The organism is Delftia acidovorans NBRC 14950 (assembly GCF_001598795.1).
Lineage (GTDB): Bacteria > Pseudomonadota > Gammaproteobacteria > Burkholderiales > Burkholderiaceae_C > Comamonas > Comamonas acidovorans.
Genome location: NZ_BCZP01000004.1, coordinates 282,760 through 339,126, shown reverse-complemented (window position 1 = coordinate 339,126; position 56,367 = coordinate 282,760). Strand labels below are relative to the sequence as shown.

General features: G+C 68.0%; 49 protein-coding genes (2 of these 49 cut by a window edge). 21 read left to right on the top strand and 28 right to left on the bottom strand.

Annotation, left to right across the window (positions count from 1 at the left end; translation table 11 throughout):
- From gshA to DA1_RS07595, 4 genes are all read right to left on the bottom strand, one after another.
- On the bottom strand, window positions 1-996 hold the 5' portion of the coding sequence (gshA, locus tag DA1_RS07610; protein WP_012207794.1) for a glutamate--cysteine ligase. 300 nt of this gene lie to the left of the window's left edge; 996 of the gene's 1,296 nt are visible here — the first part of the coding sequence; it begins with the start codon at window positions 994-996; the stop codon falls past the left edge of the window.
- 81 nt (window positions 997-1,077) lie between these two features.
- On the bottom strand, window positions 1,078-2,544 hold the full coding sequence (locus DA1_RS07605) for a TrkH family potassium uptake protein (protein WP_013804766.1): 1,467 nt from the start codon (window positions 2,542-2,544) through the stop codon (window positions 1,078-1,080).
- Between the two features lie 10 nt (window positions 2,545-2,554).
- Window positions 2,555-4,012, bottom strand: a complete 1,458-nt coding sequence (gene trkA, locus DA1_RS07600; protein ID WP_012207796.1) for a Trk system potassium transporter TrkA — start codon at window positions 4,010-4,012, stop codon at window positions 2,555-2,557.
- 89 nt (window positions 4,013-4,101) lie between these two features.
- The gene (locus DA1_RS07595) at window positions 4,102-5,382 is read right to left on the bottom strand and encodes a glutamate-5-semialdehyde dehydrogenase (protein WP_012207797.1); all 1,281 of its coding nucleotides are present in this window, start codon (window positions 5,380-5,382) and stop codon (window positions 4,102-4,104) included.
- Window positions 5,383-5,571: 189 nt separating this feature from the next.
- Here DA1_RS07595 and DA1_RS07590 point away from each other — a divergent pair, with 189 nt between their 5' ends.
- Window positions 5,572-5,874, top strand: a complete 303-nt coding sequence (locus tag DA1_RS07590) for a hypothetical protein (RefSeq protein WP_013804767.1) — start codon at window positions 5,572-5,574, stop codon at window positions 5,872-5,874.
- A 10-nt stretch (window positions 5,875-5,884) separates the two neighbouring features.
- Here the strand turns inward: DA1_RS07590 and holA are convergent, their stop codons facing one another.
- From holA to leuS, 3 genes are all read right to left on the bottom strand, one after another.
- The gene (holA, locus tag DA1_RS07585) at window positions 5,885-6,937 is read right to left on the bottom strand and encodes a DNA polymerase III subunit delta (protein WP_012207798.1); all 1,053 of its coding nucleotides are present in this window, start codon (window positions 6,935-6,937) and stop codon (window positions 5,885-5,887) included.
- Between the two features lie 5 nt (window positions 6,938-6,942).
- A complete protein-coding gene (locus DA1_RS07580; RefSeq protein ID WP_012207799.1) occupies window positions 6,943-7,449 on the bottom strand; it encodes an LPS-assembly lipoprotein LptE in 507 nt (168 codons plus the stop codon).
- Between the two features lie 157 nt (window positions 7,450-7,606).
- On the bottom strand, window positions 7,607-10,342 hold the full coding sequence (gene leuS / locus DA1_RS07575) for a leucine--tRNA ligase (RefSeq protein ID WP_034397431.1): 2,736 nt from the start codon (window positions 10,340-10,342) through the stop codon (window positions 7,607-7,609).
- A 362-nt stretch (window positions 10,343-10,704) separates the two neighbouring features.
- Here leuS and DA1_RS07570 point away from each other — a divergent pair, with 362 nt between their 5' ends.
- Window positions 10,705-11,919 (top strand): mechanosensitive ion channel family protein, encoded by a 1,215-nt coding sequence (locus DA1_RS07570; protein ID WP_034397433.1) that lies wholly within the window; start codon window positions 10,705-10,707, stop codon window positions 11,917-11,919.
- A 27-nt stretch (window positions 11,920-11,946) separates the two neighbouring features.
- On the opposite strand, the gene DA1_RS07565 is transcribed toward DA1_RS07570, so the two are convergent.
- The 4 genes from DA1_RS07565 to DA1_RS07550 form a co-directional block, all read right to left on the bottom strand.
- Complete coding sequence (locus DA1_RS07565; RefSeq protein WP_012207802.1) at window positions 11,947-12,426, bottom strand: ExbD/TolR family protein; 480 nt, start codon at window positions 12,424-12,426, stop codon at window positions 11,947-11,949.
- Between the two features lie 24 nt (window positions 12,427-12,450).
- Window positions 12,451-13,185 (bottom strand): MotA/TolQ/ExbB proton channel family protein, encoded by a 735-nt coding sequence (locus DA1_RS07560; RefSeq protein WP_034397435.1) that lies wholly within the window; start codon window positions 13,183-13,185, stop codon window positions 12,451-12,453.
- A 30-nt stretch (window positions 13,186-13,215) separates the two neighbouring features.
- Window positions 13,216-14,052: a 4-hydroxy-tetrahydrodipicolinate reductase gene (gene dapB / locus DA1_RS07555; RefSeq protein ID WP_034399021.1), complete on the bottom strand. Its 837-nt coding sequence runs from the start codon at window positions 14,050-14,052 to the stop codon at window positions 13,216-13,218.
- A 124-nt stretch (window positions 14,053-14,176) separates the two neighbouring features.
- Window positions 14,177-14,725: an outer membrane protein assembly factor BamE gene (locus DA1_RS07550; protein WP_034397436.1), complete on the bottom strand. Its 549-nt coding sequence runs from the start codon at window positions 14,723-14,725 to the stop codon at window positions 14,177-14,179.
- Window positions 14,726-14,881: 156 nt separating this feature from the next.
- Between DA1_RS07550 and fur the strand changes: the two genes are divergently transcribed.
- The 3 genes from fur to DA1_RS07535 all read left to right on the top strand — a co-directional run bounded on the left by fur (window position 14,882) and on the right by DA1_RS07535 (window position 18,260).
- Window positions 14,882-15,307 carry a ferric iron uptake transcriptional regulator gene (gene fur / locus DA1_RS07545; protein ID WP_034397437.1) on the top strand — a complete coding sequence of 142 codons (426 nt, stop codon included), beginning with the start codon at window positions 14,882-14,884 and terminating at the stop codon, window positions 15,305-15,307.
- Window positions 15,308-15,450: 143 nt separating this feature from the next.
- Window positions 15,451-17,028, top strand: a complete 1,578-nt coding sequence (locus DA1_RS07540; protein WP_034397438.1) for a DUF1800 domain-containing protein — start codon at window positions 15,451-15,453, stop codon at window positions 17,026-17,028.
- 17 nt (window positions 17,029-17,045) lie between these two features.
- Window positions 17,046-18,260: a DUF1501 domain-containing protein gene (locus DA1_RS07535; RefSeq protein WP_034397439.1), complete on the top strand. Its 1,215-nt coding sequence runs from the start codon at window positions 17,046-17,048 to the stop codon at window positions 18,258-18,260.
- Between the two features lie 8 nt (window positions 18,261-18,268).
- On the opposite strand, the gene sigJ is transcribed toward DA1_RS07535, so the two are convergent.
- From sigJ to DA1_RS07510, 5 genes are all read right to left on the bottom strand, one after another.
- Window positions 18,269-19,210, bottom strand: a complete 942-nt coding sequence (sigJ, locus tag DA1_RS07530; protein ID WP_034397441.1) for an RNA polymerase sigma factor SigJ — start codon at window positions 19,208-19,210, stop codon at window positions 18,269-18,271.
- Between the two features lie 70 nt (window positions 19,211-19,280).
- Entirely contained in the window at window positions 19,281-19,781 is a 501-nt protein-coding gene (locus tag DA1_RS07525; protein ID WP_034397443.1) for an NUDIX hydrolase, read from the bottom strand.
- Between the two features lie 89 nt (window positions 19,782-19,870).
- Window positions 19,871-20,395 carry a GNAT family N-acetyltransferase gene (locus DA1_RS07520; RefSeq protein ID WP_034397445.1) on the bottom strand — a complete coding sequence of 175 codons (525 nt, stop codon included), beginning with the start codon at window positions 20,393-20,395 and terminating at the stop codon, window positions 19,871-19,873.
- Between the two features lie 94 nt (window positions 20,396-20,489).
- The gene (locus tag DA1_RS07515) at window positions 20,490-21,491 is read right to left on the bottom strand and encodes an HD-GYP domain-containing protein (protein ID WP_034397447.1); all 1,002 of its coding nucleotides are present in this window, start codon (window positions 21,489-21,491) and stop codon (window positions 20,490-20,492) included.
- Window positions 21,488-25,258: a PAS domain S-box protein gene (locus DA1_RS07510; protein WP_034397448.1), complete on the bottom strand. Its 3,771-nt coding sequence runs from the start codon at window positions 25,256-25,258 to the stop codon at window positions 21,488-21,490. The genes DA1_RS07515 and DA1_RS07510 overlap by 4 nt, the downstream gene beginning before the upstream one ends.
- Window positions 25,259-25,408: 150 nt before the next feature.
- Between DA1_RS07510 and DA1_RS07505 the strand changes: the two genes are divergently transcribed.
- Window positions 25,409-25,669 (top strand): DUF2061 domain-containing protein, encoded by a 261-nt coding sequence (locus tag DA1_RS07505; RefSeq protein WP_013804781.1) that lies wholly within the window; start codon window positions 25,409-25,411, stop codon window positions 25,667-25,669.
- A gap of 439 nt (window positions 25,670-26,108) precedes the next feature.
- Here DA1_RS07505 and DA1_RS07500 read toward each other — a convergent pair whose 3' ends face one another.
- Window positions 26,109-27,077, bottom strand: coding sequence for a LysR family transcriptional regulator (locus tag DA1_RS07500; RefSeq protein WP_034397450.1), 969 nt, complete (start codon window positions 27,075-27,077; stop codon window positions 26,109-26,111).
- Between the two features lie 245 nt (window positions 27,078-27,322).
- Between DA1_RS07500 and aptA the strand changes: the two genes are divergently transcribed.
- A complete protein-coding gene (gene aptA, locus DA1_RS07495; RefSeq protein WP_034397452.1) occupies window positions 27,323-28,681 on the top strand; it encodes an omega-aminotransferase AptA in 1,359 nt (452 codons plus the stop codon).
- 79 nt (window positions 28,682-28,760) lie between these two features.
- Here the strand turns inward: aptA and DA1_RS07490 are convergent, their stop codons facing one another.
- Together DA1_RS07490 and DA1_RS07485 are read right to left on the bottom strand one after the other, a co-directional pair.
- Window positions 28,761-29,777, bottom strand: a complete 1,017-nt coding sequence (locus DA1_RS07490; RefSeq protein WP_013804784.1) for a Bug family tripartite tricarboxylate transporter substrate binding protein — start codon at window positions 29,775-29,777, stop codon at window positions 28,761-28,763.
- A 113-nt stretch (window positions 29,778-29,890) separates the two neighbouring features.
- Window positions 29,891-30,943: a FadR/GntR family transcriptional regulator gene (locus tag DA1_RS07485; RefSeq protein ID WP_034397454.1), complete on the bottom strand. Its 1,053-nt coding sequence runs from the start codon at window positions 30,941-30,943 to the stop codon at window positions 29,891-29,893.
- Window positions 30,944-31,187: 244 nt separating this feature from the next.
- Between DA1_RS07485 and DA1_RS07480 the strand changes: the two genes are divergently transcribed.
- The 10 genes from DA1_RS07480 (at window position 31,188) to DA1_RS07435 (ending at window position 42,553) form a co-directional block, all read left to right on the top strand.
- A complete protein-coding gene (locus DA1_RS07480; RefSeq protein ID WP_034397457.1) occupies window positions 31,188-32,393 on the top strand; it encodes an ABC transporter substrate-binding protein in 1,206 nt (401 codons plus the stop codon).
- A gap of 205 nt (window positions 32,394-32,598) precedes the next feature.
- Window positions 32,599-33,459 (top strand): branched-chain amino acid ABC transporter permease, encoded by an 861-nt coding sequence (locus DA1_RS07475; protein WP_012207821.1) that lies wholly within the window; start codon window positions 32,599-32,601, stop codon window positions 33,457-33,459.
- A 5-nt stretch (window positions 33,460-33,464) separates the two neighbouring features.
- Window positions 33,465-34,457, top strand: a complete 993-nt coding sequence (locus DA1_RS07470) for a branched-chain amino acid ABC transporter permease (RefSeq protein ID WP_174549372.1) — start codon at window positions 33,465-33,467, stop codon at window positions 34,455-34,457.
- Entirely contained in the window at window positions 34,454-35,233 is a 780-nt protein-coding gene (locus tag DA1_RS07465) for an ABC transporter ATP-binding protein (RefSeq protein WP_012207823.1), read from the top strand. The genes DA1_RS07470 and DA1_RS07465 overlap by 4 nt, the downstream gene beginning before the upstream one ends.
- Window positions 35,230-35,940, top strand: a complete 711-nt coding sequence (locus DA1_RS07460; protein ID WP_013804788.1) for an ABC transporter ATP-binding protein — start codon at window positions 35,230-35,232, stop codon at window positions 35,938-35,940. The genes DA1_RS07465 and DA1_RS07460 overlap by 4 nt, the downstream gene beginning before the upstream one ends.
- A 32-nt stretch (window positions 35,941-35,972) precedes the next feature.
- The gene (locus DA1_RS07455) at window positions 35,973-37,268 is read left to right on the top strand and encodes a Zn-dependent hydrolase (RefSeq protein ID WP_034397461.1); all 1,296 of its coding nucleotides are present in this window, start codon (window positions 35,973-35,975) and stop codon (window positions 37,266-37,268) included.
- A complete protein-coding gene (locus DA1_RS07450; RefSeq protein WP_034397463.1) occupies window positions 37,265-38,731 on the top strand; it encodes a M81 family metallopeptidase in 1,467 nt (488 codons plus the stop codon). Before DA1_RS07455 ends, DA1_RS07450 begins: the two co-directional genes overlap by 4 nt.
- Window positions 38,732-38,939: 208 nt before the next feature.
- A complete protein-coding gene (locus DA1_RS07445; protein ID WP_012207827.1) occupies window positions 38,940-41,249 on the top strand; it encodes an NADP-dependent malic enzyme in 2,310 nt (769 codons plus the stop codon).
- A 309-nt stretch (window positions 41,250-41,558) separates the two neighbouring features.
- Window positions 41,559-41,978, top strand: coding sequence for a guanyl-specific ribonuclease (locus tag DA1_RS07440; protein ID WP_034397466.1), 420 nt, complete (start codon window positions 41,559-41,561; stop codon window positions 41,976-41,978).
- Window positions 41,979-42,127: 149 nt separating this feature from the next.
- Window positions 42,128-42,553, top strand: coding sequence for a barstar family protein (locus DA1_RS07435; protein WP_013804792.1), 426 nt, complete (start codon window positions 42,128-42,130; stop codon window positions 42,551-42,553).
- 85 nt (window positions 42,554-42,638) lie between these two features.
- Here DA1_RS07435 and rsmA read toward each other — a convergent pair whose 3' ends face one another.
- From rsmA to DA1_RS07420, 3 genes are all read right to left on the bottom strand, one after another.
- The gene (gene rsmA / locus DA1_RS07430) at window positions 42,639-43,406 is read right to left on the bottom strand and encodes a 16S rRNA (adenine(1518)-N(6)/adenine(1519)-N(6))-dimethyltransferase RsmA (RefSeq protein WP_034397468.1); all 768 of its coding nucleotides are present in this window, start codon (window positions 43,404-43,406) and stop codon (window positions 42,639-42,641) included.
- Between the two features lie 76 nt (window positions 43,407-43,482).
- The gene (locus DA1_RS07425) at window positions 43,483-44,910 is read right to left on the bottom strand and encodes a peptidylprolyl isomerase (protein WP_013804794.1); all 1,428 of its coding nucleotides are present in this window, start codon (window positions 44,908-44,910) and stop codon (window positions 43,483-43,485) included.
- Between the two features lie 41 nt (window positions 44,911-44,951).
- On the bottom strand, window positions 44,952-47,387 hold the full coding sequence (locus DA1_RS07420) for an LPS-assembly protein LptD (RefSeq protein WP_155294332.1): 2,436 nt from the start codon (window positions 47,385-47,387) through the stop codon (window positions 44,952-44,954).
- 92 nt (window positions 47,388-47,479) lie between these two features.
- Here DA1_RS07420 and DA1_RS07415 point away from each other — a divergent pair, with 92 nt between their 5' ends.
- Complete coding sequence (locus tag DA1_RS07415) at window positions 47,480-48,577, top strand: aminoglycoside phosphotransferase family protein (protein WP_034397472.1); 1,098 nt, start codon at window positions 47,480-47,482, stop codon at window positions 48,575-48,577.
- 13 nt (window positions 48,578-48,590) lie between these two features.
- Window positions 48,591-49,343, top strand: a complete 753-nt coding sequence (locus DA1_RS07410; RefSeq protein ID WP_013804797.1) for a 16S rRNA (uracil(1498)-N(3))-methyltransferase — start codon at window positions 48,591-48,593, stop codon at window positions 49,341-49,343.
- Here the strand turns inward: DA1_RS07410 and DA1_RS07405 are convergent.
- Complete coding sequence (locus DA1_RS07405) at window positions 49,330-50,220, bottom strand: alpha/beta hydrolase (protein WP_034397474.1); 891 nt, start codon at window positions 50,218-50,220, stop codon at window positions 49,330-49,332. The genes DA1_RS07410 and DA1_RS07405 overlap by 14 nt on opposite strands.
- The gene (locus DA1_RS07400; protein WP_013804799.1) at window positions 50,220-51,728 is read right to left on the bottom strand and encodes a M20 family metallopeptidase; all 1,509 of its coding nucleotides are present in this window, start codon (window positions 51,726-51,728) and stop codon (window positions 50,220-50,222) included. The genes DA1_RS07405 and DA1_RS07400 overlap by 1 nt, the downstream gene beginning before the upstream one ends.
- A gap of 122 nt (window positions 51,729-51,850) precedes the next feature.
- On the opposite strand from DA1_RS07400, the gene DA1_RS07395 reads away from it, so the two are divergent.
- Entirely contained in the window at window positions 51,851-52,237 is a 387-nt protein-coding gene (locus tag DA1_RS07395) for a MerR family transcriptional regulator (protein WP_034399022.1), read from the top strand.
- A 51-nt stretch (window positions 52,238-52,288) separates the two neighbouring features.
- Window positions 52,289-52,939 (top strand): NAD(P)H-dependent oxidoreductase, encoded by a 651-nt coding sequence (locus tag DA1_RS07390; RefSeq protein ID WP_034397476.1) that lies wholly within the window; start codon window positions 52,289-52,291, stop codon window positions 52,937-52,939.
- On the opposite strand, the gene DA1_RS07385 is transcribed toward DA1_RS07390, so the two are convergent.
- The 4 genes from DA1_RS07385 to DA1_RS07370 all read right to left on the bottom strand — a co-directional run.
- Window positions 52,923-54,086 carry a glycerophosphodiester phosphodiesterase gene (locus tag DA1_RS07385; RefSeq protein WP_034397478.1) on the bottom strand — a complete coding sequence of 388 codons (1,164 nt, stop codon included), beginning with the start codon at window positions 54,084-54,086 and terminating at the stop codon, window positions 52,923-52,925. The genes DA1_RS07390 and DA1_RS07385 overlap by 17 nt on opposite strands.
- A 72-nt stretch (window positions 54,087-54,158) precedes the next feature.
- A complete protein-coding gene (metW, locus tag DA1_RS07380) occupies window positions 54,159-54,743 on the bottom strand; it encodes a methionine biosynthesis protein MetW (RefSeq protein ID WP_012207840.1) in 585 nt (194 codons plus the stop codon).
- The gene (gene metX / locus DA1_RS07375) at window positions 54,740-55,888 is read right to left on the bottom strand and encodes a homoserine O-succinyltransferase MetX (protein WP_034399023.1); all 1,149 of its coding nucleotides are present in this window, start codon (window positions 55,886-55,888) and stop codon (window positions 54,740-54,742) included. The genes metW and metX overlap by 4 nt, the downstream gene beginning before the upstream one ends.
- Before the next feature lie 106 nt (window positions 55,889-55,994).
- A protein-coding gene (locus tag DA1_RS07370) for a TMEM165/GDT1 family protein (RefSeq protein WP_034397481.1) crosses the window boundary here: on the bottom strand, window positions 55,995-56,367 show its 3' portion. The gene runs 206 nt beyond the window's last position; only the last 373 of its 579 coding nucleotides appear in the window; the start codon falls outside the window, past its right edge; its stop codon occupies window positions 55,995-55,997.

The window sequence follows — 56,367 nt, the reverse complement described above, 5'->3', positions numbered from 1 at the left end:
GGTGAGCACGCCCTCCTGGATGATCACGTCGTGCACGGTCTGGCCGTCCTTGATCATGCCCATCTTGTTGCGGCTCTTGCGCGGCAGCTCGGCCAGTTCCTTGGCGTCGCGCACGGTCATCACGCCCATGCCATAGGTGCCGTTGTCGGCCTTGACGATGGCAAACGGCTTTTCCTTGATGCCGTATTCCTTGTACTTGCGGCGCACCTTGGCCAGCAGCACATCGACCTGCTCGGCCAGGCCTTCCATGCCCACTCCATTGGCGAAGTCGATGCCTTCGCTGCGCCCGAACAGCGGGTTGATCAGCCAGGGATCAATGCCCAGCAGCTTGCCGAAGCGCTTGGCCACTTCCTCGTAGCTCTGGAAATGGCGGCTCTTGCGGCGCACGCTCCAGCCTGCATGCAGGGGCGGCAGCAGGTATTGCTCGTACAGCTCCTCGACGATGCCCGGCACGCCGGAGGACAGGTCGTTGTTGAGCAAGATGGTGCAGGGATCGAAATCCTTGAGGCCGATGCGGCGCTTGCTGCGGATCACCGGCTCCAGCGTCACCGTGTCGCCATGCGGCAGGGTGACGGTGGTGGTCTTCTTCACATCGGGGCTGATGGAGCCGATGCGCACGTTCAGACCGGCCATGTTGAAGATGCGCTTGAGCTGCACCACGTTGGCCAGGTAATGGGTGTTGCGCGTGTGGTTCTCGGGAATGATGAGCAGGTTGCGCGCTTCGGGGCAGATCTTCTCGATCGCCGCCATGGCCGCCTGCACGGCCAGTGGCAGCATTTCGTCGGTCAGGTTGTTCCAGCCGCCAGGAAACAGGTTGGTATCCACGGGCGCGAGCTTGAAGCCGGCGTTGCGGATGTCCACCGAGCAATAGAAAGGCGGCGTGTGTTCCATCCATTCGAGCCGGAACCAGCGCTCGATCGCCGGCATGGAGTCGAGGATGCGCTGCTCAAGCTCGTTGATCGGGCCTGTCAGGGCCGTGATGAGATGTGGAACCATAAAGACCCTCTGGGTACGGCGGTGGGGGGCAATTGTAGAGATTGGACCATGGTCTAAGTGTTTTCCCTAGTCTCTTCGGCATCATCGGCGCCAGAAAGCCGGGGAAAGCAGCGCCATGAAACTGAGGATTTCCAGGCGCCCCAGCAGCATGGCCAGGGTGCAGATCCAGGTCTGGAAGTCGGTGAGCACAGCATAGTTGGAGCTCGGCCCCAGCGCGCCCAGGCCCGGCCCCATGCAGTGCACGCTGGCCAGCACGGCGGAAAAGGCGGTCACCGGGTCCAGGTCGGTGAGCAGCAGCACCATGCTGAGCGTGATCACGGTGGCGCCATAGACCAGCATGAAGGCCAGCACCGAGAAGATCATGCGGTCGTCCACCACGCCGTTGCCCAGCCGCACGGGCTGCATGGCGCGCGGGTGCACGAGCCGCGTGAGCTCGCGCCGCGCCTGCTTGAGCAGGATGAGCATGCGCACCATCTTGATGCCGCCACCCGTGGAGCCCGCGCTGGTGGCCACGCCCGACAGCAGCAGCATGAGCACGGGCGCGAAGACGGGCCAGCTCAGGTAGTCGACGGTGGTGAAGCCCGTGGTCGTGGCCACCGAGACCACGTGGAAGATGCCATAGCGCAGCGCCTCGACAGGCCCGTACACGCCCTTGGCCCACAGCAGCAGCGCGACGATGAGCCCGCCGCCCAGCAGCACGGCCAGCGTGGCGCGCATTTCGGGGTCGCGCCAGAAGCCGTCCCAGCGGCCCTTGCGCATGGCCACGAAGTACAGCGCGAAGTTGCAACTGGCCAGCAGCATGAAGACCAGGGCGATCAGCTCGATCAGCGGCGAGTCGAAGTAGGCGAAGCTGGCGTCATGCGAGGACAGGCCGCCCAGGCTCACCGTGGCGAACATGTGCATCAGCGCATCCAGCGGCTCCATGCCCGCGGCCCAGAAGGCCAGTGCACAGGCCAGCGAGAACACGCCGTAGACGCCCCACAGGCCCTTGGCGGTCTCGGTCATGCGCGGCGTCAGCTTGGTGTCCTTGATGGGGCCGGCGGCCTCGGCGCGGAACAGCTGGGCACCACCCACGCCCAGCAGCGGCAGGATGGCCACGGCCAGGATCAGGATGCCCATGCCGCCCAGCCATTGCAGGAAGGTGCGCCAGACATTGATGGACACGGGCAATGCGTCCAGCCCCGTGAGCACGGTGGCGCCCGTCGTCGTCAGGCCCGAGACGGCCTCGAAATAGGCGTGGGTGAAGCTGATGCTCAGGCCCACATGGCCCAGGCCCAGCACCAGGGGCAGCATGGCGCACAGCGGCAGCACCACCCAGACCAGGGTGACGAGGATGACGCCGTGGCGCGGCTGCAGCTCGCGCCGGAAATGGTCCAGGCCTACCCACAGCGACAGCCCCGCCGCCGCCGTGATGCCGATGGCCCAGGGGTAGATGCGCCAGATGCCGTCGTCGGCAAACCAGGACACGGCAAAGGGCAGCAGCATGGACAGCGCGAACATGACCATGAGCATGCCAAGCACGCGCAGGACGGGGAACAGGTCGCGCATGGGTATGGGCTCAGAAGAAGGTGGCGCTGACGCGGAACAGGTTTTCCACGTCCCGCACCAGCCGCTTGTGGGGCAGGAAGAAGACCACGTGGTCGCCGCTCTCGATCACGGTGTTGCCGCGCGGGATGATGACCTCGGGCTCGGCACCGGCCGCGATCTCGTCGGCCGGCACGCCTTCGGGAATGCCGCGCACGATGAGGCCGATGTGCGCATCCTCGGGCACGCGCAGGTCCTCGACCTTGCGGCCGACCACGCGCGAGCTCTTGCGGTCGCCCCGCGCCACGATCTCCAGCGCCTCGGCCACGCCCCGGCGCAGGCTGTGCACGGCCTGCACGTCGCCGCGGCGCACATAGGCCAGCAGCTCGCCGAGCATGGCCTGGGCCGGCGACAGCGCAATGTCGATCTGCGTGCCGTGCATCAGGTCGGCATAGGCGCGCCGCGTGATCAGCGAGAGCACGCGGCGCGCGCCCATGCGCTTGCCCAGCAGGCTGGCCATGATGTTGTTCTCGTCGTCGTCGGTGAGGGCCAGGAACAGGTCCACGTCCTCCACGCTTTCATCGGCCAGCAGGTCCTCGTCGGTGGCATCGCCGTGCAGCACCAGCACCTCGGCCGGCAGCAGCGAGGCCAGGTCCTGGCAGCGCTGCTCGTCGGGCTCGATGATCTTGATGTGAAAGCGGCCCGGCACGCGCGACAGCTGCAGCGCCAGGCGCAGGCTGACCTGGTCGCCACCGGCGATCATGATGCGGTAGACAGGGCGCGAAGGCCGGCCCGCGGGCTGGTGGATGGCGCGCAGCACCTCGGCCACATGCTCGCGCGCGGCCAGGATGAAGACCTCGTCGCCGGGCTCGATGCGGGTGTTGCCGTCGCAGCGCACGAAGCGGTCGGGCTCCTCCAGGAAACGCCGGTAGATGGCCACGATGCGCATGGCCAACTCGGGCATGCAGTCGCGCAGCTCGCCGATGTGCTTGCCGACGGCGGGGGCGCCGTCGCGCGCACGCACCGAGGCCAGCGCGGCGCGTCCGCCCGCGAAGGCACGCACCTGCATGGCCTCGGGGAACTCGATGAGCTTGCTGATGTAGTTGGTCAGCGACTCCTCGGGGCAGATGATGCGGTCCACGCCGAAGCCTTCCTTGCCCAGCAGCGTCTCGTCATCGCCAAAGCCCGAGGAGCGCACGCGCGCGATGCGGGTGGGAATCTCGAACAGCACCTGGGCCAGCTTGCAGCACACCAGGTTGGTTTCGTCGAGCGCGGCGCAGGCGATCAGCAGGTCCGTATCCTTGGCTCCGGCCTCGGCCAGCACCTGGGGATCGATACCGTTGCCCACGACGCCGCGCAGGTCGAACCGCGACTCCAGCTCGCGCAGGCGACGCGCATCGGTGTCGATCACCGTGATGTCGTTGCGTTCGGACACCAGGCTTTCGGCCACGCTGTAGCCCACACGGCCGGCGCCAAGAATGATGATTTTCATGGGTTCATTGCGGTGCTGCGGTGCCGGCGCGGGGCATCCCGGCGCGGGGCGTCCCGGCCGGGTGCCTGCCGGCGCGCAGCACGGTCCGGTCAGGTGCGGACTTCGCCTTCACCCAGCACCACGTATTTGAGCGAGGTGAGACCTTCGATGCCCACAGGACCGCGCGCATGGAACTTGTCGGTGCTGATGCCGATTTCCGCGCCCAGGCCGTACTCGAAGCCATCGGCAAAGCGCGTGCTGGCATTGACCATGACGCTGGCCGAGTCCACCTCGCGCAGAAAGCGCTGGGCATGCATGTGGTCGCGCGTGAGGATGGCATCCGTGTGGTGGCTGGAGTAGCGGTTGATGTGGGCGATGGCTTCGTCCACCCCCGCGACGATCTTGACGCTGATGATGGGCGCCAGGTATTCCTCGCTCCAGTCCTGCTCGGTGGCCTCGGCCAGCTGGGCACCGGCCACGGACTTCAGGATGGCCAGCGATTCGGGGCAGCCGCGCATCTCGACCCCCTTGGCGGCGTAGATGGCGCCGATCTGCGGCAGGAACTCGGCGGCCACGCCGCGCGCCACCAGCAGGCTCTCGCTGGCGTTGCAGGGGCTGTACTTGTTGGTCTTGGCGTTGTCGGCCACCTTGACGGCCATGGCGATGTCGCAGGGATCATCGACATAGGTGTGGCAATTGCCGTCCAGGTGCTTGATGACGGGCACCTTGGCCTCGCGGCTGATGCGCTCGATCAGGCCCTTGCCGCCGCGCGGGATGATGACGTCCACGTAGTCGGGCATGGCGATGAGCTGGCCCACGGCCTCGCGGTCCGTGGTCTGCACCAGCTGCACGCCGTGCTCGGGCAGGCCGGCCTCGGCCAGCGCCCTGGCCACGAGGGCGGCCAGTGCCTTGTTGGAGTCGATGGCTTCCGAGCCGCCACGCAGGATGCAGGCGTTGCCGCTCTTGATGCTGAGGCTGGCCGCCTCGATGGTCACGTTGGGGCGGCTTTCGTAGATCATGCCGAACACGCCGATCGGCACACGCATCTGGCCCACCCGGATACCGCTGGGCATTTGCTTCATGCCGATGATCTCGCCGATCACGTCGGCCATGGATGCCAGCTGTTCGCAGCCCTGGGCACAGGTTTCAAGCACCTTGGGCGTCAGGCGCAGGCGGTCCACCATGGGAGCGGACAGGCCGTTGGCCACGGCGCGGTCGAGGTCACGGGCGTTGTCGGTCTGCAACGGCTCCACGTTCTCCCGCAGCAGGCGCGCCAGCGCCAGCAGGGCGCGGCTTTTGACGGCAGCCGAGGCTCGGGCCATCTGGGCGGAGGCCACTTTGGCCTGAACGCCCAGGTTGTGGGTGTATTCGACGATATTGAGCGCGTTCATTCCGAGATTCTCGCCGAGTTGCGCCCATTTGCGCACCGGGACCGGGCATGCCCCGCGCCGACATGCGGCTGCGATGCGGCCGGGATGCGTCTGCGCACGGCCGCCAGAGGGCAAACCCCGCGTTGCGGCGGCCGGCAGGATGTCGCGGCCACCCTACACTGCTGCCCAGTACGCAGAGGTTTTCCCGCCATGTCCACCAGCCACGACACTCTTCTCGCCGCCCAGCAGCTCGCCCAGCTGCACGCCGGCTTCGCCCAACTGGCACAGCAGCAGCTGTCGGCCGCCGTGCTCGGACAGCAGGCCAGGGCCTCGTCGGAGTTGCTGCAGGCCCTGCCGCCGCGCTACGGCGAAGTGCTGCTCAATCTGTTGGACCGATTGGAGTCCAGCGCGCTGTTCAGCGAGGAAAGCTGCTCCTTCAGCCAGAAGGACCTGCTGGACAACCTTGAGACCTGGGCCACCAAGGCCCAGGCACAGCTGGAAAAGACGCGCTAGGAACGGTACGTCAGCCCTTGGCGCCGGCCTGGGCCAGGTCCACGGCCAGGCGGCGCAGGGCCTGCCAGCCGTCGCGCGGCCAGCCTTCGAAGGCCAGGCCCTTGACGATGCCGTCCACCGCGTGGGCCGATTGCAGCAGGCGCGCGGCCTGGGCGTCGGTGATGCGCGGCAGCAGGCGCTCGAACAAGCGTTCCTTGACGCCCCAGATGCGCTGGGCGCGCAGCGCCATCGGCAGGGGCTGGCCTGCGGCCATGGCGTCCCTCACGCGGCAGATGGCGCGGATGTCCTCGGCCAGGGTCCAGTGCACCAGCACCTCGGCCGTGCCTTCGGCCTGCAGGCCATCGAGCATGCGCGAGACGCGCGCCAGCTGCCCGCCCAGCACGGCCTCCGACAGCTTGAACACGTCGTAGCGCGCCACATTGAGCACGGCCTGCTCGACCTGGGCCTGGCTCAGTTCACCCTCGGGATGCAACAGCGCCAGCTTCTGGATTTCCTGGTGCGCGGCCAGCAGGTTGCCTTCGACGCGGTCGGCAAAGAACTGCAGCGTGCGCTGCCCTTCCTCGCCGGGTGCGACTCGCTGGCCCTGGGCCGCCAGCCGCTGGGCAATCCAGGCCGGCAACTGGGCGCGCTCAATGGGATCGATCTGCAGCGTCATGCCCTGGGCCTCCAGCGCGCTGAACCAGGCCCCCGTCTTGGTGGCCTTGTCCAGGCGCGGCAGCAGGACCAGGGTGAGCGTGCTGTCATTGCCCCGCGCGGACTCGGCGATCTGCTGCAGCGCGGCGCCGCCGTCCTTGCCGGGCTTGCCCGAGGGAATGCGGATCTCGACGATCTGCCGGTCGGCGAACAGCGACAGCGAGCCACCGGCCGCCAGCACGGCGCTCCAGTCGAAATGCGCGCCGGCCACGGTATAGCTGCTGCGCTCGGTGTAGCCCGCGGCGCGCGCGGCGGCACGGATGGCATCGGCCGCCTCCTGCTGCTGCAGCGGCTCGTCGCCGTGCAGCACATAGAGCGGGCGCAGGCCCTTGGCCAGATGGCCGCCAAGCTGGTTCAGGGCAAGCTGCATGGGGCTCAGGTCAGGCTCTTGACGGCGGCCAGACGGCGCAGCAACTGCTGCACGATGTCGGTGCGCATGTCCTTGTAGAGCATGGCCTCCTCGGCTTCCTTGGACAGCGCGTTGGTTTCGTTGTACGTCACATCGCGCTGCTGCAGGATTTCGGTCTCGGGAATCGGCTCGTCGCCATTGGGCGTGCGCAGCTTGAAGCGCACGCGCAGGCGCAGCTGCAACTCGCGCACCTGGCCCAGCGCGTTCATGCCGACGATGACCCGCTCCTGCCGCTCGCTGACGATCTGGAAGATCGCTTCGGCATCGTCGGGCGATGCCGGATCGCGCAGCACGGTCAGCTTGTCGCTGGCACTGGCCAGATTGCGCGACAGCTCCCGCGCTACCGGAGAGCCCCGGCCCGCCTGGATGTAGAGCGAGCGGAACACGAAGGTCGGCACCCCCCGCAGGCGAAAGCCGCAGGCCCCCAGCAGCGGAGCCAGGGCCAGGGCGGTGAGCAGGGTACGTTTTTGCATATCAGTTCTCCAAGGCGCTTGCGCCACTCACAGCCCTTGCAACGGTCGCGCCCAAAGCGAGGGACACCGAGCAAGGGCCGCCCCGCAGCGAGGGTGTCGTCCCCCCCGCGAAGCGAGAGGGGGAAGGCGCGCAGCGCCTCAGGGGGCATGCCATGGCCTAGACCACGACGTTGACCAGGCGGCCAGGCACCACGATCACCTTCTTGGGCACGGCACCGTTGGTGAACTTCTGGCATTCCTCGTTGGCCAGGGCAATGCGCTCGATCTCGGCCTTGTCGGCCGTCGAGGACACCAGGATGGCCCCGCGCAGCTTGCCGTTGACCTGCAGCACCAGAGAGATCTCGTCCTGCACCAGTGCCTGCGGATCGACCTGGGGCCAGGGCGCATCCAGCACGTCGCCCAGGTGGGCGGCGTAGCCCAGCTCGCTCCACAGCGCATGGGCCAGGTGGGGCGTGGCCGGGTAGAGCACGCGCAGCAGGATGCCGAAGCCTTCGATCAGCGCCACCTGGGCGCCCGCGTCGTCGAAGGACTTGAAGTCCTCCAGCGCGTTGATCATCTTCATGGCGCCCGAGACCACGGTGTTGTACTGCATGCGCTGGTAGTCGTATTCCACCTGCTTGAGCACGGTATGGATCTCCAGGCGCAGGGACTTGGCGGCCTTGCCGAACTCCACGTCGTCCAGCGACTTGGCGCCGGCCACGCTTTGCACGGCACCGGCCATGTCCATCTGCGACAGCTTGGCGCCGAAGTTGTAGACGCGGCGCAGGAAGCGGTAGCTGCCTTCGACGGCGGCATCGTTCCACTCCAGCGTCAGCTCGGGCGGCGCGGTGAACATGGTGTACAGGCGCGCGGTGTCGGCGCCGTACTTCTCGATCAGCTCCTGCGGATCGATGCCGTTGTTCTTGGACTTGGACATGGTGCCCACGCCCTCGTAGTCGATGTCCGTGCCCACGGGCAGCAGGCCATCGGCGCTGTCCACCTCGGCCTTGAGCTTGGCGCCCACGATCTTGCCGGTCTCGTCGAACACATGCTCGACATCCTTGGGCCAGAAGTACTCCTTGGCACCCTTGGCCGTGCGGCGGCTGTAGATGTGGTTGAGCACCATGCCCTGGGTCAGCAGCTTGGTGAAGGGCTCATCGACCTTGACCAGGCCCAGGTCACGCATGACCTTGGTCCAGAAGCGCGCGTACAGCAGGTGCAGGATGGCGTGCTCGATGCCGCCGATGTACTGGTCCATGCCGCTGCCGCCGGTGGCGGCATTCTGGTCCCGCATCCAGTACTCGGCACCTTCCGCCACCATCTGCTCGCTGTTCCTGGCGTCGCAATAGCGCATGAAGTACCAGGACGAGTCCACGAAGGTGTCCATGGTGTCGGTCTCGCGGCGCGCGCTCTTGCCGCAGCAGGGGCAGACCACGCCGGCGTGGAAGGCTTCGCTCTTGATCAGGGGGTTGCCCGAGCCATCGGGAACCAGGTCCTGGGGCAGGACCACGGGCAGGTCCTTGGCGGGCACGGGCTGGGCGCCGCAGTCCTCGCAGTGAATGATGGGAATCGGCGTGCCCCAGTAGCGCTGGCGGCTCACGCCCCAGTCGCGCAGGCGCCAGGTGGTTTTCTTCTCGCCAAGGCCCTTGGCGGCCAGCAGTTCGGCCACCTTGTCCACGGCCGCCACATGGGGCAGGCCGTCGAGTTCGCCGGATTCGATGCAGACAGCGCGCTGCTTGTCGCCGTACCAGTCGGCCCATGCCTCGGTGCTGAAGGCCTCGCCTTCGACCGCGATGACCTGGCGGATGGCGATGCCGTACTTCTTCGCAAAGGCGAAGTCGCGCTCGTCATGTGCGGGCACGCCCATGACGGCGCCGTCGCCGTAGCTCATGAGCACGTAGTTGCCGACCCAGACCTCGACCTGGGCGCCCGTCAGCGGATGCGTGACGAACAGGCCCGTGGGCAGGCCTTCCTTTTCCTTGACCGCGAGTTCGGCCTCGGTGGTGCCGCCCTTCTTGCACTCTTCGATGAAGGCGGCCAGCTTGGGGCTCGTGGCGGCGGCGTGCAGGGCCAGCGGATGCTCGGGCGCCACGGCGCAGAACGTCACGCCCATGATGGTGTCGGCACGCGTGGTGAACACGTACAGGCGGCCGTCCTGGATGGGCTGGCCGTCGGCGCCACGGATGTCGTGGGTGAACGCAAAGCGCACGCCGGAGCTCTTGCCGATCCAGTTTTCCTGCATCAGGCGGACTTTTTCAGGCCAGCCGGTCAGCGTGGCCTTGTCGCCGCCCACCTGGACATGGTCCAGCAGCTCCTGGGCGTAGTCGGTGATCTTCAGGTAGTAGCCGGGGATTTCGCGCTTTTCGACCGGCGCGCCCGTGCGCCAGCCGCGGCCGTCGATGACCTGCTCGTTGGCCAGCACGGTCTGGTCCACCGGGTCCCAGTTCACGACCTGGGTCTTGCGGTAGGCAATGCCCTTTTCCAGCATCTTCAGGAACAGCCACTGGTTCCACTTGTAGTAGTCGGGGTCGCAGGTGGCGATCTCGCGGCTCCAGTCGATGGCCAGCCCCATCGCCTGCATCTGCTTTTTCATGTAGGCGATGTTGTCGTAGGTCCACTGCGCGGGCGGCACCTTGTTCTTGAGCGCAGCGTTCTCGGCCGGCAGGCCGAAGGCGTCCCAGCCCATGGGCATGAGGACGTTGTAGCCCTTCATGCGCAGCTGGCGCGTCAGCATGTCGTTGATGGTGTAGTTGCGCACATGGCCCATGTGCAGCTTGCCGCTGGGGTAGGGCAGCATGGAGCAGGCGTAGAACTTGGGCTTGGCCTGGTCTTCGGTCACGCGGTAAGCGTCGCGGGCGGACCAGTGGTCTTGCGCTGCGCGCTCAACGTCGATGTGGTTGTATTTCTCTTGCATGGTGCTGCGGCCCAGGGGCCTGACAAGGTGGATTGCCGGAATCAACCGGCGATTTTAGGCCCCCGGCCCGGCCGTGCCCGAAGCCGCCCACAAGCCCGCAGGCGGTACTGCGTCATCGGCGGCCGCTTGCCCGCCTGTGGCACGGGGAAAAGCCGCACTGCGTATGCTTGCCAACTCTGCGGCGCCATGCCGCAGGCGTTCCTCCATCGCCAGCCCGGGCTTGCGCAGGAAACGATGCGCATCTCCCGGGCATGCCGCCACCGCGCGCGGCCTCATGGTGCCGGCCGCAGGCAGGCCGGCACTGCAATGCCCTGGAGTTTCTCTTGCTGAACTGGTCTTTGATTTCCGGCTGGGATCCCGTCATGCAGGCCCTGGCCGCGCTGTGCGCGCTGGTGCTGCTGGCCCGCTCGGCGGGGTTTGTCGTGCAATGGCTGCTGCTGCGCGTGCTTCCGCGCATGCGCAGCACGCTGGTGGAGATGGAATGGGCACAGGTGCTGCTGCACGACAGCGTGCTGCAGCGGCTGGCCAAGGCCGTGCCTTCGCTGGTCATGCAGTCCGGCGTGCAGGCCATCCCGCAGCTGCAGCCGCAGTGGGCCACGCTGATCCTGAACCTGGCCATCGCCTGCACCATCTACCACGTGGCCCGCGTGATCAGCGCCCTGCTCAACGCCATGAACGAGGCGCACGAGCTCAAGGAAGAGCGCAAGGCCACGCAGGCCCATTCGATCAAGAGCTATGTGCAGCTGGGCAAGCTGCTGGTGTTCCTGATCGCCATCGTGCTCATCGTCGCGACCCTGGTGGACCGCTCTCCGTTGCTGCTGCTGTCGGGCCTGGGCGCAGCCTCGGCCGTGCTGATGCTGATCTTCAAGGACACCATCATGTCCTTCGTGGCCGGCGTGCAGCTGGGCTCCAACGACATGCTGCGCGTGGGCGACTGGATAGAGATGCCCCAGGTCGGCGCCGATGGCTTCGTGATCGACATCGCGCTGCACACGGTGAAGGTGCAGAACTGGGACAAGACCATCACCACCATTCCCACCTGGCGGCTGATGAGCGACAGTTACAAGAACTGGCGCGGCATGTTCGAGTCAGGCGGGCGCCGCATCCGCCGGTCGCTGCACATAGACGCCCACACCATCCGCCTGCTGACGCCCGAGCAGCGGCAGAAACTGGCGCTGCTGGAGCCCCTGAAGGACCATTGGACCCGCAGCGGCGACCTGCGCATGGCCGACGCGCCTGCAGGCAGCGAGATGGCCGCGCAGCAACTCAGCAATCTGGCCGTTTTCAAGGCCTATGCATACGCCTACCTGCTGCGCCATCCGCACATCCACAAGACGCCGAACATGTTTTTGCTGGTGCGCACCATGGAGCCTTCGCCCATGGGCGTGCCGCTGGAGCTGTTTTGCTACACCAGCACCACGGTCTGGGTGGAGTACGAGGCCATACAGGGCGCGATCTTCGATCACCTGATCGGCATGCTGCCGCTGTTCGGGCTCAGTCTGTACCAGCGCTCCTCGGACCATGGCCAGCATCTGCGGCTGGCGGGCAACGAGCGCTGGCCCGAAGGACAGGATTAGGTTCGCGGGCGCAGGCCCGGAGGCGTTTCAGCGCCCGGCGCCGGAGGGGCCCAGGACGGCGGCGGACCGGCCCTCCTGGCTTCGCGCAGGCTCCGCCACGAAGCCCATGCGCGTCAGGCCCGCCGCGTGGGCCCAGCCCATGAGCTCGGCCACGCGGCCATAGGGCACGGCCTGGTCGGCACGCAATTGCAACTCGGCCTGGGGATTGCGGGCGCCAAGCCGGGCCAGGCGCTCGCGCAGTGCCTCGGGCGTGGTGGGCTGGCCCTGCACCCAGAGCGCGCCCTGCGCATCGACCTCCAGCAGCAGCGCATCGTCCTCGCCCGCTGCCGCCATGGGCTGGGTGCCCTGGGCCTGGGGCAATTGCACGCGCAGGGAGGCGGCCAGCATGGGTGCCGCAAGAATGAAGATGACCACCAGCACCAGCATCACATCCACCAGCGGGGTGACGTTGATGGCGTGCATGGGCTGGGGGGCGCTCTCCTTGCCGCTCAGTCGTCCGAAGGCCATGTGCGCTCCTGCCTGGCCGCCCGGTCAGGGCGCTTCCATGGGGCCGGCCGGCAGGCCGGCGACGGGCATGCCGTCATCCTGCTGCGCCTGCCCGGGCTGCTCCAGGCCGAACATGGCCTGCAGGTCATGGGCAAAGCCTTCGAGCAGGGCTTCCATCTGGGCGGCGGCGCGGCCGAGCAGGTTATAGGCCAGCACGGCCGGCAGGGCCACGGCCAGGCCGGCTGCCGTCATCACCAGGGCCTCGCCCACAGGGCCGGCCAGTTGCTCGATGCCGATCTGTCCGCTGCCGGCCAGCGTGGCCAGCGCGTGGTGAATGCCCCAGACGGTGCCCAGCAGGCCGACGAAGGGCGCCGTGGCGCCCACGGTGGCCAGCAGGGTCTGGCCCCATTGAAGCTGGTGGCTGGCCGACTGCAGCGCCTGACGAAGGCCGCGCGTGAGGCGCACGGAGCGCGCTGCGCGCCCCGAGAGCGCCATGCCGCTGCTGCCCGTGGGCGCGAGGGCCTGGGACACGGCCCAGGCCATGGGCGCCACCAGTTGCTGGCGATCGCCCTCGGCCATGCGGGCCTGGCCCGTGGCCAGGTCCGGCGCACTCCAGAAGGCCGCAATGGCCTGTGGAACGCGGCGGCGGCTGGCGGCCATGAACCAGATCTTCCAGACGATGACCACCCAGCTGGCCACCGACAGCGCCAGCAGCAGCAGCGCCGTGCCGCGCGCGACGGCATCGCCTTGCTGCCACCAGAGCCAGAGTGGACCGCTCATGGTTTTACCTTGCCCGTGCTGCGAGCCTCGTCACAGGCCCAATACGGCGTACATGTCGTACTGGCCGCTGGTCTTGCCCGCCAGGAAGCGCGCCGCCCGCAGGCTGCCCTGCGCATAGCCGGCACGGCTGCTGGACTTGTGCGAGATCTCGATGCGCTCGCCCGTGCCCGCGAACAGCACCGTGTGGTCGCCGATGATGTCGCCGCCGCGCACGGTGGCAAAGCCGATGGTGTTGTCCTCGCGCGCGCCGGTGTGGCCGAAGCGCTCGTAGACGGCGCGGTCGGCCAGCTTCGTGCCCTGGGCTTCGGCGATGACCTCGCCCATCTTGAGGGCCGTGCCCGAGGGGGCATCGACCTTGTGGCGGTGGTGGGCCTCGACGATTTCGATGTCATAGCCGCTGGACAGCGCCTTGGCCGCCATCTCCAGCAGCTTGAAGGTGACGTTCACGCCCACGCTCATGTTGGGCGACAGCACCACGGCCGTGCGCTGGGCGTACTCGGCGATGCGGGCCTTTTCCTCGTCGCTGAAGCCCGTGGTGCCGATGACCAGCTTGACGCCCAGCTCGGCGCAGATGGCCAGGTGGTCCATCGTGCCTTCGGGGCGCGTGAAGTCGATCAGGCAATCGGCCTTGGACAGCGCGGCACGCACATCGCTTTCGATGGCGATGCCGCTGGGCTGGCCCAGGAAGGCCGAGGGATCGGTGCCCAGCGAAGGGCTGTCGGCGCGGTCCAGCGCGGCGGCCAGCGCAAGGTCATCGCTTTGCGCGATGGCCTCGATCAGCATGCGGCCCATGCGGCCGGAGGCGCCGGCCACGGCCACACGCAGGCGCTGGTTGTTGCTGGAGGAAGTGGCAGTCGTGGCGTTCATGTCGGGAAAGGGATGCACAAGCTCAATGCATGGACAGCAGGCAAAAGCGGCGCCAGACAGGCGCTGCAGCGGCCTTCATCCACGGAAAAACGCCCGCATGCCTTGCGGCGCGCGGGCGGCGATATCAACGGGCGCCGGATTCCAGTGGCGGGTAGCTGGCCGCTGTGGGCGGCGGCTCGGCAGCCACGGGCTCTTCCACAGGCTTGGCGGCCGGGAACTTGGACAGCTGCTCCTCGCTGGCTTCCAGTTGAGGAATCTTGCCCAGCTTCTTCTTGGAGCCCAGGCTGGCGACGAATTCGGCCTCGGTGGGCATCTCGTCGCCTTCGGAGCGGGCAAACAGGTCGCCGTTGAAGAAGACGGTCAGCTTGCGCACCTGAGAATCGACGCCGGGGCGCTTGATGGTGAACACATATTCCCAGCGGTCGGCGTGGAATACGCTGGTGACCAGCGGCGTGCCGAGAATGTCGCGCACCTGCTGGCGGCTCATGCCGGGCTGCAGGGCCTCGACCTGTTCACGGGAGACGAAGTTGCCTTGGACGACCTCGACCTTGTAGGGAGTGACGACATTGGCGACTCGGTGCGCGGCGCCATCGAGGCTGCTGCAGCCTGCCAGCGCCACCCCGATCGACAGCATCAGGGCCGCACTCGTGCGGCAACGGGCTTGAACATGCATTGGTATCAGCATAGGGATATGATCGTGGATCATTGTAGCGGCTGGTCCCGAGGGCTTGCGATCATGCGACGCCCCTGGCACCAGGGCCATTTTGTTCGCCGCCCCGCGCCTGCCATGGTGGCAGTCCAGCGGGCAGTCTCTGCCAAAGACCCAGACATGAAGAACATCGACGAACTCAAGAGTACCGGCCTGAAGGCCACGCTTCCCCGCCTGAAGATCCTGGAGATCTTCCAGACGGGTGCGCAACGCCACATGACGGCCGAAGACGTGTTCCGCGTGCTGCTGGACGAACGCTCGGACATCGGCCTGGCCACGGTCTACCGCGTGCTCACGCAGTTCGAGCAGGCCGGCATCCTCATCCGCAGCAATTTCGAGAGCGGCAAGGCCGTCTACGAACTCAATGAAGGCCAGCACCACGACCACTTCGTGTGCACCAGCTGCGGCAAGGTCGAGGAGTTCTACGATCCCGATATCGAAAAGCGCCAGAACCTGATCGCCAAGGCCAAGGGCTGGGTGATCCAGGACCATTCGATGGCCCTGTACGGACACTGCGCGGAGTGCGCAAGCCGGGCAAGCAAGTAAGGCCGGGTCCCTCAGAAAAAGCGGAGTGCTTCACACTCCGCTTTTTTTTGCCTTTTACTTTTTGCTACCGGCGCTTTACAGGGCGAAGCACATGGGTGGAGGATGCTGGCGTCCAATGGATTTCCCCTACCCACCGAGACACCATGCGCCGCACTTCGCCGTTCGCCATCGCTCTCACTTTCTCCGCCATCGTCCTAGCCACAGGCTGTGCGTCCTTGCAGGCCCCGCCGCCGTCCGCAGCAGCCGCGCTGCAGGGAGTGGCCGAGGCACCGCTCACCGCAGCGCAACGCCAGCAATGGCTGGACCGCGTGACCTGGGGCGCCAACGACAGCGAGGAGGCACAGCTGCAGCGCCTGGGCCTCAAGGCCTGGCTGGCCCGGCAGTTGCAGCCCGGCCCCCGGCCGCTGCCGCCGCAGGCACAGCAGCGGATTGACCAGCTGGGCATCAGCCAGCGCCCCATGAACGAGGTGCTGCTGGAACTGGAGACCCAGCGCAAGGCCGTGCAGGAGGCGGCATCGGCCGATGAAAAGGCCACGCTGCAGCAGACCTACCAGCGCACGCTGAACCAGTTGGGCAACGATGCCCAGAAGCGCTTCGTGATCCGTGCGCTGTACTCGCCGGCGCAGCTGCAGGAGCAGATGACCTGGTTCTGGATGAACCATTTCAGCGTCAGCCTGCGCAAGGCCGATATCCGCGCCTGGGTGGGCGACTACGAGGAGCAGGCCATACGCCCGCATGCGCTGGGCAGCTTTCGCAGCCTGCTGGAAGCCTCGCTGCGCCACCCGGCCATGCTGCGCTACCTGGACAACGCCAGCAATGCGGCAGGCCGCATCAACGAGAACTACGCGCGCGAACTGCTGGAGCTGCACACCATGGGCGTGGGCAGCGGCTACACCCAGGCCGATGTGCAGGAGATGGCGCGCATCCTGACCGGCGTGGGCATCAGCCTGCAGCCGGTCGGCACGCCGCCGCCGCGCATGCGCCCCGAGCGCCAGGGCGACTACCTGCGCTCGGGCTTTTTCGAGTTCAACCCCAACCGGCACGACTACGGCCCCAAGACCTTCCTGGGCCAGCCCATGCACGCACGCGGCATGACCGAGGTCCAGGAGGCGCTGGACCGCATCGTCGCCTCGCCGGCCACGGCGCAGTTCATCGCGCGCAAGCTGGCGGTGTTCTTCATTGCCGACGATCCGCCGCCCGCCCTGGTGCAGCGCACGGCCCAGGCCTTCACGCGCAGCCGGGGCGATATCGCGGCCACCGTGGCCACGCTGCTGGCCGATCCCGAGGCCGCCCGCTTCGGCCGCAAGTTCCGCGATCCGCTGCACTACGTGCTGGCCGCCACGCGGCTGTCGGTGGACCAGCGCGTGGCGGCCGACGTGGCGCCGGTGCTGGGCTGGGTGAACCGGCTGGGGCAGAACCTCTATGCGCACGAGACGCCGGACGGCTATCCGCAGATGCAGTCCGACTGGGCCAGCTCGGGCCAGATGGCGGCGCGCTTCGAGGTGGCGCGCCAGATCGCCACGCGCAGCGCCGTGCTGTTCCGCGCCGACCCCGCAGACGCGCTGGAGAAGCCGCCCTACCCCACGCTGTCGGAATTGGCCAGCGTGCGCCAGCGCCTGCCGCAGTGGAGCCAGGCCACGCAGGCGGCACTGGCCCAGGCCCGCAATCCGGCGGACTGGAATACCTACTTCCTGTCCGCCCCCGAAATGATGTTCCGCTGACCCCCGGGAGTCTGTCCATGCAGCGACGCCACTTTCTGTCCCTGGCCTCCACCCTGCCCCTTGCCGCCCACCTGGGCCGGCTGCAGGCCGCCACGCCCCAGCCAGCCACGCCGCGCCTGCTGCTGGTGTTCCTGCGCGGCGCCTATGACAGCAGCAATCTGCTCGTGCCCACGCACAGCGACTTCTACTACGAGGTCCGCCCCAGCATCGCCATTGCCCGGCCCGGCGAGGCCCGGGGAGCCCTGGCGCTGGACGACCGCTGGGGCCTGCACCCGGTGCTGCAGGACAGCATCCACCCGCTGTTCCAGGCAGGCCAGGCCTGCTTTGTGCCCTTTGCGGGAACGCACGACCTGTCGCGCAGCCATTTCGAGACGCAGGACTCCATCGAGCTGGGCCAGGGCCTGGACGGGCGCCGCAGCTACCAGTCGGGCTTTCTGAACCGGCTGGCCCAGGTGCTGGGACAGGATGGCCGCACGGCGGTATCGCCCATGGCCTTCACGCCCCAGCTTCCGCTGCTGCTGCGCGGCAGCCTGCCGGCCGCCAACATGGCGCTGGCATCCGTGGGCAAGGGCGGCCTGGACGATCGCCGCAGCCAGGCCATTGCCGCCATGTATGCGGGCACGGCCCTGGGCCCGGCCGTGCAGGAGGGCTTTGCGGTTCGTGATGCCGTGCAGCGCAGCGTGCAGGAGGAAATGGACCAGGCCGGGCGCAATGCCATCAGCGCACGCGGCTTTGCCCTGGTGGCGCAGCGCATGGCGGCCCTGATGCGCGATCGCTTCGACCTGGGCTTCGTCGATGTGGGAGGCTGGGACACGCATGTGGCCCAGGGCGGCGCCACGGGCGCGCTGGCCGGGCGGCTGGACGAGCTGGGCCGGGGCCTGGCCGGCTTTGCCCAGGAGATCGGCCCCGAGGCCTGGCGGCATACGGTGGTGGTGGTGATCAGCGAGTTCGGCCGCACCTTCCGCGAGAACGGCAACAAGGGCACGGACCACGGCCACGGCACGACCTACTGGCTGCTGGGCGGCGGGCTGTCCTCGCATGCGGGCGGTCGCATCGTGGGCGAGCAGGTCGAAGTCAACCAGAAAAACCTGTTCCAGAACCGCGACCATCCCGTGCTCAACGAGTACCGCGCCGTGCTGGGCGGCCTGTTCCAGCGCATGTATGGATTGAGCCCGGCTCAGCTGCAGCGCGTGTTCGAGGGCGTCACGCCCCGCGATCTTCAGTTCATCTGACCATCTGACTACGCTGCAGGGCCTGCCGGGAACGGCAGTGGCGCCGGCACAGCCACGCCGGCCAGCTTGTCGGGGTTGCGCAGCGTGTAGATGCAGCGGATCAGGCCGTCCTCGACCAGCAGCGTCTGCACGGACTCCAGTTCGCCGTCGATGCAGCGCAGCAGGCCGGGCAGGCCGTTGACGCGCGCCAGATGCAGGCTCTGTTGCTGGCCGTTGCGCCGCATGCGGCGCGTGGTGGCGAAGTACAGCAGGGCCAGGCGCCGGCCCGTCTCCAGCACGCGGCCGAACGAGGGCACCTTGCCGCCGCCGTCGCTGATGAGTTCGGCATCGGGCGCGAACAGCGCCTGGATCTGCGCGAAGTTTCCCCCCTGCACGGCCTGCGCAAAGCGCTGCAGCAGCGCGGCATGGGCCTCGGGCGGCGCCGCAAAGCGCGGGCGGCCGGCCTGCACATGGCTGCGCGCGCGGTGCACGAGCTGGCGGCAGGCGGCCTCGCTGCGGCCCAGGGCCTGGGCCACCTCGGCATAGTCGGCATCGAAGATCTCGCGCAGCAGGAAGGCCGCACGTTCGTCGGGCGTGAGCTGCTCCAGCACGAACATCAGGGCCGTGGACACGTCGTGGGCACGCTCCAGCAGGTCTTCGGCCGAGGGGGCGGCCTCCTCGGCCCAGGGCTGGACCAGGGGCTCGGGCAGCCAGAAGCCCTGGTAGTGCTCGCGCTCGGCGCGCAGGCGGCGCAGCCGGTCTATGGCCAGGCGCGTGGTCACGGAGACCAGCCAGGCCTCGGGCTGCTCTATGCCGGCGCGCTCGGCGCCATGCCAGCGCAGCCAGGCTTCCTGGACCAGGTCCTCGGCATCGGCGCGCTGGCCCAGCATGCGGTAGGCCAGGCCGAACAGGCGCGGGCGGTGGCGTTCGAACAGCGCCAGGGGATCGTCAGGGGCGGAGGAGGTCTGCATGCCATCAAGACGCGGGAGCGTGGCGTTTTGTGACAGACAGGGCCGGCATGGTGCTCGGTGCCTTGGTGACTCAGTGGGGCTGCGGAGCCTGCATCACGCTGGGATCGGTATGGATCAGCTCCAGCGGGTAGCGGCGGCCGGCCAGGTAGTCCTCGATGCTTTGCATCACCAGCGGGCTGCGGTGCTGGGCGGTGCAGGCCTTCAGTTCGTCCAGCGTCATCCAGACCGTGCGCAGGATGCCGTCGTCCAGCGGCTGGCCGGGCCGGAACCCGCCCAGCTCGCCCGTGAACGCAAAGCGCAGATAAGTGATGTCCGAACCCGTGCGCGTGCGCACGAAGCGGTTCAGGTAAATGCCGACCAGGGCCGTGGGCACGAAGTCGTGCGCGGTTTCCTCATCGACCTCGCGCACGCAGGCGGCGATGGGCGACTCGGCCGGGTCGAGATGGCCTGCGGGCGTGTTGTAGCGCACGCCATCGGCCGTGTCTTCTTCCACCAGCAGAAAACGGCCATCGCGCTCAATGATGGCCGCCACAGTGACATTGGGTTTCCAGCGATCGGGCATGGCGCGCATTATGACCAGAGGCGGCCAGCACGTCCCGGCCAAAACCCCATCAACACGCCCTCAACACGCCCTGCCGGCCACCCACGCGACACCGCGCCCTACAGCGGCCGGACCATGTACAGCGCATCATCGCCATAGCTGTCCAGGCGCTGCTGCTGCAGCGGGTTCACCAGCGCCTGCACGGCATAGCCATGGCGCTCCCAGTAGCCGCGTGAGCCCTGCACCGAGACCAGGGCCGTGTGGCGCAGGCCCTCGGCACGCGCCCTGTCCCACAGCGGCGCCAGCAGCGCGCGCGCCAGGCCCTGGCCTGCAGCGTCGGGGTGCACGGCCATGTCGTGCAGGTAGAGGGTGTCGGCCTGTTCCACGGCTTCGAAGTCACCGTGCAGCGGGGTGATCTTGGCCATCCGGCTGCGGTAGGCCGCGAGGTAGGCGCGCACCCGACCGCCCTGCTCCAGCGCCAGCGAGCAGTTCGCCGCGCTGGCCAGGCGCCGCGCAAAGACCTCGCCGCTCTCGGCATAGTCCGCGCCATAGCAGGCCAGCTGGATGTGCAGCAGATCGGACAGGTCGGCAGCGGTCAGTGCGCGGACATGGAAGCGGCCAGCGAGGGGCGGGGGAGAAGACATGGACAGGTCATTTGAGCGCCGATGGCAGGCCCGCCAGGGTAAGCGATGGCCCATGCCCCAGCATGCCCTGCCGGAATCGGTGCTGCCGGTGCGGTCAATCCTTCCAGCGCTCGCGTATGTCTTCCAGCTGCGGGCGCAGGCCGATGAACAGCGGCACCAGGCGCGGGTCGAAGTGGGCGCCGGCCTGCTGCTCTATGTGCTCCATGGCGTCGTCCACGGTCCAGGCGTGCTTGTAGGGGCGCTCCGTGGTGAGCGCGTCGAACACGTCGGCCACGGCCACGATGCGCGAGGCCAGCGGAATGTCCTCGCCCGCCAGGCCCTGCGGGTAGCCCGTGCCGTCCCATTTCTCGTGATGGGTCAGCGCAATGCTGTAGGCCATCTGCAGCACCTGGGAGTCGTGCTCGCCAATGATCTCGGCGCCGATCTGCGGATGGCGGCGCATGACCGTCCATTCCTCGGCCGTCAGCGGGCCGTTCTTGAGCAGGATGGCGTCGGGGATGCCGATCTTGCCCACGTCGTGCATGGGCGCGGCGTTGAGCAGGTCGTCCGCCCACTCGTCCGTGCAGCCGGCCGCCAGCGCCAACGTCTTTGCGTAGTGGCTCATGCGGATCACGTGCATGCCGGTTTCGTTGTCGCGGTACTCGGCCGCGCGGCCCAGGCGCTGCACGATCTGCAGGCGGGTGCTGCGCAACTCGTCGAGCTTGACCAGCGACAGGTGGTTGCGCACCCGCGCGCGCACCACAGGCGCACGCACGGGCTTGACGATGTAGTCCACCGCGCCGGAGGCAAAGCCCAGCGCCTCGTCCTGCCCGTCCGACAGGGCCGTGATGAAGATCACCGGGATGCGGGCGGTGTCGGCATGTGCCTTGAGCTGGCGGCACACGGCGTAGCCGTCCAGCTCGGGCATCATGATGTCCAGCAGGATCAGGTCCGGCTGGTGCTGTGCCAGCTGCAGTGCCTTGCGCCCGTCCGTGGCGAACGAGAGCCGGTAGTCCTCGCCCAGGATCTGGCGCAGCACATGCAGGTTGGTCGGGTCGTCATCGACCAGCAGCAGGCGCGGGCGCTTGTCCGTTGCCAGTAGATTGGGCGCATTCATGCTCTGTCTCCATCGATCGAGGGCAGTTGCTGCTGCAGCTGCTGGGCGCATTCCTGCGCACGCTCGAAGTCGAAATTATCCAGTGCCTGCTGCAGTGGTTGCAGCTGTTCGGCCGTCAGTATGCGCACCAGGGCCTGCATGGCCTGCCCGTCCAGCTCCCCGCTTTGCAATGCGGCAACGATGCGCTCCAGCCAGGGCCGGGCATCGGCCGGCAGGCAGGACGCGCCGCCCTGCGGCCCGGCATCGGTCACGGGCGGCGCCGGTGCCGTGCCGCCGGGCAGCGCCTGGCCCGCGACCTCGGCCACCGGCATGGCGGCCGGATGGCGCTGGCGCAGCTCCTGCGTCACGGCATCCAGCGCCTGCTGCAACTGGTCGATGAGGGCAAGCAGCTGGGGCTGCGGGGCGCCATCCTGCGCATGGCCTTCCAGGCGCGATGCCAGGCGGTATACAGCCTGCAGCCCCAGGTTGCCTGCCGCGCCGCGCACGCGGTGCGCCAGGCCCACCAGGGCTTCGGCCCCCGGGCGCTGCAGGGCGCGGCGCAGGCGATCGGCCAGATCAAGCTGCTCGTTCAGAAAGCGCCGAATGGCGGCCACCAGCGGATCGACCCGGCCCCACAGCGCAATGCCCGAGGCCCAGTCCACCGTGACATCGGGCAGCCCCGCCTGGGCACTGGCGGGCGCGGGCGGCCTGGCCTCCTTGAGCGCCACCTGCAGCGACAGCAGCCGCGCGATCTCGGCCTGCAGCCGCGCCATGTCCAGCGGTTTGGAGGCAAAGCCGTCCATGCCGGCGGCGCTGGCGTCGCTGCGGTCCTTCTCCAGCACGCTGGCCGACAGCGCGACGATGGGCACGGGCCGGCGCTGCAGCTGCCGCTCCCAGACGCGGATGGCACGCGCCGCCGCCAGGCCGTCCATGCCCGGCATCTGCAGGTCCATCAGCACCACGTCGAAGGGCGGCTCCTGTGCCTGCACGCAGCGCAGCGCCTCGGCGCCGTCATGCGCCAGCGCCATCTGGTGGTTCTGGCTGGAGAAGTTGATCTGCAGCAGCTCCAGGTTCTCGGGCACATCGTCCACGGCCAGGATGTGCAGCGGCGGCAGGCCGCGGCTGGCCGCGCCGCGCTCGGACAGCGGACTCTCGCCGACCGGCAGGGGCAGGCGCACCTCGAACACCGTGCCCACGCCCACGGTGCTGTGCAGCTGGATGCTGCCGCCCATGAGCTCGGCCAGCTGGCGCGAGATGGTCGTGCCCAGGCCCGTGCCGCCAAAGCGCCGCGTGGTCGAGGCATCGGCCTGGGCAAAGGGGTCGAAGATGCGGTGGATCTTCTCGGGCGCGATGCCGATGCCCGTGTCATGCACATCGAGCTGCAGCACGCCCTGCTCGTAGCGCACGCGCAGCAGCACATGGCCACGCTCGGTGAACTTCACGGCATTGCCCAGCAGGTTCACCAGGATCTGCTGCACGCGCATGCCGTCGCCGCGCAGGGCTGCCGGGGTGTGCGGGTCGTAGTCCAGGCGCAGGTCCAGGCCCTTGCGGTCGGCCGTGATGCGCAGCGACGCCAGGATCTGCTGGCACAGCTCGCGCACCGAGAAATCCTCGATCTCCAGCTCCACCGCGCCCTTGTCGAGCTTGGCCGTGTCCAGGATGTCATTGAGCAGGCGCAGCATGGAGCGCGCCGCGTAGTGCACCGTGTCCAGGTAGCGCGCCTGCGTGGGCTGCAGGGCGGTTTCGCGCAGCGCCTCGGTGAAGCCGATGATGGCGTTCATGGGCGTGCGGATTTCGTGGCTCATGTTGGCCAGGAAGGTGCTGCGCGCGGCGGCGGCCGCCTCGGCATGCTCCTTGGCCAGCACCAGCTCCTGGGCCAGCTTGCGCTGGGCGCTGATGTCGGTGAGCAGCTTGACGATCTTGTAGGGCCGGCCGTCGGCGTCGCGTATGGGGTTGTAGGTGGCCTGCACCCAGATGCGCCGCCCCTCGCGCCCGCAGCGCAGGAATTCGCCGGCCTGGAACTCGCCCTCGGCCAGCCGGCGCCAGAACTGCACATGCTCGGGCGTGTGGGCATAGCCGGGCTCGCAGAACATGCCGTGGTGGCGGCCCGCGACCTCGTCGAGCCGGTAGCCGAACAGGTCCAGGAAATTGCGGTTGGCGCGCAGCACTTGGCCCAGCAGGTCGTACTCGATGGTGGCCAGCGACAGGTCGATGGCGCGCACCGTGCCCTCGAACTCGGCATTGCGCGCGCGCGCCGCCGTCTGGTCCATGATCACGCCGTCGATCCAGGTCAGCTCGTCGTGCTCGTTGAAGACGCCGCGCCCGGTCTCGGACACCCAGCGGGTGCTGCCGTCGCGGTGCAGCAGGCGGTAGTCGGCGTTGTAGGTCTGGCGCCGTGACAGCGAATGCGAGACCGCAGCCTCCAGCCGGTCGCGGTCCTCGGCATGGATGAGCCGGTCCCAGCCCGTGAGCCCGTCCGTGAAGTCCTGCTCCGTCCAGCCGGTCAGCTCTTTGATGGAGCGGCTGAGCAGCAGCGGCGTCCACTTGCCGTCATACAGGCAGCGGAAGGTGGTGCCGGGCACGTTGTTGATCAGGGTGCGGTACTGCTCCTCGCTGCGGCGCAGCGACTGCAGCATCTGGCGGCGCTCGCGGATGTCGGTCACAAAGCCCACGAACAGCGGATCGCCCGCAATCGCCACCCGGCCCACGGCCAGGCGCACGGCGATCTGCGTGCCGTCCTTGTGCAGGGCATGGACATCGCGGCTGGAGCCGAGCAGGCCTGCAAAGCCCGCGGCCAGCTGCTTTTCCAGCGAGCCGCCCTCACCATCGCAGCCCGACGCAGGCATGAGCAGGCTGGCGCTGCGGCCCAGCACCTCCTGCGCCGTCCAGCCCAGCAGCCGCTCGGCCGCGCCGTTGAACGAGACGATGCTGCCGCGCCCGTCGATCATCACGATGCCGTCCACCGCCGTATCCACCACGGCGCGCAGGCGCGACTCGCTGCGCTGGACCTGCCGGTAGATCTGGCGGTAGCGCAGCGTCATGTTGACCGCGAGCACCAAGCCGAAGATCAGCACCACCACGCCCACGATGGAGAACACCAGCAGCGCATGCGTGGGTGCCTCCTGCTGCGCCAGCGCATCGATACCGGGCTTGAGGCGCAGTGCGTACAGGCCCGCATAGTGCATGCAGGAAATGGCCAGGCCCATGACTATGCCGGCCACCAGCGTGGGCCACAGGCGGCCCGTGTTGCCCAGCCGAAAGCGCACCCACAGCGACAGCATGGCCATGGTGGCGGCCACGATCACCGACAGCAGCACGCCCCAGGGGTCGTAGAGCATCAGGCTCCAGGTCTGGGCCGCCGCCATGCCGATGTAGTGCATGGAGCCAATGCCCAGCCCCATGAGCACGCCGCCGCCGACCAGCGCCTGGGCGGACAGCCGGGGCCGCACCATCAGCGTCAGCGCCAGCCAGGACGCCAGCATGCTGGGCAGCATGGACAGCGCGGTGATCCAGGGGTCGTAGTCGCCGAAGGTGCAGGGCACAAAGGCGAGCATGCCGATGAAGTGCATGGCCCAGATGCCGGCGCCCAGGCAGAAGGCGCCGGTCAGCACGCCGGTGCGGCGTATCCGGGGCGAGGCGGCATTGCGCGCCAGCCCCGCGATCTGCATGGCCATCATCGACGTGGCCACGGCCACCACCACCGACAGCGTCACCAGGCCCGGATGCAGCCACTGGAACCACTGCGGATGGGGTGCCCATCCGAGCACGAAGATCTCGTCCCAATTCATGGCGCCCCCCCTGAATGGCACAGGGCCACGGCACCTGCCTGCCCGCCATCGATAGTCTTCATGTCTTTGATATTCATTTTCGATTGGCCGCAGCTATTGATCACACCTAGCATGGAGTCTCATCACGAGAAAAGCCCCGAGGAAAGCACCATGACCCGCATCCGCCAGACCTTGCACCACCACCGCCACACGCTGATGAAAACCGCCAGCTACTACGTCATCCACGTCACGGTGGCGGCGGCCGTGGCCTATGCCGTGACCCGCAACCTCTGGGCCGCGCTGACGCTCAGCCTGCTGGAGCCCACTGTCCAGGCCGTGGCCTTCTTCTTCCATGAAAAGCTCTGGGAACGGGGCCTGCGCCGCCGTGCCGATGCCGCCGCCGCGATGGCGCCGCCCACGGCTGCAGCCTGAGCCTGCCGGGAGCACGGAGATGAACATGCCCATGCCCATGCCCATGCCCATGCCGAAACCCATGCAGCCCCTTGGCGCAAACTCATTCGGGAAATGGCTGGCCGAGACCCTGGCCAGGATGGTCGATGGCGGCACGGGCTGAAACCCGGCCCTGCCGTGGCGGCAAGAGAGGTGGACATGGCGGCGCATGGTGGCAAGAACCCGGGAAATGCGAAATCGTTGGTATCAAGGCGCTGCTCGTACGGCCCAGGGCCGACACGGAATCCATGCATGCATGTCGGCGCAATCGGGACGGACTGAAGCCCTGGCACCAGCCACAATGCCAAACATTGTCAAGCGCATACGCTGCAAAAACCTGAGCACAAGCTGTGCAAAAACCTGTGCACATCCTGATATCAAACCTGTGAATTTCCTCTTTCCAAGGCTGTGATGAACCCGTTCATCCATGGTGCACGGCCAGCAGGGCGTCAATGAACACCCGGGCCGCACGCCCAGGGGCCACGGCATTGCGCCAGACGGCGAAGAAATCGCACAGATAGAAAAAGCGGTGCGGTGCCACGGCCTGCAGCAGGCCCTGGTCCTGCATGGCCTGTGCATAGTGATCGGGCAGAAAGCCCAGGTAGCGGCCCGATCGCACCAGCATGGCAATGGCCTCCTGGTCAAAACCCGTGGCCTGGCGCTGCAGGCCGGCCTGGTGGCTGAGCGCCATGTTGGGTGACTGGTAGCCCAGGCCTGCGAAGGCATGCGCACCCAGGCTGTCCCAGTCCAGCCCGCCATGGTCGGCGCCATGCAGCGGATGGCCGGGAGCGCAGTACAGCTGCATGCGCTCGCCAAACAGCCGGGCGCTGTCCAGCGCGCCCGAACTGGGTGCCGATGGCAGCACGCCCACCTGCCAGCGCCCCTCCATCAGCCCCCGCTCGATGGCCTGGATGGAGGCCACATGCAGGCGCAGATGCAGCTGCGGCGCCTGGTCGTGCAAAACGCCGATCGCCTCGGGAATGCGCGACTGCGGATTGCCCACGGTCTTGTCGAACAGCGCCACGTCCAGCGTGCCGGCCAGCCGGCCATGGATGTCGTCCACCTGGCCCAGGAAGCCTTCCACGCCACCGAGCAGTTGCAAGGTGGCCTCATAGATGCGGTGGCCTTCGGGCGTGAGTGCGAAGCCCGCGCGCCCGCGCCGGCACAGCGTCAGGCCCAGGCGCTCCTCCAGGTCCTTCATGTGGCGGCTCAGCGTGGAACTGCCGATGTTCAGCTCCAGCTCGGCAGCCGACATGCCGCCGCACTCGACCACGGCCTTGAACACGCGCAGCAGGCGCAGGTCCATGTCGCCCAACTGGCCCAGCGCGGCCCGCGCGCGCCCGTCCCGCGCCGGGCGGCCTGGGGTGCTGTCCATCGAAAAATCCACCATCGCCCTTCGCCTCCCGGTGCCCGCCTGAACCGGCCACCACTACAGGGGAGCCACTATAGGCGAGCACCAGGGCGGCGACGGCCATGGATTCCCACAATGCGCGCTCTCCGGGCCCGGATCGGCAAGCCCCTGCTCACTTGCAGGAATCCGCAAGTGAACCTCGACATCACGCACTTCGAGAAATCAAAAGGCACGATCACAATGGGCCGGTTCCTTTATTTCTTTCCCGGCCCGAGGAGATCACCATGACCCTGGTTCCCACCGAACAAGGCGCTGCAGCCGCCACGCGCACCGATGCCGCCTGGCTTGACGCCCACTGGATGCCCTTCACCGGCAACCGCGAGTTCAAGGCGCGCCCGCGCATGATCACCAGCGCCCAGGGCGCCTACTACACCGATGCCGACGGCCGCAAGATCTTCGACGGCCTGTCGGGCCTGTGGTGCTCGGGCCTGGGCCATGGCCGCCGCGAGATCGCCGAAGCCATCGGCCGCGCGGCCCAGCAGTTGGACTATGCGCCGGCCTTCCAGTTCGGCCACCCGGCCTCGTTCGCGCTGGCCAACAAGATCAAGGAGCTGACGCCTGCAGGCCTGGACCATGTGTTCTTCACGGGCTCGGGCTCGGAGGCGGCCGACACGGCGCTGAAGATGGCACGCGCCTACTGGCGCGCCAAGGGCCAGGGCGGCAAGACCCGGCTGATCGGGCGCGAGAAGGGCTACCACGGCGTGAACTTCGGCGGCATCTCCGTCGGCGGCATGGTGGGCAACCGCAAGACCTTCGGCCAGGGCGTGGAGGCCGACCACCTGCCGCACACGCAGCCGGCGCTGGGGTCCTTCCACAAAGGCATGCCCACCACCGATGGCCGCGCGCTGGCCGACCGGCTGCTGGACCTGATCGCCCTGCATGACGCGAGCAACATCGCAGCCGTCATCGTCGAGCCCTTCTCGGGATCGGCCGGCGTGGTGATTCCCCCGGCCGGCTACCTGCAGCGCCTGCGCGAGATCTGCACGCAGAACAACATCCTGCTGATCTTCGACGAGGTCATCACGGGCTTTGGCCGCTGCGGCGCCATGACGGGGGCCGAGGCCTTCGGCGTCACGCCCGACATCATGAACATCGCCAAGCAGGTGACCAATGGCGCCCAGCCCCTGGGCGCCGTGGTGGCCAGCAGGGAGATCTACGACACCTTCATGGCAGCGGGCGGCCCCGAGTACATGCTGGAGTTCCCGCACGGCTACACCTACTCGGCCCACCCCATTGCCTGCGCAGCAGGCGTGGCCGCGCTGGACCTGCTGCAGCGCGAGGACGGCCCGGGCCGCGTGCGCGCGCTGGCCCCGTTCTTCGAGCAGGCCGTGCACAGCCTCAAGGGAGCAAAGCATGTGGCCGACATCCGCAACTTCGGCCTGGCTGCGGGCTTCACCATCGAGTCGCTGCCCGGCGAGCCGGCCCGCCGTCCCTACGAGATCGCCATGAAGTGCTGGGACAAGGGCTTTTACGTGCGCTACGGCGGCGACACCATCCAGATAGCGCCGCCCTTCATCAGCGAGAAGGCCGAGATCGAGCGGCTGGTCAGCGCCCTGGGCGATGCCCTGACGGAAACGAACTGAGCATCTCCGGCACATGAGAAAAGCCCCTGGGCCGTGAGGCCGCAGGGGCTTTTTACATGGCAACGGCAAGGCTGCGAAATCAGTCCAGCGTGATGCCCGCGTTCTTGATCACATCGCGCCACTTGTCCACTTCCACGCGCAGGAACTGGGCCGAGGCATCGGGCTTGAGGCCCGAGGGCAGCACGCCCATGGCGTCCAGCTTTTCCTTGACCTCGGGCGCGGGCAGGGCCTTGGCGATCTCGGCGTAGAGCCGGTCCACGATGGGCTTGGGCGTGCCTGCGGGCACGGCCGCGAGGAACCAGGCATCGGCCGTGAAGTCCTTGAGGCCGGCCTCGGACATGGTGGGCACGTCGGGCATGGACTGCAGGCGTTCGTTGTGGGCCACGGCCAGGGCGCGCACCTTGCCGGCCTTGAGCTGCGCGGCAATCGTCACGGCCGTGAGAAAGCCGAAGTCGGTCTCACCGGCGGCCAGCGACACCACGGAAGGCGCACTGCCCTTGTAGGGCACATGGCCGATCTTGACCTTGGCCTGCATGGCATACAGCTCGGCGCCCAGGTGGTTGGGGCCGCCCGTGCCCGACGAGGGGTAGTTGAGCTTGCCGGGCTGGGCCTGCGCCGCCGCCGTCAGCTCCTTGAGCGAGTGGAACGGGCTTTGCGCGCCCACGGTGAGCACCAGCGGGCTGCGTGCCACCAGGCTGATGGGCGCGAAGTCGCGCAGCGGGTCATAGGGCAGCTTGGTGTACAGGCCCTTGGCCATGGCCATGCAACCCACATCGCCCAGCACCACGGTGTAGCCGTCGGCCGGCGCCTTGGCCACCAGGTCGCAGCCAATGGTGCCGTTGGCGCCGGGCTTGTTGTCCACCACCACCGTGGTGTGCATGCTCTCGCCCATCTTTTGCGCCAGCAGGCGGCCCAGGATGTCGGTGGAGCCGCCAGGCGCAAAGGGCACGACCAGGCGAATGGTCTTGGACGGATAGCTGCCTGCGCCCTGGGCATGGGCAAGGGGCGCCGCCAGCGTGGCCGCCAGCGCCAGGCCGCCGGCCAGGGCGCGCCACAGGGCAGGGGTACGGGAAGATGCGAAAGGGGTTTGTCTCATGCTGTTGTCTCGTGAGGGGGTGGAATGCGTGAAGGCCGAGCGCGCGGCAGCATACCAGCAGCGGGCGGCGCGAAACGCGTGGCCTGGGCCGGCAATGACCGGCGCGGGACAGTTCAGGAGGCCGCGCGCTTGCGTGCGGCGGCGGGACGCACGGAGGGTGGCGTGGCGGGCGCCTTTGGAGGTGCCTTCGGAGCCGCCTTTGCAGTGGGCTTTGCATTGGTCTTTGCGACGGCTTTTGCGGTGGTCTTTGCGGCCGGCCTTGCCGTTGTTCTTGGCGCCATCTTTGCTGCCGTTCTGGGTGTCGTCCCTGCTGCCTTTTTTGGTGCAGTCCTCGGCACTGCCATCGCCGGCTTTTCCACCGGCTGCACGGCGCGTTGCGGACGCGGGCTGCGCAGGCTGTCGGCATCCAGGATGAGCCGCCCCTGGATGCGGCCCTTCATGCGCTTGACGCTGCTGGCCGCGTCCCGCATGTGCTGCTGCATCAGCGCATGCACCTTCACGGCATCCCGTTCGCGTGCGGCTTGCACGATGTCGCGGTGGATCCGGGCATTGGCCTCGCCAAAGCGCCGGTGCTCGGACTGGGGCGTGCGGTTGGCGAAGACGATGAGCTGGCGAATCATCTCGTTGATGAGCTCGCAGGTGAAGCGCAGGAAGGGGTTGGGATTGGCCGCTGCAAGGATGTCGTGGAAGTTCACATCCTCGCGCCGCTGGCTCACCAGGTCCTCGCTGCTTTGCGTGGGGTCGCAGCAGGCGATGCTGTGCTCCAGCGCGTCGAAATCCGCCTCGGTCAGATGGGGCACGGCGCCTGCCGCCAGCTCGGGCTCCAGCATCTGGCGCACCGTGTAGATGTCGTCGATGGTCACCTCCTGGAAGAACAGGTAGTTCTGCATGAACTGCAGCGTGCGGTCCAGCGGCACCTCGACGACCGTGCCACCGCCCGAAGGGCCGGTGGAGATGGTGATCAGCCCCTGCACTTCCAGCGATTTGAGGGCCTCGCGGATCGTGCCCTTGCTGACCTGGAACTGTGCCTGCAGCTCGCTTTCGCGCGGCAGGCGGTCGCCGGGGCTGAGGTTCTTTTCGGTGATCAGGCGCTTGATCTCCTGGGCCACGAGATCCGGGCGCTTGAGTTGCCGGATTGCCAGGGAGGGCGACTTGGGTGTATCCATTGTTGTGTTCTCCGGAAGGGCACCGGATCGTGTCCGCGCCCAGTCTGCATGCGGGTTTGGTGCAGTATGCACCGCCATGGCGCGTGGCCGTGCCCGCCTAGGGTTAGCACGCGCCCTATTTCTTCTATTTATCACTATAAATATGAATCAAGGAGCCTGCACGCACCCATTTCGACTGGCATGCAACTTGCTCTGAAAAGCGTACCCGGGCCGCCGCGCCTTCAGTCCCCATCACGGAGATCCCATGCAACGTCGTCACCTCCTGCAACTCTCGGCACTGGGCGCATTGCCCGCATCGCTGGGCCTGGGCCGCAGCGTCTGGGCACAGTCCAAGGACAGCATCCAGTTCGCCTGCCCCGTGCCCATGTCGGGCGCCTTCGCGGCCAACGGAAAGTATGCGGACCTGGGCATGAAGCTGGCCATCGAGCAGTACGGCAAGGCGCTGGGCCGCCCGCTGGCCTACACCGTGCTGGACACCGAGGGCAAGCCCGCCACGGCCGTGCGCAAGCTGCAGGAGTCTTCGCAGCAGCAGGGCACGCGCTTCTTCGCAGGCGGCATCCTGTCGTCGGAGGCGCTGGCCATGGGCAAGGAGGCCGAGAAGGCCGGCGGCATCTTCATCACCACCGCAGGCGCCGACGAGATCACGGGCAAGGACTGCAACAGCGCCACCTTCCGCTGGTCGGCGCCCACCTTCGGCGCCATCGAGCAGACCGTGCGCCCGCTGGTCGAATCCCTGCCCAAGGCCAAGCGCTGGTACACCATCACGCCGCAGTACGTGTTCGGCGACGGCCTGCTGACGGCGGCCAAGAACATCTTCAAGGAAAAGGGCATCGAGCATGTGGGCAACAGCTACCACTCGCTGACCGAAAAGGAGTTCAGCGGCTACCTGACCAATGCCGTGGCCGCCAAGCCCGACGTGCTGCTGCTGCTGAACTTCGGCGCCCAGTCCTCGGACACGCTGCGCCAGGCCATCAGCTTCGGCATGAACAAGAACATGACCATCCTGATCGCCTGGGCCTCGGGGCTGGAGCAGTTCGAATCGCTGGGCGCCGACCTGTGCGACGGCGTGTACTTCGGCGCCCAGTACTGGCACACGGTGGACACGCCGCTCAACCGCGACCTGGTGCAGCGCTGCAACGACAAGTTCAAGGCCAATCCCAACTACAGCCTGGCCGGCCACTACATCTGCACCAAGCTGATGATCGACGCCATCATCAAGGCCGGCACGGCCGACCCCAAGGCCGTTGTCGCCGCGCTGGAAGGCATGAAGTACCAGGGCCTGACGGGCGAGGAAGAAGTGCGCAAGGCCGACCACCAGGTGCTCAAGAGCTACTACTTGCTCAAGGGCAAGGCCAAGTCCAAGATGAAGAACAAGGACGACTACGTGGATGTGGTCAGCTCCGGCAAGTCCTTCCTGCCCGTAGACCAGACCGGCTGCAAGCTGATTTGAGATGAAAGGCTCCCCCTGAGCGGCTGCGCCGCTTCCCCCTCTCTACCCGCTTCGCGGCGGAGGGGGACGACACCTTCGCTGCGGGGCGGCCCTTGCTTGGTGTCCCTGGGTTGGGCCATGCCAGTTCAAAGGCACAGCACCATGACCGGCGTGCTTCAGAGCCACCGGGCACTTCGCTTTCTTCGTCCATCGTTTCGGACCCTGTATGAGCATCTATCTGCTTCAGACCATCAACGGGATCGGCATAGGCATGCTGTATTTCCTGTTGGCCGTGGGCCTGTCCATCGTTTTCGGCCTGCTGCGTTTCGTGAATTTCGCGCACGGTGCCTTCTACCTGCTGGGCGCCTATTTCTGCTACCAGATGACGCGCTGGGGCATGAGCTTCTGGCTGTCCCTGGTCGTGGTGCCGCTGGCCGTGGGCGCGCTGGGCTGGCTGGTGGAAAAGCTCATGCTGCGCCATGTGTATGCCAAGGCGCATGAGTTCCACATCATCGTCACCGTGGGCCTGGCCCTGGTGGTGCAGGAGCTGGTGATCGTGCAATGGGGCCCGCTGGGCGACAGCGTGGCCGTGCCCGATCTGCTGCAGGGCGTGGTGATGTGGGGCAGCTTCGTCTATCCCAAGTACCGGCTGTTCGTGATCGGCTTCACCGCCGTGCTGGCCGTGCTGCTGTGGTGGCTGCTGGAGGGCACGCGGCTGGGCAGCGCGGTGCGCGCGGGCAGCGAATCGACCGAGATGGTGTCCCTGCTGGGCGTGAACGTGCTGCGCATCTTCAGCCTGGTGTTCGCGCTGGGCGCGGCCACGGCGGCGCTGGCCGGCGTGCTGGCTGCGCCCATACGCGGCGCCGAGCCCTTCATGGGCGTGGAGGCGCTGGGCGTGGCCTTCGTGATCGTGGTCGTGGGCGGGCTGGGCAGCTTCGGCGGCGCCCTGGTCGGCGGCCTGCTGATCGGCATCGTGCAAAGCGTGATGAGCACGCTGTGGCCCGAGGGCGCGCGCCTGATGATCTACGTGGCCATGGCCGCGGTGCTGCTGCTGCGACCCCATGGCCTGCTGGGCCGCAAAGGATGAAGACCATGACCAGGCATTCCCATCTCCTTCTCGCGCTGGCCATCGTGGTCGCCATGCCGCTGTGCATGCAGTCGGGCTCGCTGGCCAGCGAGGTGCTGATCTTCGGCCTCGCGGCCATGGGCTGCAATCTGCTGCTGGGCTACACGGGGCTGCTGTCCTTCGGGCAGGGCATCTTCTTCGGCCTGGGCAGCTACACCATCGCCCTGCTGCTGACGCGCTGGCCCCTGCCCATGCCGCTGGCCCTGCTGGCCGCCACGGCCATGGGGGCCGTGGGCGCGGCCATCGTCGGCTGGGTGGCCATACGCCAGCGTGGCACCTACTTCGTGATGCTGACCCTGGCCTTTGCGCAGATGTTCTATTTTCTGGCCTACTCGGCCACGGGCATCACCGGCGGCGACAACGGCCTGCTCGATGTGCCCCGCCCCGCCCTCGCGGTGGCCGGCCAGACGCTGTGGCCGCTGGCCACGCCCTGGCAGTACTACGGCTTTGTGGCCGTGCTCTTTCTGGTGGTGTTCTGGCTGCTGCGCCGCGTCTGCGACTCCATGTTCGGCCGCACCCTGCTGGCCGTGCGCGACAACGAGGAGCGCGCCGCCGCCGTGGGCTACGACCTGAGGCTGCTGAAGCTGCAGGCCTTCGTGATCTCGGGCGCGGTCACGGGCCTGGCCGGCGCGCTGCACGCCATGATGACGGGCATCGCCCCGCTGTCCAACGCCGAGTACCACACCAGCGAAATGATCCTGGTGATGACCGTGATCGGCGGCACGGGCAACCTGCTGGCCTCGGTGCTGGGCGCGGCCTTCTATGTGCTGCTGGGCGACTGGCTGTCCACCTTGTGGCCGCGCTGGCTGCTGCTGCTGGGCGTGGTGCTGATGATCGTGAGCCTGGGCCTGCAGCGCGGCCTGTGGGGCCTGGGCGAGAGCCTGTGGGCCCTGGTGCGCCGCAAAGGGCCGGCGGATGCCGAGGCGGCCGCTGCAGAAACCAAAGGAGGCCAGGCATGAGCGCCGCAGCATCTCCCATCCTGCTCGAGGCCGTGGGCGTCGAGAAGCGCTATGACAAGTTCGTCGCCCTGGGCGGCGTGGACCTCAAGGTCCGCGCCCACACCGTGCACTCGGTGATCGGCCCCAACGGCGCGGGCAAGACCACGCTGTTCCACATGCTCACGGGCACCAAGAGCGTGAGCGGCGGGCGCATCGTCTTCGACGGCCACGACGTGACGCGCGAGCCCGACCACCGCCGCGTGCGCCGTGGCATGGCACGGTCCTTTCAGGTCACCAGCCTGTTCCTGACCCTGCCCGTGCGCGAGAACCTGCGCCTGGCCGCCCAGGGCGTGGCCCCCGCCAGGGCCCTGGACTGCTGGAACGCGCCCGTGGGTGCTCGCGCCCTGGCCGATACCGTGGCCAGCGTGCTCTCGCGCCTGGGCCTGGAGCGCCATGCGGACACGCCGGCCGGCAACCTCTCGCATGGCCAGCAGCGGCGGCTGGAGGTGGGCATGGCCCTGGCCGCACGGCCCAAGGCCATCTTCCTGGACGAGCCGACCTCGGGCATGGGCATCGACGACCTGGACGAGATGAAGCGCCTGATCCAGGGCCTCAGGGACGAGCACACCGTGGTCCTCATCGAGCACAACATGAACATCGTCATGGACATCTCCGACACCATCACCGTCATGCAGCAAGGCCGCGTGCTGGCCGAAGGACTGCCCCACGAGATCCGCGCCGACGAGCGCGTGCGCAGCGCCTATCTGGGCAACATGATCACGGGAGGAAAGGCATGAGCGGTCCCCTGCTTTCGGTCGAGGGCATACACGCCCACTACGGCAAGAGCCATGTGCTGCAGGGCGTGTCGCTGCAGGTGCAGGACGGCGAACTGGTCACGCTGCTGGGCCGCAACGGCGCGGGCAAGACCACCACGCTCAAGTCCATCGCGGGGGTGATGCAGCCCTCGCAGGGGCAGATCCGCTTCGGCGGCGAGCCCGTGCACCGGCTGGCCACGCACCAGGTGGCCCAGCGCGGCATCTGCCTGGTGCCAGAGCACCGCGGCATCTTCAAGCTGCTCACGGTGGAGGAGAACCTGCTGCTGGGCCAGCGCAAACGCTCGCCCTGGCAACTGGCCGACATCTACCGCATCTTCCCGCGCCTCAAGGAGCGGCGCGGCAACGGCGGCGGCCAGCTGTCGGGCGGCGAGCAGCAGATGCTGGCCATAGGCCGCGCCCTGATGAACGCGCCGCGCCTGCTCATGCTGGACGAGCCCGTCGAGGGCCTGGCGCCCGTGATCGTGGAGGAGATCGTGGCCCAGCTCAAGACCATCAAGGCCGCTGGCGTGGCGATCTTGCTGGTGGAGCAGAACCTGGAGGTCTGCACCCAGCTGGCCGACCGCCACTACATCATCGAACAGGGTGCGATTGCGCACGAGGCAGGCAATGCCGCTTTCCTGGCCGATGACGCCATCAAGGACCGATATCTCGGTGTAGGGATCGCCTGATCCACCGCCTTTCGCATTCCCAGGAGTCATTCATGGATCTCAGTACCCCTTTTGCAGCCACCGCCGTTGCGGCCGGGCTGCGCACCGACGGCGCCCGCCTGTGGCAATCGCTGATGGACCTGGCGCGCATAGGCGCCACACCCAAGGGCGGCGTGTGCCGCCTGGCGCTGACGGACCTGGACCGCCAGGGGCGCGATCTCTTCGTGCAGTGGGCGCGCGAGGCCGGCTGCAGCATCCGCGTCGATGCCATCGGCAACATCTTCGCGCGGCGCGCGGGCCTGGATGATGCGCTGCCGCCCGTGATGACGGGCAGCCACATCGACACCCAGCCCACAGGCGGCAAGTTCGACGGCAACTACGGCGTGCTGGCCGGGCTGGAGGTGCTGCGCACGCTCAACGATGGCGGCGTGCGCACGCGTGCCCCGGTGGAAGTGGCCGTGTGGACCAACGAGGAAGGCTCGCGCTTCGTGCCCGTGATGATGGGCTCGGGCGTGTTCGTCAATGCCTTCACGCTGGAGCATGCGCTGGCCCAGCGCGATGCCCAGGGCGTGAGCGTGGACGAGGCGCTGCGCGCCATCGGCTATGCCGGTCCGGCCGGCCCGGCGCCTGCGGTGGGCGCGTATTTCGAAGCCCATATCGAGCAGGGCCCGGTGCTGGAAAACCATGAACGCGTGATCGGCGTGGTCAGCGCCGCGCTGGGCCAGCGCTGGTACGACGTCAGCGTGCAGGGCATGGAGGCCCATGCCGGCCCCACGCCCATGGAGCTGCGCCACGACGCCCTGCTGGCCGCCAGCTGTATCGTGGCCGAGGTCAACCGCATCGCCCTGGACCGCCTGCCGCATGCGCGCGGCACCGTGGGATCGCTGGAGGTGTTTCCCAACTCGCGCAACGTGATCCCGGGCGGCGTCAAGCTCAGCGTGGACCTGCGCGCGCCGGACGACGGCCAGTTGCTGGACATGGATGCCGCACTGCGCGCGGCCTGCGAGCGCATTGCCGCCGCACGTGGCGTGACCATTGGCGTGGAGCAGGTCGTCTACTTCCCGCCCCAGCCCTTCACGCCACACCTGGTGGAGGCCGTGCGCACCAATGCCGCCGACCTGGGCTACAGCGCCATGGACGTGGTCAGCGGCGCGGGCCACGATGCCGTCTACCTGGCGCGCGTGGCGCCTGCCGCCATGATCTTCGTGCCCTGCGCCGACGGCATCAGCCACAACGAGATCGAGGACGCCGAGCCCGCCCACCTGGAGGCCGGCTGCAACGTGCTGCTGCGCGCCATGCTGGCGGCCGCGGGCGTGGTGCAGGCAGCGGACGGCGGGGTGCCGGCATGAAGATCCTGATTGCCCGGCTCAACCACGAGACCAATACCTTCTCGCCCGTGCCCACGCCCATCGAGGCCTTTGCGCCCACCTATGGCGAGGCCGCCTATTCGGCCAACAAGGGCATGCGCACGGCCATGGCCGCCTTCATCGACCTGGCCGAGGCGGCGGGCGCCACCCTGGTCACGCCGGTATCGGCCACATCCAATCCCAGCGGCCCCGTGCATGCGGCCGCCTACGACGAACTCACGCGCCGCATCGTGGCGGCCGCGCCGGGCTGCGATGCCATCTTGCTGGACCTGCACGGCGCCATGGTGGCCGAGAACAGCGCCGACGGCGAAGGCGACCTGCTCGAACGCGTGCGCGCCGCCGCACCCGGCGTGCCCGTTGGCGTGGCGCTGGACCTGCACGGCAACATCACCGAAAAAATGGTGGGAAATGCCGACGTGATGGTGGGCTTCAAGACCTACCCGCACATCGACATGTACGAGACCGGCGAGCACGCGGGCCGGCTGCTGCTGGACATGCTGGCCGGCCGCGCGCGCTACGCCGTGTGCTGGCACCGCCTGCCCCTGATGAGCCACACGCTGCGCAGCACCACGCTGGACGGCCCCATGCTGGACGCCGTGAACGCAGCGCGCGCCCTGGAAGCGGAGGGCCTGCCGGCGGTCTCGGTGTTCGGCGGCTTCTCGCTGGCCGACATCGCCGCGCCCTGCGTGAGCGTGGTCGCCACCTGCAGGACCGATGAGCGCGCGGCCACCCAGGCGAGCGTGGACGCGCTGGCCGCCCGGATCTGGCAGCGCCGGGCCGACTTCATCTACCGCAGCGAGCCGCTGGCCGATTCGCTGCGCCGCGCCCAGGCCCTGGCCGAAGGCGCCGACCGCCCCGTGCTGCTGCTCGACCATGGCGACAACTGCATGTCCGGCGGCACCTGCGACACCATGGACGTGCTGCAGACCGCGCTGGAGCTGGGCCTGTCAGGCATTGCCGTGGGCCCGCTGTGCGACCCCGAAGCCGTGGCCTCGCTCACGGCGGCCGGCGAAGGCGCCGAGGTGGAGATCGCGCTGGGCAACAAGGTCTCGCTGGAACGCATCGGCCTGCACAAGCAGCCGATGCGGCTGCGCGGCACGGTGCGCGCCGTCAGCGACGGCGCATACACGGTCAGCGGCCCCATCTACACGGGCCAGCGCTGCCACATGGGCCGCACGGTCTGCCTGGACACGGGCGCAGCGCAGATCGTGATCACCGAGCAGACGCACGAGCCCTGGGACCTGGGCGTGTTCCACTGCGTGGGCATGGACCCGACGCGCTTTCGCTTCGTGCTGCTCAAGTCGCGCATGTACTGCCGACCCGTCTTCGTGCCGCTGTCCGCCGGCCTGGTCGAGTGCGACAGCCCCGGCGTGACCACCTCGGACTATTCGCGCTTTCCGTTCGCCCGGGTCAGCCGCCCGGTGTTTCCGCTGGACGCCATCTGATGGATGCCAGGTGATTGCCCGGCTTTGCGGCGGCGCGCAAGCAAAGACCGCCGCCGCTGCGGGGCATTGGGCAACCAGGCATCACAACAGTTTCACAGCAGGGCCCGGCTATTGCCTGTCGGCCTACAATCGGTTCCCCCCTACCTCGGCCGACGGCACGCGGGCTGATCCGCGCGTGCGTTGGCCATGCCTTCGCTGGAGACGCTTGATGTCCGACAACACGGCCCCGACCCCTTCCGATAAACGTGCCCAGCTGCGCCGTGCCGCACTCGAATACCACGAGTTTCCCAAGCCCGGCAAGTTGACCATCGTGCCGACCAAGCCCATGGCCAACCAGCATGACCTGGCCCTGGCCTACTCGCCCGGCGTGGCAGCGCCCTGCGAAGAGATCGTCAAGGACCCGGCCGCCGCCTTCAAGTACACGGCGCGCGGCAACCTGGTGGCCGTGATCTCCAACGGCACCGCCGTGCTGGGACTGGGCGACATCGGCGCCCTGGCCTCCAAGCCGGTGATGGAAGGCAAGGCCGTCCTGTTCAAGAAGTTCGCGGGCGTGGACGTCTTCGACATCGAGATCAACGAGAAGGACCCGCAAAAGCTGGTCGATGTGATCGCCGCGCTGGAGCCCACCTTCGGCGCCATCAACCTGGAAGACATCAAGGCACCCGAGTGCTTCTTCGTGGAGCGCGAGCTGCGCCGCCGCCTGAAGATCCCCGTCTTCCACGATGACCAGCACGGCACGGCCATCACCGTGGCAGCAGCCATGGTCAACGCGCTCAAGGTGGCCGGCAAGAAGATCGAGGAGGTCCGTCTCGTGGCCTCGGGCGCGGGCGCCGCTGCCCTAGCCTGCCTGAACCTGCTGCTCAAGGTCGGCCTGCGCCGCGAGAACGTGTTCGTCACCGACCTGGCCGGCGTGGTCTACGAGGGCCGCACCGAGCTGATGGACGAGGACAAGGCCCAGTTCGCGCGCGCCACCGAGCTGCGCACGCTGGGCCAGGTCATTGAAGGCGCCGACGTCTTCCTGGGCCTGTCGGCCGGCGGCGTGCTCAAGCAGGACATGGTGGTCAAGATGGCCGCGCGTCCGGTGATCTTCGCGCTGGCCAACCCCAACCCCGAGATCATTCCCGAAGACGTGAAGGCCGTGCGCAGCGACGCCATCATCGCCACGGGCCGCTCGGACTACCCCAACCAGGTCAACAACGTCCTGTGCTTCCCGTACATCTTCCGCGGTGCCCTGGACTGCGGCGCGACCACCATCACCACCGAGATGGAAATCGCCACCGTCCACGCCATCGCCGAACTGGCCCAGGCCGAGCAAAGCGAGGAAGTGGCGGCCGCCTACGTGGGCGAGCAACTGACTTTCGGCCCTGAGTACCTGATCCCCAAGCCCTTCGATCCGCGCCTGATGATGAAGATCGCATCGGCCGTGGCACAGGCCGCCGCCGAGTGCGGCGTGGCCCAGCGCCCGATCCAGGACATGGATGCCTACCGCGCCCACCTGCAGACCTTCGTCTACGCCTCGGGCACGATGATGAAGCCGCTGTTCGCCGCGGCCAAGAAGGCCGCCAAGAAGCGCGTGGCCTACGCCGAGGGCGAGGAAGAGCGCATCCTGCGCGCCACGCAGATCGTGGTGGACGAGCGCATTGCGCGCCCCACGCTGATCGGCCGCCCGGCCATCATTGCCCAGCGCATCGAGAAATTCGGCCTGCGCCTGAAGGAAGGCACGGACTACGACGTGGTCAACGTTGAGCACGACGAGCGCTACCGCGACTTCTGGCAGACCTACCACCGCATGACCGAGCGCAAGGGCATCACCGTGCCCATCGCCCGGATCGAGATGCGCCGCCGCCTGACCCTGATCGGCTCCATGCTGCTGCACAAGGGCGAAGTCGATGGCCTGATCACCGGCACCTGGGGCCAGACATCGCACCACCTGCAGTATGTGGACCAGGTGATCGGCCGCCGCGCCGGCGTGCAGACCTATGCCTGCATGAACGGCCTGCTGCTGCCCGACCGCCAGGTCTTCCTGGTGGACACCCACGTCAACTACGACCCCACGGCCGAGCAGCTGGCCGAGATCACCATCATGGCCGCCGAGGAAATGATGCGTTTCGGCGTCAAGCCCAAGGCCGCCCTGCTGTCGCACTCCAACTACGGCTCCAGCAACCAGCCCAGCGCCGTCAAGATGCGCCAGACCCTGGAGCTGCTGCGCGAGCAGGCCCCGTGGCTGGAAGTGGACGGCGAGATGCACGGCGACGTGGCCCTGGACGGCAAGGCCCGCGCCCAGCTCATGCCCAACAGCACGCTGCTGGGCAACGCCAACCTGCTGGTCATGCCCAACATCGACGCGGCCAACATCAGCTACAACCTGCTCAAGCAGGCCGCCGGCGGCGGCATTGCCATCGGCCCCGTGCTGCTGGGCGCCGCCCGTCCCGTGCACATCCTCACGCCGAGCACGACGGTGCGCCGCATCGTCAACATGACGGCGCTGACGGTGGCGGACGCTAACGCTAATCGTTAAGCACCCCCTGAGCGGCTTCGCCGCTTCCCCCTCTCTCGCTTCGCGGGAGGGGGACGACACCCTCGCTGCGGGGCGGCCCTTGCTCGGTGTCCCTCGTTTTGGCCGCGCGCGTTTTTGAGGCAACGGGCGGCATTTGCATTGAATAGAAGGCAACTCAGGCGCAGAGTTGCCTTCTCACTGTTCAATCCCCAGACATTTCCTTGGTCAAGCTGCCTGTTTTTTGGGCAGAACTTGCATTTTGAGGGGTGTTCCGTCACACTAGCGGGTCGAGATTTCAGGGCTTCCCTGGATTTCTGAAAGGTGTAGTTGATGCTGAAGGCAGCCGCCGCCAAGGCGTACCAGTCCGGTCTAGCGCTCATCGTCGGGGCCGCCTTTGTGCTGTCGCCCTCGCTCGCTGATGCGCGCCGCTCGGCGCCCGAGAGCGTGGAGACGACAGCGGCCGTGGCCACCGTCACCCTGTCCGAGTTGCCGCGCGAAGGCCGTTCCACGTATACGCTGATCCTGCGCGGCGGGCCTTTTGCCCACGACAAGGACGGCACAGTGTTCGGCAACCGCGAGCGCATCCTGCCGCGCCAGTCGCGCGGCTATTACCGTGAGTACACGGTGCGCACGCCCGGTTCGCGTGACCGTGGGGCCCGCCGCATCGTCTGCGGCGGAGAGCCCCAGCAGCCCGATGCCTGCTACTACACCAGCGACCACTACAGCAGCTTTCGCAAGATCATCGAATGACCTCGACCCAGTCTCTACAGCCAGTTCGACCCTCCGTGTCCGACGCAGTGCGCTGGCAGGGGTCTGCATTTCATCCACAGCCCAGGGATGCCGAAGGCCATGAGCCCGTCCCCGCAGGCCACATCCACGTTAGAGAAAGAGCCACGGAGATGGATGCACCACTTCGTAAGATCCCCGACACCCCTTTGCGGAACGTGCGCGCCAACATCGTGCAGTCGATCCGCGCCTACAGGGTGGAGGATCTGCAACAGGCGGCCGAGACGCTGGGGTGCCATTTTCTGTATGCCAACCTGGCCCATGCGCAGACCAAGGCCGACATCCTGGAACTGCTGGCCACGCAGTTCTTCTTCCCCGCGCATTTCGGCAAGAACTTCGACGCGCTCTACGACTGCCTGACCGACCCCATCCACAAGGCCGGCCCGCAGCCGGGCTTTGTGCTCGTGCTCGACCAGATCCCGACCACGCCCAAGTTCGACAAGGAAGTGCGCGAGCAACTGCTGGACAGCTTCCGCGACGCGGCCGAGTACTGGGCCGAGCGCAAGATTCCGTTCCGCTGCTTCTACTCGTTCCTGTAAGCGCAGGACATTGATTGCCCAGAGCCCACAGCGCCCAATCGGGCGCTGTGGGCTCTGTCGGCGCTGCAGTCGCTGGGCGCCGTGCCTAGGCGCGCGTGAACCGGGCGGCGAGTGCTTCGTATTCGGACACCGGCACTTCCTCGGCGCGGCGCTGCAGGTCGAATTCCCCGTCAAAGCCCTTGGCTTCAAGCCAGCGCCCCAGCGTGTTGCGCAGGATCTTGCGCCGCTGGCTGAAGGCCACCTGCACCATCTCCTCCAGCAGCTTCGCGTCCAGGGCCGCCGGCGCCTCGCGCGGGACCATGCGCACGACGGCGCTGTCCACCTTGGGCGGCGGATTGAAGCTCTCGGGCGGCACGTACAGCACGCTCTCCATCGCATAGCGCCACTGCAGCATGACCGTCAGCCGCCCATAGGCGGCTGTGGAGGGCGACGCCACCATGCGGTCGATGACCTCCTTTTGCAGCATGAAATGCTGGTCCTCGACCACGTCCACCTGCTCGAGCAGGTGAAAGAGGATGGGGCTGGAGATGTTGTAGGGCAGGTTGCCCGCAATGCGCAGCTTGGGCACGCCCAGGCGCGCGGCAATGGCACGGAAGTCCACCTTGAGCACGTCGGACTCGACCACGTCGAGCTGCTCGTGCAGGCGCAGGCGCACGGCCAGGTCGCGGTCCAGCTCGATCACGGTGAGCCGGCCCAGGCGTTCGACCAGGGGCTGGGTCAGGGCCATCAGGCCCGGCCCGATCTCGACCATGGACTGGCCCGGCCGGGGGTCGATGGCGCTCACGATGCCGTCGATGATGCCGTCATCGGTCAGGAAGTTCTGGCCGAAGCGTTTGCGAGGAATGTGTTTCATAGAAAAAGCAAGGCGGTGCGCCATGGCACCGCCTTCCATTGTGGACTGCCGCAGCCGCAGCTGCTCGGGGGGTGTCTTATTGCGGAGGCTCGCGGTACTCGACATAGGCGCGGCCACGCAGTTCCTGAAGCCAGGTCTGGTAGTCGGTTTCGAGCTTGCGCTCGCGCACCACGTTGCGCACCATGTCGCGCTGCTCGCGCGGCGTCAGCGCAGCCTGGCGGCGCTCGATGAGCTGGATCAGGTGCACACCGAAGCGCGAGACCAGCGGGTCGCTGACCTGGCCGGGCTGCAGCGCATTGAGCACCTGCTCGAACTCGGGCACGAACTGGCCGGGCGAGGCCCAGCCCAGGTCGCCGCCGTTGCGCGCGCTGCCGTCCTGCGAGAACTCGCGGGCCAGCGATTCGAAGCTGGCCTGGCCGCTGTCCACGCGGCGCTTGTAGTCGGCCAGGCGCTTGGCGGCATCGGCCTCGGTCATCTGGTCGCCAATGCGCAGCAGGATGTGGCGCGCATGGTTTTGCGTGACCACGGACGGCATGCCAGCCTGCGACTTCTCCAGCACCTTGAGCACGTGAAAGCCCGCGCCCGAACGGAAGGGGCCGACGATGCCGCCCTGCGCCGTCTGGCCCACGGCCTTGGTGAACAGCTCGGGATAGCGGTCCAGCGGGCGCATGCCCATGGCGCCGCCGCCCTGGCCGTCGGGCACATCGGAGAACTCCTTGACCACGGCCAGGAAGTCGCCTTGCGTGCGGGCGGCCTCGGCGGCCTGCTTGGCGCGGGCCTCGCGCTCGGCCACTTCGGCGGGGCTGGCGTTCTCGGGCACGGAAATCAGGATGTGGCCCAGGTTCACGGCGGCCGGTGCCTTGTCGGCACCGCCGCTGCGCTGCTCAGCCAGGTAGCGATCGATGTCGGCATCGGTGACGCGCACGCGGCCGTCCACATCGCGCTCGCGCAGACGTTGCAGCGTGATCTGGCGGCGCAGCTCTTCGCGGAACTGCTTTTCGTTCACGCCTTCGGCCCGCAGGCGGGACTGCAGGCCCGCCTTGTCCAGGCCGTTTTGCCGCGCCACATTGGTCAGCGCCTGGTCCACGGCGTAGTCATCCACGCGCAGGCCCGTGTCCTTGGCTTCCTGCAGCTGGGCCTTTTCGACGATCAGGCGCTCCAGCACCTCGCGGGCCAGCAGCGCCTCGGGCGGCATCTGGCCGCCCTGCTCGGCAATGTTCTGCGCCACGCGCGCCATGCGGGCACGCACTTCGTTGTTGGTCACCGGCTCGGAGTTGACCACGGCGACGATGTAGTCGGCCGAGCGCACGCCTGCCTTGGCGCCGCGATCGCGCGACGAGGGCAGGTTGGTGGCGTCCAGCGCACGCGAGACGGAGGCATCGCCAGCCTGGGGCGCCCTGGACTGGCCCGGAACACGCAGGCCTTGCGCCTGGGCTGTGGTGGCCAGCAAGGCCAGCGCCACAGCGGCAGCTGCGCAGCAATGGGTCTGGGAAAGAAAACGCATGGGAGAGATGCCTTGCAAAAAGCGTGTTTGGAGCGTTGGCTCTAATCGTAGTTGGTGAAGCGGCTGGGAGGCGTCACGGACTCGCGCAGGTACTGGTAGCGCGGCACATTCTGCTTGAGGCTGCGCTGCGGGTCTGCACCCAGGCTCAGCCGCGAGAAGCCGACGAACTCGATCTGGAACAGCAGCCGGGTGTTGGACTGGGTGATGGAGCTTTGCAGGCGCTCCAGCACCACGCGGCCAATCCAGCAGCAGCCGTCGTACTCCAGCCCGACCACGGTATCGACGAGCTTGCGGTCCTTCAGGCTGTAGTTCAGCCGGCCCACCGTGTACCAGCGCCCGCCGCCCTGGCCACGGCCAGCGCCCAGGTCGCGCCCCTTGTCGCCCCACAGGTCGTTGATGGGCCATTGCCAGCCCACATCGACCAGCTTGCTGGCGTCGGTACGCGCCACGGTGTCGTACTGGGTACGGTAGGCCACGTTCACCGTGCGGTAGGAGCTGGGGCTGTAGCGCGCACCAAAGGTGGTACGCACCGAGCGGTTGAGGTCGCGGTTGTACTGGGTCGTGCCTTCGGTAGACCAGGCATCGGTCCAGTTGATGGCCGCACCCAGCAGCACGTCGGACAGGCGGCTGGTGGCCGGCACCTCGCCGGGCAGGATGACCTTCTGGTCGGAGAAACGCACGCGCTGCGCAATGCCGAAGCGCGCCTTTTCCGCACCCGTGGCCCCGTCGATCAGGCGCGTGGTCGCGCCCAGGGTCAGCAGGTGGTTGTCGGCAATGCGGTCCTGGCCGTTGTAGTCGTTCTCGGAGTAGATGCTCGCGAAGTTGAAGTCGTTGCGCGCCGTGTCATACAGCGGCAGAAAGCTCTGGTCGCGGTAGGGCGTGTAGGTGTAGAAGGCGCGCGGCTCGAAGGTCTGCAGCAGCTGGCGGCCGAACAGCGTGGTGTCGCGCTCGAACACCAGCCCGCTGTCCACGCTGACCGTGGGCAGCGTGCGCGAGGCATTGCGGCTGCCGTTGCTCATCAGGCTGTCCACCTGGTAGTTGCTGGTGTGCAACTGGATCCTGGGCGTGATGAAGGCGCCCGGCGACAGGAAGGGGCGGCTCACCTGGGCCAGCATGTAGCTGCGCTGGCCGTTGTTGTAGGTCATGCCGGCCAGGGGCTTGTCGATCTCGAAGCGCGTGGTGTCGGCCACAAAGCTGAAGTCCAGGCCGTGCGGCAGGTCCAGCGGCGTGTAGCGCCATTGCAGCTGCGGCTTCATGCCGTAGGGCGGGGCAATGGGCGCCGATGCATCCTGCATGGTCTGCCAGTACAGGGTGCGCAGGGTCAGCACATTGTCGCCACGTGCCCAGGACAGGTTCACATCGTTGGGCAGCAGGCGCTCGCGCAGCGATTTCGCGGCCAGCGGGAAGTCACGCCAGTAGTTGTCGTCGCTGACGCGGTTGAGGTTCATGTTCAACCCCAGGCCACCGATGGGCGAGTCGATGACGCCCCGGTGCTGCAGCGAGTAGGCCCAGCGGTCCCGGTCACGCTGGCGGTCGCCGGGCATGTAGGCCGCATAGGCCTCGCCCGAATAGGTCGGCTCCAGGTAGCGGAACTGGGCGCCCAGGTTGACGCCGCGCTTGCTCATGACCGAGGGATACAGGGTCATGTCGCGGTTGGGCGCAAGGTTCCAGTAGTAGGGCTGCGTGTATTCGATGCCGCTGAGCTTGTCCAGGCCCATGGTGGGAGGCAGCAGGCCCGACTTGCGCTTGTCCGACAGCGGAAAGCTCATGCGCGGCACGGGCAGCACGGTCACGCCCTTGAACTGCAGGGCCGCGCCCTCGGCCACGCCCACTTCCTCGGCCATATCGATGTGCAGGGTCCGGGCGCGCAGCATCCAGGCCGGCTCCCAGCTGGCCTCGTCGTCGCGCTGGCAGGTGGTGTAGGTGGCATCGTGGACCACGGCATGGTCGCGGTCGATGAAGTCCACGCGCGAGGATTTGCCGTAGGCGCCATTGGCCAGGAAGCGATATCCGGCGTTGTCGAAAAAGCCCTTGAAGGCATCGACCTCCAGGTCCAGCTGCGTGCCCTCGTAGACATTGCCGGCCTGGTTGATGTGCACCGCGCCCGAGGCATTGACGCGGTCGTCGGGCACCTGGTACTCGAGCCGGTCGGCGCGGATCATGGTGTCGCCACGGCGCAGTTCGGCATTGCCCTCGACCACCGAGTTGATGTCCGGCTGGCCGCTGAGCGCGTCACCGCGCACATAGACGGGCTGCTGGGAGCGCACTGCCTCGGGATAGGTTTCCTGCATCAGCGTGCTGGGACGCAGCGGGCGGACTTGCTGCAGCCGGCCTTCGTCGGCTGCAGCGGGCTGGGCCTGGGCCATCGTGGAGCCACCGGCCCATGCGAGAGCCACAAGCCAGGCCAGCGGGCGTACAGCGGGGCGCGCGGGCGCGCGGGCAGCCAGCGGATCGGGGAGCGGCGGTCGGAGGTACACGGTGGTCAACAGCGGCGGGTGGACAAAGGCGCAAGCCTAGCATCACCGCCGGGCATTCGCCGGGGTGGCGGTTTGTAGAATCGCGATTATCCATGAGCCATCCAAACACCCCCACGGCCGGCGTTGTCTGGGCCGACCCCGCCCGCCACGCCGCCTTCGACGCCTGGCTGGCCCCGCTGTCCGCCCGCCACGCGCTGCGCCCCGAAACCCTGCGCCCTGCCTCGGCCGATGCCAGCTTTCGCCGCTATCTGCGCCTGGACACCAGCGCGGACGCCAGCCTCATCGTCATGGATGCCCCGCCGGACAAGGAAGATTGCGCGCCCTTCGCCAAGGTGCAGGCGCTGATGGCCTCGGCCGGGCTGGCCGTGCCGCAGATCCTGGACTGGGATGCGGCGCACGGCTTCATGCTGCTGTCCGACCTGGGCGGCCACACCGTCATCGAGGCGCTGGACCCGGAAAAGCCCCAGGACGCGGAAGCCTGGTACCGCTCGGCGCTGGAGGTGCTGCTGGCCTGGCAGACCGCCTCGCGCCCCGACGTGCTTCCCGCGTATGACGACGCGCTGCTGCGCCGCGAGCTGCAGCTGTTCCCGGACTGGTACATCGCGCGCTACCGCGAGACCGTGCTCGACGACAGGCAGCAGGCCACGCTGGCCAAGGCCTTCGACCAGATCGTGGCCCACAACCTGGCGGCACCCAGCGTCTTCGTGCACCGCGACTTCATGACGCGCAATCTCATGCAGCCCGTGACCGCCAGCGGCCCGCTGGGCGTGCTGGACTTCCAGGATGCGGTCTATGGCCCGGTGACCTATGACATCGCCAGCCTGCTGCGCGATGCCTTCATCAGCTGGGAAGAGGACTTTGTCATCGACATTACCGTGCGTTACTGGGAGAAGGCGCGCAAGTCGGGATTGGTCGGCGCGCGCAGCCAAAGCGGCTGGGGCGACGATTTCGGTGAGTTCTACCGGGGCGTGGAGTGGATGGGCCTGCAGCGCCACCTCAAGGTGGCCGGCATCTTCGCGCGGCTGACGCTGCGCGACGGCAAGCCCCGCTACCTGGCCGACGCGCCGCGCTTCATCCACTACATCCGCTCCATCTGCAGCCGCTACCGCGAGCTGACGCCGCTGCTGCGCCTGGTGGACCAGATCGAAAACATCCAGCCCCAGGTCGGCTGGGCCTACGGGCGCGTCTGAGAACGGATACGCCATGCCACGCTTTCACTGCCCCATTGCGCTGCGCAGCGGCGCCGACATCGACCTGCCGCCCGGCGCGGCGCGCCATGTGCAGGTGCTGCGCCTGCAGCCCGGCGACGGCATCACCCTCTTCGAAGGCCGCGCCGGCGAAGGCTTCAGCGGCGGCGAGTTCGAGGCCACCGTGCTGCGCATGGGCCGCAGCGACGTGGCCGTGCGCATAGGCGCGCACCACGCCGTGGAACGCGAGCCCCTGCGCCCCGTGCACCTGCTGGCCGGCATCACGGCCAACGAACGCATGGACTGGCTGGTGGAGAAGGCGGCCGAGCTGGGCGCCGCCAGCATCACCCCGCTGGTGGCCGAGCGCAGCGTGCTCAAGCTCAAGGGCGAGCGCGCCGAGAAAAAACTCGCCCACTGGCAGGCCGTGGCCGTATCGGCCTGCGAGCAGTGCACGCGCAACCGCGTTCCCCCGCTGCACACCCCTGCAGACCTGGAGGACTGGCTGGAGGGCGGTGCGAAACAGCTGCCGCCCGGCACGCTGCGCCTGCTGCTGTCGCTGGGCGAGGGCACGCGGCCGCTGGGTGAGATCCTGGATGCCACGGCCGAGGATGCACCCGTGGTCTTTCTCTCCGGCCCCGAGGGCGGCCTGTCGCCCGCCGAGGAGGCCCTGGCCCGCGCCCAGGGCTTTGTGCCCGTCACGCTGGGGCCACGCGTGCTGCGCGCGGAAACCGCGCCCCTGGCCGCGCTGGCGGCGCTCACGCTGGCCTGAAGCGGCCCAGCCAGTCGCGCAGCCGCGCGAACACGGGCGCGGCGAAGTCATCGCGCTCGTTGAACAGCTCGTGGTAGGCGCCGTCAAAGCGCTGCGCCTGTACCACGGCTGGCGGCGCGCGGTCGGAAAAGGCCTGGCTGCCGGCCGGCGCCACCAGCCTGTCGTCCCCCGCCCACAGCAATAGGCTGGGCACGCTCCACTGCCCCGCGCGGGCCAGCACCTGCGGGCCGCACTGTGCCAGAAACCGCGCCAGCCGCGCGCAGATGCGGTCATGGCAAAGCGGATCGGCACGGTAGGCATCGCAGACCGCCGCGTCATGCGAGAGATAGGGAATCTGCAGGCCGTTGGACACGCGCAGGTCGGGCACCAGGCGCGGCAGCGTGCCCACGAGCAGTTTCTGGATGGGCGACAGGCCCACGTCGAGGGCCGGCGAAGACAGCACCAGCGCATCGACAGGCCGGATGGCACGCGCCACGAACAGCGCAGCCACCAGGCCGCCCAGGCTGTGGCCCAGCAGCACCAGCGGCTGGCCAGCGGGCTGCTGGGCACGCGTGGCATCGACCACGGCCGCAAGGTCATCCAGCAGCCGGCCATCGGCCGTCAAGCCGCCGCGCGGCCCTGCCGAGCGCCCATGGCCGTATTGGTCGTAGCCGCGCACCGCATAGCCCCAGGCATTGAGGCGCCGGGCCAGCGCCTCATAGCGGCCGATGTGCTCGCCCAGGCCGTGCACCAGCAGCACGGTGGCGCGCGCCTGGCCCCCGTCCACGGGCCAGTCGCGCAGTGACAGCTCGGCGCCGTCGCTGGACGCAAGGCGCGTGACCTGGCCTTGCGAGGCAGGTGCGGGAACGGGTGCGGGTGCGGGGGCCGGCGCTGCCATCACGCCACGCCAGCAGCGCCCGCCTCGGCGGCTGCCTGCGCCCCGGCCATGGCGGCGATCACCTGGGCCACGGCGGCCGTGAGCTTCTTGGCATAGGGCACATGCAGGAATTCATTGGGACCGTGGGCATTACTCTTGGGTCCGAGAACGCCGCAGACCATCATCTGGGCCTTGGGAAAGCCCTGGCTGAGCATGTTCATCAGCGGAATCGTGCCGCCCTGGCCGATGTAGCCGCAGGAGGCGCCGAAATGCGCCTGGCTTGCCGCGTTGAGAGCGTCCTCGAACCAGCCGTCCATGGCCGGCGCATTCCAGCCGCTGGCGCCCGACAGGCCCTGCCAGGTCACACGGGCCTGGTAGGGCGCGTTGTCCTCCAGCAGCGCCTTCATTTCCTGCACGCAGGCGGCGGCATCGACCAGGGGCGGCAGGCGCAGGCTGAGCTTGAAGGCGGTATAGGGACGCAGCACGTTGCCGGCATCCTGCAGCGCGGGCAGGCCCTCGGCACCGGTCACGCTCAACGTGGGCTCCCAGGTGCGCTTGACCAGGGCCTGGACCGGGTCGGTGGTGGTGGGCAGGGCGAACAGCGTGGAGCCGCCGCAGTCGTAGTGCGCCCAGGGGAAGCGGGCATAGGTCTCCTCGCCCAGGATGGCCGCCGTGTCGCGCATCTGCGCCATGCGCTCGGCCGGCACCTCGCAGTGGAAGCTGGCAGGCAGCAGGCGCCCGGTCTTGCTGTCCTCCAGCCGGTCCAGCACCTGGCGCAGGATGCGGAAGGACGACGGCACGACGCCCGAGGCATCGCCCGAATGCACGCCCTCGGTGAGGATTTCCACCTTCAGCGTGCCGCTGGCCATGCCGCGCAGGCTGGTGGTCAGCCACAGCTGGTCGTAGTTGCCGGCACCACTGTCCAGGCAGATCACCAAGCCCACATCGCCCAGGCGCGGACGCAGGGCATCGACATAGGGCAACAGGTCGCGCGAGCCGCTTTCCTCGCAGGTCTCGATCAGGCCCAGGATGCGCGGGTGCGGCACGCCCTGGCGCTTGAGCTCCTGCACGGCCGCGATGCTGGCGTAGACCGCATAGCCGTCGTCGGCGCCGCCGCGGCCATAGAGCTTGCCGTTCTCGTACTTGGGCGTCCACGGGCCCAGGTCGCTGCGCCAGCCGTCGAACTCGGGCTGCTTGTCCAGATGGCCGTACATCAGCACCGTGGGGCTGGAGGCCGCCTTGTCCTGCGTGCCCTCCACCTCGAAGAACAGCACCGGCGTGCGGCCCGGCTGGCGCACGATCTCCAGCGTGAGGCCTGCCACCTTCTGCGCCAGCACCCAGTCGGCCGCATTGCGCAGCACGGTCTCCAGGTGGCCCTGCTGCTCCCAGTCGGGCGCGAACATGGGCGACTTGGCGGGAATGGCGATGTACTCGGTCAGCGCCGGGACGATGCGCTCGTCCCAGGAGCGGCTGATCTGGTCAAGCGCGGCTGCGGGCTGCAGCAGCTGCGAAGGGGTGCGTGCGTTCATGGCGGGTCCTCGTGTCATGGGTCGGCGCACCGTTCGAGCGAAGCCAGCGCCGCGATCCGGTCATTGTGCGCCAAGGCGGCACGGACCCCGGACACCCCGCCGCCAACGACTACGATCGCGCCATGTATATCGGAGAACTCGCCCGACGCGCCGGCTGCTCGCCCAAGGCCGTCCGGCTGTATGAATCACGGGGCCTGCTCGGCGCCGTGGCACGGGCAGGCAGCTACCGCATCTATGGCGAGCAGGACCTGGTGCTTGTGCAGCGCATCCGCCAGGCGCTGGGACTGGGCTTTCGGCTGGACGAGCTGCACGGCCTGCACCGCATCCATGAGGCCGCAAGCTGGGAAGCCCTGGCCCGGCTGCTGCGCGAGCGCAGCAGCCAGGTTCAGGCGGACATCCGGCGCCTCCAGGCACAGCAGTCCCAGTTGGCGGCGCTGGAGCGCGAACTGCTCGAATGCAGCCTGGAGACGGCAGGTACCCAGGGCGCCTGCGAACCCGCATTGGCCTGAGCCCGGGGCCTGAGCACGGGGCTTGACCCTGCCCCAAGGGGCAAGGCGAACATGGGTGCCATGTCTCCAAGCACCTCCCGCCCTCCTGCCGATACGCATCCCCAGCGCATCCTGATCATCCTCGGCCACCCGTCGGCCAGCAGCCTGTGCGCAGGCCTGGCCAACGCCTACGCACAGGGCGCACGCGACAGCGGCGCCGAGGTACGCCTGCTGCGCCTGGGCGAACTGGACTTCAACCCGCTGCTGCATGCCGGCTACCGCCAGGACCAGCCCCTGGAGCCTGACCTGCAGCGGGCCCAGGCCGACATCCTCTGGGCCAGCCACCTGGCATGGGCCTATCCCACCTGGTGGGGCGGCCTGCCGGCCTTGCTCAAGGGCTTCATCGATCGCATCTTTCTGCCGGGCTTCGCGTTCAAGTACCGCAAGGGCTCGGTGCTGTGGGACCGGCTGCTGGCCGGCCGCACGGCCGACCTGCTGGTGAGCATGGATTCACCGCCCTGGTACTACCGCTGGGTGGCGCACATGCCGGGCCACCACCAGATGCGCCGCGCCATCCTGGAATTCAGCGGCATCCGGCCCGTGCGCATACACAGCTTCGGCCCCGTGCTCGGCGCCGAGGCCGCCCGTGTGCAGCAGTGGCTGGAGCAGGCGCAGGCAGCAGGCCGGCGCGCGGCGGCGCGCCGTCTTAAGGCTTCGGTTTGACCAGGTCATCGATGGCCGCGCGCCCCACCGACGGATCGTCGGTGAAGATGCCGTCGATGCCGGTGCGCAGGAAATCGTCCATGTCGGCGCGCGCATTGCCGCGCCGGGTGCCGTCCTGTGCGGGCGGCGATTTCAGGCTCAGGGGCAGGAAGGCGTTCTCGGGCCGCAGCGTCCAGGGATGGACCAGCAGCCCCGCACGGTGGGCATCGGCCACCAGTGCCGTGGGCGCCGCATTGGCGCCCTGCACCACGGGGATCACCATGCTCTTGCTCGGCCCGATGCCGTTGGCATAGCGCGCAATCTCGGCCAGGCCTGCGGGCGTGACCATGTCAGCATAGCCGGGGCCCGTGCCGCGCGCCACGCTGTCATAGGGCTTGCCCTTGGGCGCCAGCAATTGCACCAGGCGCAGGCTGCTGCGCGCACGGATCCAGCGCAGGTTCTCGACCTCGAAGGACTGCACGAAGACTGGCGCCTGTGCATGGTTCCAGCCGTTGTCCGCAAGCAGCTTCAGCAGCACGGGCTCCAGCGGCAGGCCGATGGACTGGAAGTAGCTCGGGTGCTTGGTCTCGGGATAGATGCCTATGGTGCGGTTCGTGCGTACGCTCTCGGCTCGGGCCAGGTCGATGACCTCCTGCAGCGTGGGCACCTCGAAACGGTCATTGAACTGCACATTCGCCGGGCGGATCGCCGGGATGCGTTCACGCGCACGCAGCGTCTTCAGCTCGGCCAGCGTGAAATCCTCCACGAACCAGCCCGTGATCGCCTGCCCGTCGATGGTTTTGGTGGTCTTGCGCGCCGCGAACTCGGGGCGGTCGGCCACATTGGTCGTGGCCTCCTTGAGGCTGCCGTCGGCCGCGAGGATGGCGATGGCGTTCTCATGCCGCGCCACCAGCACGCCATCACGCGTGATGACCAGGTCGGGCTCGATGAAGTCGGCGCCCGCGCGTATGGCCTCCCGGTAGGCCTCCAGCGTGTGCTCTGGCCGCAGCGCCGATGCGCCGCGGTGCGCGATCAGCGCGGGCCGGGGAGGCCAGTCCGCGGCCTGCGATGGGGAATTGGCGGCCTGCGGCGTGGCGCAGCCTGCCAGCAGCAGGCCGGCGGCCGCGCCGGCCAGGGCCAGCGCGCGGCGGCGTGGGAAGCGGTTCATGTCTGCCTTTCGGGTTCGCAATCCGTCGATTGTGCGCGCCACCCATGACACGGGCATGGACCGGACCGCCGCTCAGGCGTGCTCGAAATGGAAGACGGCCGTGCCTGCCATGAGATTGGGCAGGGTGCGCACGCTGCGGCCATCCTGCAGGCCGAAGGAGTCCAGGATGCGCAGCCGGTTCCGGGTGGCCAGCACCTCGAAGTCCTTGTAGGTGCCCACGCGGATATTGGGCGTGTCATACCACTGGTAGGGCAGGCGCCGCGTCACCGGCATGCGCCCGCGCAGCACGGACAGGCGGTTGGGCCAGTGCGCGAAGTTGGGGAAGGCGACGATGCCCGCGCGGCCTATGCGCGCCGTCTCCTGCAGCATGGTCTCGGCATTGCGCAGATGCTGCAGCGTGTCGATCTGCAGCACCACGTCGAAGCTGTTGTCCTGGAAGATGGCCAGGCCGTCCTCCAGGTTCAGCTGCAGCACGTTCACGCCCCGGCGCACGCAGGCCAGCACATTGGCGTCGTCCAGCTCCACGCCGTAGCCGGTGCAGCCGCGCTCGCGCTGCAGGTGCGACAGCAGGGCGCCATCGCCGCAGCCCAGGTCAAGCACGCGCGAGCCCTTGGGGATCAGGCGCGCAATCGCCTGCATGGTGTTCAGCTCGGTCATGCGGCCTCCTTGGCGGCTGTCGTGGTTTCCTGGGCGATGTTGTCAAAGTAGGAGCGCATCACCTTCATGTAGCGGGGGTCGTCGAGCAGGAAGGCGTCATGGCCGTGGGGCGCGTCGATCTCGGCGTAGCTGACGTCGCGGTTGTTCTCCAGCAGCGACTTGACCAACTCGCGGCTGCGCGCGGGGGCAAAGCGCCAGTCGGTGGTGAAGCTCACCAGCAGGAAGCCGGCCTTGGCCACGGACAGCGCCCGGGTCAGGTCGCCGCCATGCGCGCGCGCCGGGTCGAAATAATCGAGCGCACGCGTGATCAGCAGATAGGTGTTGGCGTCGAAGTAGCTGCTGAACTTCTCGCCCTGGTAGCGCAGGTAGCTCTCGATCTGGAACTCCACGTCCTGCGTGCTGTACTTCAGGTCAAGCCCCTCCCTCAGCTGGCGGCCGAACTTCTGGTTCATCACATCGTCGCTGAGGTAGGTGATGTGGCCGATCATGCGGGCGATGCGCAGTCCCCGCGCCGGCACCACGCCGTGCTCGTAGAAATGCCCGCCATGGAAATCCGGGTCGGTGACGATGGCGCGGCGCGCCACCTCGTTGAAGGCGATGTTCTCGGCATTGAGGTTGGGCGCGCTGGCCACGACCACGGCGTGGCGCATGCGGTCAGGGTGGCGCAGCGACCACGACAGCGCCTGCATGCCGCCCAGGCTGCCGCCCAGCACGGCGGCCAGCTGGTCAATGCCCAGCCGGTCCAGCAGTCGGGCCTGGGCGTCCACCCAGTCCTCCACCGTGACCACGGGAAAGTCGGCGCCATAGATCTTGCCGGTGTCGGGATGCGCGTGCATGGGGCCGGTCGAGCCGAAGCACGAGCCCAGGTTGTTCACGCCGATCACGAAGAACCGGTTCGTATCCACGGGCTTGCCCGGGCCGATCATGTTGTCCCACCAGCCCTCGCTCTTGGCCTGGCCTTCGTAGACGCCTGCCACATGGTGGGAGGCATTGAGCGCATGGCAGACCAGCACCGCGTTGCTGCGATCGGCATTGAGCTGCCCGTAGGTCTCGTAGGCGAGGTCGTAGTCCCGGATCGAGCCGCCGCCCTGCAGCGGCAGGGGCTCGTCGAAGTGCATGGTTTGTGGTGTGGCGATGAAGGACATGAAAAAACCCGGCATCGCTAAAAACGAGGCCGGGTTCTCTGGTGTCGTCTTTAGCAGGATTTATAAAGCGCCCGCAAGCAGAAGCAAATCGGCGCATGAAGACTCATTATGCCAAAACGCCCGTCCCCGGAAGGAACAGGGCCAGCACGCCCAGCACCAGGAAGATCACGGCCGAGACCACATGCACCAGGCGTATGGGCACGCGCTTGACCAGCTTGTCGCCCAGCCACACCACAGGCGCGTTGGCCAGCATCATGCCCAGCGTGGTGCCGGCCACCACCCACAGGTAGGCGTTGTACTTGGCCGCCAGCATCACGGTGGCGATCTGCGTCTTATCGCCCATCTCGGCCAGGAAGAAGGCCACCAGCGTGGTGCCGAAGACGCCCCAGCGCGAATGCCCGGAGACCTCGTCCTCGTCGAGCTTGTCGGGGATCAGCATCCAGATCGCCATGGCGATGAAGGACAGGCCCAGGATCCAG

Bases quoted from the DNA above. Each gene is read 5' to 3' on its own strand.
- DA1_RS07605 (WP_013804766.1), bottom strand. From the start codon at position 2,544: ATGCGCGACCTGTTCCCCGTCCTGCGCGTGCTTGGCATGCTCATGGTC.
- trkA (WP_012207796.1), bottom strand. From the start codon at position 4,012: ATGAAAATCATCATTCTTGGCGCCGGCCGTGTGGGCTACAGCGTGGCC.
- DA1_RS07595 (WP_012207797.1), bottom strand. From the start codon at position 5,382: ATGAACGCGCTCAATATCGTCGAATACACCCACAACCTGGGCGTTCAG.
- DA1_RS07590 (WP_013804767.1), top strand. From the start codon at position 5,572: ATGTCCACCAGCCACGACACTCTTCTCGCCGCCCAGCAGCTCGCCCAG.
- holA (WP_012207798.1), bottom strand. From the start codon at position 6,937: ATGCAGCTTGCCCTGAACCAGCTTGGCGGCCATCTGGCCAAGGGCCTG.
- DA1_RS07580 (WP_012207799.1), bottom strand. From the start codon at position 7,449: ATGCAAAAACGTACCCTGCTCACCGCCCTGGCCCTGGCTCCGCTGCTG.
- leuS (WP_034397431.1), bottom strand. From the start codon at position 10,342: ATGCAAGAGAAATACAACCACATCGACGTTGAGCGCGCAGCGCAAGAC.
- DA1_RS07570 (WP_034397433.1), top strand. From the start codon at position 10,705: ATGCAGGCCCTGGCCGCGCTGTGCGCGCTGGTGCTGCTGGCCCGCTCG.
- DA1_RS07565 (WP_012207802.1), bottom strand. From the start codon at position 12,426: ATGGCCTTCGGACGACTGAGCGGCAAGGAGAGCGCCCCCCAGCCCATG.
- DA1_RS07560 (WP_034397435.1), bottom strand. From the start codon at position 13,185: ATGAGCGGTCCACTCTGGCTCTGGTGGCAGCAAGGCGATGCCGTCGCG.
- dapB (WP_034399021.1), bottom strand. From the start codon at position 14,052: ATGAACGCCACGACTGCCACTTCCTCCAGCAACAACCAGCGCCTGCGT.
- DA1_RS07550 (WP_034397436.1), bottom strand. From the start codon at position 14,725: ATGCATGTTCAAGCCCGTTGCCGCACGAGTGCGGCCCTGATGCTGTCG.
- fur (WP_034397437.1), top strand. From the start codon at position 14,882: ATGAAGAACATCGACGAACTCAAGAGTACCGGCCTGAAGGCCACGCTT.
- DA1_RS07540 (WP_034397438.1), top strand. From the start codon at position 15,451: ATGCGCCGCACTTCGCCGTTCGCCATCGCTCTCACTTTCTCCGCCATC.
- DA1_RS07535 (WP_034397439.1), top strand. From the start codon at position 17,046: ATGCAGCGACGCCACTTTCTGTCCCTGGCCTCCACCCTGCCCCTTGCC.
- sigJ (WP_034397441.1), bottom strand. From the start codon at position 19,210: ATGCAGACCTCCTCCGCCCCTGACGATCCCCTGGCGCTGTTCGAACGC.
- DA1_RS07525 (WP_034397443.1), bottom strand. From the start codon at position 19,781: ATGCGCGCCATGCCCGATCGCTGGAAACCCAATGTCACTGTGGCGGCC.
- DA1_RS07520 (WP_034397445.1), bottom strand. From the start codon at position 20,395: ATGTCTTCTCCCCCGCCCCTCGCTGGCCGCTTCCATGTCCGCGCACTG.
- DA1_RS07515 (WP_034397447.1), bottom strand. From the start codon at position 21,491: ATGAATGCGCCCAATCTACTGGCAACGGACAAGCGCCCGCGCCTGCTG.
- DA1_RS07510 (WP_034397448.1), bottom strand. From the start codon at position 25,258: ATGAATTGGGACGAGATCTTCGTGCTCGGATGGGCACCCCATCCGCAG.
- DA1_RS07505 (WP_013804781.1), top strand. From the start codon at position 25,409: ATGACCCGCATCCGCCAGACCTTGCACCACCACCGCCACACGCTGATG.
- DA1_RS07500 (WP_034397450.1), bottom strand. From the start codon at position 27,077: ATGGTGGATTTTTCGATGGACAGCACCCCAGGCCGCCCGGCGCGGGAC.
- aptA (WP_034397452.1), top strand. From the start codon at position 27,323: ATGACCCTGGTTCCCACCGAACAAGGCGCTGCAGCCGCCACGCGCACC.
- DA1_RS07490 (WP_013804784.1), bottom strand. From the start codon at position 29,777: ATGAGACAAACCCCTTTCGCATCTTCCCGTACCCCTGCCCTGTGGCGC.
- DA1_RS07485 (WP_034397454.1), bottom strand. From the start codon at position 30,943: ATGGATACACCCAAGTCGCCCTCCCTGGCAATCCGGCAACTCAAGCGC.
- DA1_RS07480 (WP_034397457.1), top strand. From the start codon at position 31,188: ATGCAACGTCGTCACCTCCTGCAACTCTCGGCACTGGGCGCATTGCCC.
- DA1_RS07475 (WP_012207821.1), top strand. From the start codon at position 32,599: ATGAGCATCTATCTGCTTCAGACCATCAACGGGATCGGCATAGGCATG.
- DA1_RS07470 (WP_174549372.1), top strand. From the start codon at position 33,465: ATGACCAGGCATTCCCATCTCCTTCTCGCGCTGGCCATCGTGGTCGCC.
- DA1_RS07465 (WP_012207823.1), top strand. From the start codon at position 34,454: ATGAGCGCCGCAGCATCTCCCATCCTGCTCGAGGCCGTGGGCGTCGAG.
- DA1_RS07460 (WP_013804788.1), top strand. From the start codon at position 35,230: ATGAGCGGTCCCCTGCTTTCGGTCGAGGGCATACACGCCCACTACGGC.
- DA1_RS07455 (WP_034397461.1), top strand. From the start codon at position 35,973: ATGGATCTCAGTACCCCTTTTGCAGCCACCGCCGTTGCGGCCGGGCTG.
- DA1_RS07450 (WP_034397463.1), top strand. From the start codon at position 37,265: ATGAAGATCCTGATTGCCCGGCTCAACCACGAGACCAATACCTTCTCG.
- DA1_RS07445 (WP_012207827.1), top strand. From the start codon at position 38,940: ATGTCCGACAACACGGCCCCGACCCCTTCCGATAAACGTGCCCAGCTG.
- DA1_RS07440 (WP_034397466.1), top strand. From the start codon at position 41,559: ATGCTGAAGGCAGCCGCCGCCAAGGCGTACCAGTCCGGTCTAGCGCTC.
- DA1_RS07435 (WP_013804792.1), top strand. From the start codon at position 42,128: ATGGATGCACCACTTCGTAAGATCCCCGACACCCCTTTGCGGAACGTG.
- rsmA (WP_034397468.1), bottom strand. From the start codon at position 43,406: ATGAAACACATTCCTCGCAAACGCTTCGGCCAGAACTTCCTGACCGAT.
- DA1_RS07425 (WP_013804794.1), bottom strand. From the start codon at position 44,910: ATGCGTTTTCTTTCCCAGACCCATTGCTGCGCAGCTGCCGCTGTGGCG.
- DA1_RS07415 (WP_034397472.1), top strand. From the start codon at position 47,480: ATGAGCCATCCAAACACCCCCACGGCCGGCGTTGTCTGGGCCGACCCC.
- DA1_RS07410 (WP_013804797.1), top strand. From the start codon at position 48,591: ATGCCACGCTTTCACTGCCCCATTGCGCTGCGCAGCGGCGCCGACATC.
- DA1_RS07405 (WP_034397474.1), bottom strand. From the start codon at position 50,220: ATGGCAGCGCCGGCCCCCGCACCCGCACCCGTTCCCGCACCTGCCTCG.
- DA1_RS07400 (WP_013804799.1), bottom strand. From the start codon at position 51,728: ATGAACGCACGCACCCCTTCGCAGCTGCTGCAGCCCGCAGCCGCGCTT.
- DA1_RS07395 (WP_034399022.1), top strand. From the start codon at position 51,851: ATGTATATCGGAGAACTCGCCCGACGCGCCGGCTGCTCGCCCAAGGCC.
- DA1_RS07390 (WP_034397476.1), top strand. From the start codon at position 52,289: ATGGGTGCCATGTCTCCAAGCACCTCCCGCCCTCCTGCCGATACGCAT.
- DA1_RS07385 (WP_034397478.1), bottom strand. From the start codon at position 54,086: ATGAACCGCTTCCCACGCCGCCGCGCGCTGGCCCTGGCCGGCGCGGCC.
- metW (WP_012207840.1), bottom strand. From the start codon at position 54,743: ATGACCGAGCTGAACACCATGCAGGCGATTGCGCGCCTGATCCCCAAG.
- metX (WP_034399023.1), bottom strand. From the start codon at position 55,888: ATGTCCTTCATCGCCACACCACAAACCATGCACTTCGACGAGCCCCTG.